Here is a 57,671-nt window from a genome sequence, read left to right as displayed (position 1 = left end):
CAGCGGATTTGTCGGGGGCGAATTTGGGTCACGCGAGGTTAATTCAGGCGAATTTGCGAGATGCTAACTTGACTGAGGCTTATTGCAGCACTGCCAATTTTGAAGGGGCGGATTTCCGAGGCGCTGACTTGACGGGGGCTTATTTGACTAAGGCGAATTTGCGGGGAGCAAATTTGTGCGGGGCGAATCTTACCAACGCTACAGTTTCTGAGGAACAACTGGCCATGGCAAAGACCAATTGGCTTACTGTTAAGCCGGATGGTAAGCGGACTTTTGGATTTTAAGCAGTCATGGGGCATGGGGCATGGGGCATGGGGCATGGGGCATGGGGCATGGGGCATGGGGCATGGGGCATGGGGCATGGGGAGTTGTTAGCTGCTACTAATCACCAATCACAACAGTCAACTGTTAACAGTCAACAGTCAACAGTCAACAGTCAACTCCCCACTCCCCCAGTCAGGTGAGTCGTCAGGAGGAAGTTCGATCGCCCCAAAGCCGCCTAAATTAAAAACTAGGAATGGAGGATTCGATCGCACTAAACATGAAACTGCTCAACCCCCGCACTCGAATGCTTCTGTACACCGGCATCCTGGCCCTGGCCTACTTTGTTACCGGAAAACTCGCAGTGTCGATGCTGGGACTGGTGAAAGCCGAACCCTCCCCCGTGTGGCCGCCCGCCGGTATTGCTCTAGCAGCACTGCTACTGCAAGGACGACGGATGTGGCCGGGAATTGTCCTCGGTTCGGTGCTGTTAAACTCTACCGGGGGTATACCGTCGGCTGTCATTGTCACATCGGCCTTTAGCGTCACCCTGCAAGCGCTGGCTGGAGAGGCTTTGCTGAGGGAGAGCGGATTTTCTACCAAACTCGATCGATTGCGAGATGTTCTGGCTTTAGTAGCGGGCGCTGTCATCGGGTCTACTTTGGTCGGCTCTATCCTCGGCAACTTGGGAACGTGCATTTTTGGTTGGGCTCAGTGGAGCAATTTCTCTCGCAACTGGTGGACTACGTGGCTCGGAGACGGCATGGGAATTTTGCTCGTGACGCCAGTGCTGCTGACTTTCAACCACGCCGTTAATAGTTTTAAATTTTCATTAAAAAAACCCATTATTTCAACTTTTATAGCACTTTTTAAAAGAAAGAATAATCAATTATTAATTACTAATTCCCAACTAACAATTGCTAATCGCAGACACACATTCCCTGCAAGTGAAAACCGTTATAATCTTATATTTTTAATTATTAATTATTCAGAAATAGCGCTCTGGCTGACTCTATTGCTGAGCGTTAGCTGGTTGTTTTTTTGCTCGAAAACACAGGCGGCGATCGCTCAGTATCCGCTGGAGTATCTGCCTTTTCCTCTGATAGTTTGGGCTGCCCTGCGGTTTCAACCGGCGGGAGCGATTTTTGCTTATTCGATCGTCTCTTACATCGCGATTTGGGGAGCAGTACAGGGAGGCGGCCCCTTTTTGGCCAAAAGCGATAATCTCAAACAGGCGGTTTTATTTTTACAAGCTTTTACCGGTACGATCGCCCTTGTGGCTCTGATGTTGGCCGCCGCCGTAGCAGAACGCCAGCAAGCGCTGGTGGAGGTGCGCCGCACGGCCGCCATGCTGCGCGATCGCGAAGCTAGTTTAGCCAACGCTCAGCGCATCGCTCAGTTGGGAAATTGGGATTTAAATTGCGCCGCCCTCACAGCAACTGACAACTGCCAAGAATCCGCAGAACATCGTATATCCAATATCGAATTGCGGTGGTCAAACGAACTTTACCGCCTCTTGGGTTTTGCTCCTGGAACTGTCAAACCGACACCAGAAGTTTTTTTGCAGGCCGTACATCCAGAAGACCGAGAATTGGTGGCGCGATCGCAGCGCCAAGCTATGTTGGAGCGCAAAGCCTATTGCATTAACTACCGAATTGTGCTGGCAGATGGCTCCGAACGCACTGTCTGCGAACAGTCGGCAATTGAGTCAGGGGCGATCGCCGCCACAGTCCAAGACGTTACCGAACGCCACCGCACCGAAACCGCTTTGCGGGCGTCCTCCGATCGCGATCGCTTGCTCTCAGAAATCGCCCTGCGAATTCGCAACTCCCTCGACCTCGAAGAAATTCTCAACACTACTGTTGCCGAAGTCCGGCAATTTTTCAAGGCAGACCGCGCTTTCATCGGTATTGTGGACGCGGACGGGGTAAATCTTCCTAACCCGGTGTACGGTAAGGTTGTGGCCGAGTCTGTGGGTGCCCAATGCCGTTCTCTTTTGGGGTGGGTACTCGCTGACGAGAATCACCTCGAAAGCCAGAAAACTTTTTATGCTAACAACCGCGTCCGAACTATCTCCGATACTGCTAGCGTTCAACTCAGCGTTCCAATTGCCCAATTGTACAGCGACTATCAAATTCGCGCGACGTTAAATGTGCCGATCGTCCTGGGGGATGAATTGTTCGGGATCTTGGCCGTCAACCAGTGCTCCGGGCCCCGCCAGTGGCAGGAATTTGAAATTGATTTGTTGGAAAAACTCGCTACCCAAGTGGCGATCGCTCTACAGCAAGCCCAACTTTTGCAGCAGGTAAAAGCTCTCAATGCCAACTTGGAATCTCAAGTGGAGGAACGCACCCGCCAACTACAGCAAAAAATGCACGAACTGCAAGAAAGCAACCGCCTCAAAGACCTATTTTTGCACGCAGTTTCTCACAATCTCCGCACTCCTGTTATGGGAATGTTAATACTGCTGAAAAATTTGCTCAACAAATCGGCCTCTGATTCTCTACAAGATGTTCCGGTTTCTCGATCGATTTTGCAGCGCATCGTTCAAGCCAGCGAACACCAGTTAACTATGGTTAATTCCCTGCTCGACGCTCACGCTAGCGAGGTCAAAGGTATTGTTCTCAATACTGTACCGCTGCATTTGCCGTCTTTAGCTTCAGCCATTGTTGCCGATTTAGAACCGATGCTGACCAAAAATCAAGCAACTTTGACTCAGGATATTCCGGCGGATTTGCCACAAGTCAATGCCGATCGCCAACACTTGCAGCGGGTGCTAGAAAATCTGTTGACTAATGCTATTAAACACAATCCTCCGGGAGTCAATATAACTTTTAAAGCCGAGGTAATTGAAGTTGAAACAGTGCTAAGTTATGAAGAAAATTTACAGCCTTTAACATCGCCCAATAATCCGCTTGCCCGCTGTATCGCTAACCGGATATCTGCTGCGGGCGATCGTCCTAGGATAGGCGAGACCACCCAGAAAAATCAGGAAACTCTGGCCAAATTTAACCTCGACGGCAGTGGCAAAATGCCTCGCTATCAGGGGCAAATTGCCAATATCGGCAGCAAATTGCCCGGAGTCACCGTAAAAATGGTTCGCTGTACTGTAACAGATAATGGAGTGGGAATCAGCGCCAAACAGCGGGAATCTCTATTTGAACTTTACGTTCACGACCCTAATAGCCGACAATTAACAGGGCTGGGTTTGGGCTTGTACCTCTCCAAGCAAATTATCAAAGCTCACGGCGGCGAAATCGGCGTCGAAAGCACTCCCGGCGGTGGTTCGACTTTCTGGTTTTCGCTACCTGCTGTCAACTCGGACGATCGATCTTTGTCTATCTAAAATCTAAAATCTAAAATCTAAAATGGTATGAACTATTTGGGCAATGCAAAATCAGTTCAGGCATTAACGGTTTACGAGGTGTGGCGCGATCGCTTCCTCCGAGAGCGGCTGCGCCCTGCAGTCGGAATTGCCATCTTTTTTGCCTTCACAATAACGGTCTATTTTCTAGGCGAAAGATTCTTCGCTCGCCAGGAGTTTAAAAGTGTTTATTTGTACACGAGCGCTGCTGTAGAATTGGGTTTGTTGACCTGTTTTGTGTTGCAAAAAACCTCCTTCGGACAGCGTTATCCCGGTTTGCTATTTTTGGCTTTTTCGTGGTCGCTGACGGTGGTTGTACAGCTTGGGCTAGCTGTCGCACAAGCTGGGGAATTACCAATTTTTACCTGGATTTTAGCGTTTCTGATCCAAGCAACGCTGATCCCCGTCCGCTGGCGCCTCCACCTGATTTCTCAACTCGGCGTTTTGTGTTGCCACGTCGGGATAAATTTGGTTTTAAATCTAAGTTTTGCTAAGTATACTCCTTTTAAGTTGACCGGGTTGTACTTATATTTGTTTTGGATTTGTTTGATTTGCGATTTGTCGGTTTATTGGTACGAATGTCTGCAACGGAAAGAGTTTAGTACCAGGCGTGAGTTGGAATCTGCTTACCAGCAGTTGGAGGTGGCGGAGGCGAAGTACCGCAGCATTTTTGAGAATGCCGGCGAGGGGATTTTTCAAAGCACTCCTGACGGCCGCTACATTACTGCAAACCCAGCTTTAGCGCGGATTTACGGCTGCGATTCTCCCGAAGAAGTAACGGCAAAGTTTACTGATATCGAGCGACAGTTGTACGTCGATCCGGCTCGCAGAAATGAGTTTTTGCGAGCGATCGAGGAAAGCGGCACAGTATCGGATTTTGAATCTAAAATTTACCGATCAGACGGCAGTATTGTCTGGATTTCTGAGAAGGCGCGGGCGGTACGGGACAGCAGCGGCGCCGTGCTTTATTATGAGGGTTTAATTGAGGATATCACGCAGCGCAAACAGGCACAAGAATCGCTGCGGCTGTTTATCCACGCTCTTTCTCACGACTTGCGAAACCCAGTGGCGGGAATGTTAATGGTGCTGAAAAATTGGCAGACGAAACCTGGGGATTCGATCGCAATTCCCCGTTCTGTTTTGGAGCGGATGATTCAAGGTAGCGAGCAGCAATTGCGCTTGATAAATTCGCTGTTGGAAGTTCACGCCGGGGAATTGCGCGGCTTGGTTCTGCATTTCGATGCCGTTGATTTGAGGGCGGTAGTTGAAGCTGCTGCGACAGATTTGGAGCCTTTAATGAATGAGGGTAAAGCTACTTTTAAAAATTTGGTGCCGGATAATTTGCCAGCCGTGAAGGCTGACAAGACTCAGTTATGGCGCGTCTTATCTAATTTAATTGCGAATGCTTTGAAACACAATCTGCCGGGACTAAATTTAACAGTTTCGGCTCAAGTAATCAAGGCGGATAAATTAATTATAAATCAAAGCACAGCAAAACAAGACACCGACAAATTACCGCTTACCAATCCACAATCCCCAATCCCCAATTCCCCAAGTAGCATGATTTACTGTACCGTTGAAGATGACGGGGTGGGAATATTGCCGGAACAGTGCGAACATCTTTTTGACCTTTACGTTAGGGGCGATCGATCCCGACACTCGGTCGGTTTGGGTTTGGGTCTATATCTTTGTCGCCAAATCATTGGTGCTCACGGCGGCCAAATTGGGGTAATTAGCACTCCCGGTGCTGGGGCAAGTTTTTGGTTTACTTTGCCGCTGGCTGAGAATTTACGGTAATTTTTTTGTATTTTTAATTACATTTTATCTAGCAATCGTGCCAGATATTTAGAACGTTATTAATTGCTGAAACCCTTGCAAATTATGCTCTTCCTTTTGCCTGCGGCTATACTTTTTTTGTGCCGTCGCAGGTACTTTTTGTGTGGTTCCAGCCAAATCTGTCGATCGGACTATTTCGATCGGGCTATTGATATTAATTTAAAAGCGTGGTATACTTTCCAAAAGTTTTTAAAGGAAAAATAAATTTTCGATCTTCACATTTTCTTTAGAAACATCATTTAATCTAGAAAATCTCTAAAACTAGATAAAAAATATGCAATTTATGTTTATCGAGCAAAGCTCAGGAAATACAGCTAAAGACAATGCAGCTAAGTACGACTCAGCTAAATATAACGAGCGGTCGTTCTCAACTTTAATGCGGGCGCTCCGTCTTTCCCAAGGTTACTTTTCTTTCGTTTTAGTCCACTGCAACTCGCTAACTTTGCGGCAGCAAATAGTCGATCGGCTGCAAGCAAATTGTCCCGTGAAACCGCGGCAACTGTTTTTGCCCAAATCGGCGACAACTCTCTACGCGACAATCGCAGCAGAAATAGACGGCGAAAAGCCTCCAGCTTTAATGCTCCTCGGTTTGGAATCCGTGGAGCCGATCGATAGATTGCTCGTTTCTACCAACCTATTATGCAGTGAATTCAGCAAAAAATTTTCGTTTCCCCTCGTCTTTTGGGTGACGGATGAGCTCCTGAGAAAAATCATTCGCACCGCCCCGGATTTATACAATCGGATGACGACAATTAGATTCATCAGTAATTAGTAATCAGCCCATCAATTTTAGATTTTAGATTTTTAACAGTCAACAGTCAACATTTAACAGTCAACAGTCATTAGTCAAGTGTTAAATTCCGCTTCCCAAATCTGGACTAATTCTCGCGCCGCCGCAGTTCCCTCAGCAGGAAAACCTGCCAAAAAGTCTTTATCCGCCCCCACGTCGTAAGGCCCTTCCTTAAACTCCAAAATCACAGTATCCTGTGTCAAAGCTACTAACGTGTGAATAGTGCCCTCTGGCAGTTCGACAGCGCGAGTCGGGCCGGCCGCGCTGACTCGCAAGGAGCGCAGGATTTGACCGTTTTCGTTCAAAATAACAATACCGACTTCTCCTTGAATCACCACAAAAAACTCAAAACCGTTAACTGCAGGCGGGCGGAGGTGTTGGTGAGGGCGGACGTAAGTGCCTGGTTGCAACACGTTGACAAACCGCTGCACTTTTTCAGACAAATCGTGGAAATTGTAGTTTTGTCGCTGGCGGGGACTGCGCCGGGAGGAAGCGGCAACTTCGTCTAGCAATTCTTGCGTCAGCAATTTGATCGGAGGGGACTGCACAACAGATATCCTGTATTTAATAGTTTATGAACAAATGGGCTAGTCTGGGATCATCGTTATCAGCATCTCTTGACACATGGAAATCGCAACTCAGGTGCGTATCACTAAGGCAATGCGTTTGTCAAGTATCTTTAGAAAAAGTATTAGCCCGATCGCCCTTTCAACTATTCTAGTCTGCGCCAGTAGCGTTTCTGCCTCTGAACCGAGGCCGGCACTGTTAATTCAGCAGGAATTCCCACAGCAGCAACTTAAAGAAGAAATTCGCGATCGAGTTCAAGAAGAAGTTGACATTGCTTTCGGGCGCACGGCGGTACTGCTTAACGGGCTGGTAATTGCCCTAACTTTGTTTCCGACAGCAGCCGGAGTCGGGGTTTGGTTTCTGTTGAGCAAATTGTCTAAGCAGACAACAATTGCTCGCCAAGAAATTGAAAGTCTCCATTACGATACAATCTCTCAATTAAAACTATTAATTTCGGACGCTGAAACTATCTTAGGCGAAATTCAACAGCAAAGTCACCCGGCAGAGGCAGAAACAGACCTTTTATTCCCCGATGCCCAAATTCAAGAATTTGCTCCGGTTAACTATGGCAATTACCAAAAGTTATTGACGGCCGGCGACTATGCTAAACAGGGAGATGCTTGTTTCTTTGAAAACCGTTATCAAGATGCGATCGCAGCTTACGATCAGGCGCTGCAAATTCAGCCGGATTTAGCCGATACTTGGAATAACCGAGGAGTAGTGCTCACGAGAATGCAGCGGTATCCAGAGGCGATCGCGTCTTACGAACAAGCTACTACAATTCGTCCGAATTATCCCGATGCTTGGAACAATCGAGGCGTGGTATTGTTGGAGTTGCAGAAGTACCAGGAGGCGATCGGCTGTTACGAACAGGCAATTCAAGCCAAACCCGATTATGCCGATGCTTGGAACAACCGAGGCGTTGCTTTTTCCAAAATGCAGGAGTACGAACAAGCAGTAATTTCTTACAATCAAGCCCTACAAATTAAAAATGATTATACTGACGCTTGGAACAATCGAGGCGTTGCACTCTCCAAATTGCAAAAATACGAAGCTGCGATCGCTTCCTACGACAATGCTGCTAAAATCCGGCCTGATTTTTACAGAATTTGGTACAATAAAGCCCGATGTTATGCCCTACAAGGTAAAATTGAATTAGCACTTGAAAATTTAAAGCGCGCCCTCAATCTCAATCCGAATGTGTGTAAAGAGTTGGCAAAAAGTGAAGCTGATTTAGAAAAAATTCGCGAACACGACGCATTTAAGCAGTTGATTAATTGAGCGGAACTAAGTAGATGAGTGGGAAAATACATACAGCCTATTCCAGGTTTATGAAGTGTAGGGACAAAGGTTTTCGCCTTTTCCCTACGGGGATAGAACGATAGGCGGGGGTACTTCATAAACATAGAATCTGCTTTCAGTAGTCAAAAGCGAGTGAAACGAAGCTATTGGCTTTCGGTTCTGGCAGTTGTACATTCGGTTATACAGCAAGGTTTATTTGTGCCTACCTACTTACTTCTGTTTGATTACTACCAAAGTAATGTCATCAAATACTTTTTGCTCCCCCATGTATCGCCGCACGTCGTCAATAACAGCTTGCTTGATTTCTGCTGCTGACTGTCCCCTGTTAATGGCAACAACTTCAATCAATGGCTCAATACCGTATTGAGCTTGATTCATATCAAAAGCTTCCGTAATTCCATCTGTGTAGAGTACGACAACATCCCCGGAATTTAACTGTATTTCAGTAGTAGCAATGAAATCGGCAATATCTGGTTCCAAGGCGATGGGAAAGCCTAACTCCATCGTATCAATCCGCTCTACTTCGCCGCTAGAACGCACGAGAATTACCTCTTCGTGCTGTCCGCTCAAACGCAGGATGTTGTTCCCCCGATATTCCAGCAAAGAAAGGCTCATACTTTTACCGCAATTGATGCGCTCTACGTTGTCAAAAAGCGTTTGGTTGACTGTCTGCAATAATTTAACTGGGTCGGTTTCATTGTGAACCAACAAAGTGCGAATTGCTGTTTGCGCCATAATCATTAACACGCCGCTTTCTAAACCGTGTCCAGTCACATCGCCGATGCCAATTGTGGCTTTACCGCCGTAATTTAGTACGTCGTAGTAGTCGCCGCCAACTTCATCAGCCGGCTCCATAAATGCAGCAATTTCTAGCCCTGAAATTGACTCTAATTCCTGCTGTTGAGGCAAAATCATTTGTTGCAGGCGGCGGGTTACGTCTAGTTCGGCACTCATGCGAAGGTTTTCTACTTTTAGCCGATCGTTCAAAACCAATATTTCTCTATTAGCTTGGGCTAATTGTGCGGTGCGTTCTTCTACTTTTTGCTCTAGGGTTTGATAAAGTTGGGCATTTTCTAGGGAAATAGCAGCTTGGGCAGAAATTATGTTCAATACTGCTAATCTGTCTGCTGTAAAAGCGCCAGTTGCGAGATTGTTTTCTAGATACAAAATGCCGATGAGTTTGCCTTGATTGATGATGGGGGCGCACAATACTGATTTGGGTTGATTAATTGCAATATAAGGCTCTGCGGTAAAGGTTCCTTCGCGGACGGCATCGTTTAAAACTACATCTGACTGAGTTCTTGCGACATAGTTGATAATAGATGTCGGGAGCTCCTGACTGTTATTAACAGCAAGAGATTGCAAGACTTGGACGGAACCGTCAACGTCTCCGGCAGCTTCAATTCTGAGTTCGCCCCTGCTGTTTAGCAAGATAAGAAAACCTTTTTGAGCTCCGGCATTTTCAATGGTAAGTTTAATTAAGTTTGACAGCAAGGATGCTAATACTACTTCGCCGGATATTGCTTGCGATGCTTTGATTACTGTGGTAAAGTCAAGCATTGATGAGCTGCTGCTGCCTGTGGATGTTGGCGGAAGGGATGTGGTTATGGCAGAAAGGTTTGTACCTGTTGATGTTTGTCTCAGCCATAGCTGAGGGTAGCGTTTTTCTAAGTCTTTAACTTTGGCTGCTGCACCCCAGCGGAGATAAGAATAGCGGGCATTTTGCAGGTAGGTATTGGCAATCAATGTCTTATTTTTAGATAAGTAAAATTTGGCAGCTAGTTCGTAGGAGAGGGCTTCTTCGTTGATGTATTCGTTTTCTCCAGCGGTGGCGATCGCGCGATCGTACCAGTCCATTGCTTCAAAGTTTTCCCCTTTAATGCGGCACAATTCTGCTTCTATTAGTTCTACTTTCTGCAAGTAATTCATCGGTGCGTGAGTTGCCAATACTTTCAGTTTATCCAGATTGACGGCTACTTCTTCTAAAATTTGTTCGCGATCGCTCTGGCTGACATCAAAGTAAACCGCAAGTCGCACCAGAGAATCGTAGAAATAAAAGAGGGGCGCAACAAGCGAACCAACCACTCCAGCTAAATATGGCGCTGCTAAGTCAGCATATTTTACAGCTTCAGCAAATTCTCCAAAGAGATAACAGAGAAGCGTTTTTTGCAAGTAAATAATAAAAACTGCACTACGATTGTTTTTTTGCAGCATCATAGGCAACTGCGTGTCTTCATTATATGCTTCCCCCATTAGCTTGCAAGGATTCTCCGAGCGATCGATTAAATTGAGAACTACCTGCCGGATTACTTCATTGCTGGTCAAATCAAATTCTTGCTTGAGTTGGCGTATTATGCCATGGTAGGCAGCTATTTCTCTTTCCAATTCTGTGAGTTCTTTGCCAACAAAATAGCTATGCCAGCAGTACACACTGGCATTGTGGCAGGCATTTCCTATGTCTCCGGTTTCCAAACCGATTGCCCAACCATCATGCGACAGCTTTAAAGTTTTCCTAACCGATTCTTTGTAATGTTTGACAAAAGCATTAACGCAGTGAAGCGTGTGTGCTTTAACTGTGCCGGCGTTAATTCGCTCCAGCAAATGTAAAGCCAGTTCGCCAAATCGATAGCCAGATTCTATGTCGTTGAAAATCGCGCTAAAAAGCATTCCACAACGGGCATAAGCGGGCAAAGAATAAGGATTATTGCCATATTCCAGGGATAAATTTACCAGTTTAAAAATCAATAAAGGCTGGAGTTTTGGGAAGGAAAAATAGGCAACATCAAGAGTGCTGGATATCACCTGCATGGCTGCTAATTTGTCCGGGGCTGTCATCAGTGGTAAATCGATTAAATCTTCGATTTCTCTGCCTGTTAGCGCTGCCTGAGTTGCTTGCAGCGCCGCCTCAATATCTGTCGTATTGGGCTGTTTGGGAAAATGTATATCTAACAGTTCTAGCACTGATAAAGCTGTGTCTAATGCTTGCTGGAACTGGCTTTGGGCTAACTGAGAGCGAATTTTTACTTGATAGACTTTTACTTTGTCGAGCACTGTTTTGGCTTGTTGCAGCACGGAAGTTGCTAATTCCTCCATCTGCTCGAAATCGGTACTGATGTAAGCGGCTTCTGCTGCTTCTTCGTAGAGATTCAGCGTTAAGTCGTATTGGGTTTGCCAACTGTCTGCACTTAATAATTGCCTGCCCGCCGCGAAGTAATCTAGTGCTGATTTATAAGCAGCGGAAACTTTGGCTTTTTTGCCTGCTAAAAGGTTGAGCGCTGCCAGTTCATTGCGCTGTGGCTGCGTGGCAATTAATTCGCTGCCAAAGTTGAGGTGATTGACGATATCAAATATTTTATGTTGTCGCTGTTCCGGCGTAGTATTTTCCAACAAAAGTTGTCCGACTCGATAGTGGACAACTTGCTTTTCTGGTTCGGGAATTAGAGAATAGGCGGCTTGCTGGACGCGATCGTGCAAAAATTTGTAATAAACAGTTAAATCTTCTGAACTTTGCTCTAATTCTAGAAATCTGTAATCATTCCCCACGGGAATAATTAAATTTTGCCTAACTGCTTCCAAAAGTTTCTCGTTAGTTGCTTTTACTGAATTTTCACTAACAATCGCCAACATTTTTACGTCAAATTGGTTGCCAATGCAAGCAGCAAATTTTAATATTTGCTGTGTTGCCTGGGACAGTTTTTGAATTTTTCCTGCCATCAGTTCGACTACATTGTCAGTAATTCCCTTGGCTTGAATTTGCTCTAAATCCCACTGCCAGTCTCCCTTTGCCCCCTCAATCTTCGGAGAGGTGGGTCCAAATTTCAACAGTTTCTCAGCATAAAGTGATTTGAGAAACTCGTTAATAAAAAAGGGATTGCCTTGAGTTTTTTGCAGGACTAACTCTGCTAAGGGCAGGGCTTTTTCGAGATGGCATTTAAGAGTATCTGCAATTAAATAATTGACATAATTTAACTTTAAAGGTAAGAGGGAAATTGAATTAATTACGCATCCAGTTTTCTGAATCTCATTAATTGTTAACATCAGCGGATGGGCGGCAGTGACTTCATTATCCCGATAAGCACCAATCAGAAACAGATATTGCATATCTGGGTCGGTGATTATCAATTGAAGCATCTGCAAACTTGCGGAGTCTGCCCACTGCAAATCGTCGAGAAACATGACTAAGGGATGTTCAGGCTTGCAAAATACGCGGATGAAGTTATGCAATACTAAATTAAACCGATTTTGGGATTCAGCGGAAGGAAGTTCGGATAATTCTGGCTGCTTGCCCACTATTAATTCTAATTCGGGAATTACATCAATAACGACTTGAGCGTTAACTCCAACTGCTGTTAATATTTTTTCGCGCCACTGTTGGAGTTTGACTTCTGTTTCTGCGAGCAATTGCTGCACTAATTCTTGAAAAGCTTTAATGACGGCGCTGTAAGGAATATTTCGCTGAAACTGGTCAAATTTCCCGGCGATGAAATAACCTTTTTTTCGGGTAATGGGTTTGTAAATTTCTTGTACTAATGCTGATTTGCCAATGCCGGAATATCCGAATACTAACATCATTTCGGAATGTGGTCGGCTGTTGGGGGATGGCTGAGTGTCTGAGGTTAGACTTTCTGCTTCTTCCTGCAAGCTACCTGCAACTCGCTCAAATGCCGCCAGCAGGCTTTCTATTTCTGTTTCTCTGCCGTAAAGTTTTTGAGAAATTTGAAACTTATCTGAAATATCGTGCTGACCAATAGGAAAGTCTTCTATCTTGCCTTGAGTTTGCAGTTGAGTGAGACATAACTCTAAATCTGCTTGAATTCCCCAAGCGCTTTGATATCGCTCTTCTGCGGTTTTTGCTAACAGTTTCATTACGATATCTGAAACAGGTTTAGGAATCTCTGGATGGACTTCTTGGGGCGGAAGGGGTTGTTTAGCGATGTGACAGTGTACTAATTCGATCGCGTCATTACCTTCAAAAGGCAGTTGATTAGTTAGCAGTTCGTAAAAAGTTGCACCTAGGGAATAAAAATCAGCGCGGTAATCGATGCCGCGATTCATTCTTCCGGTTTGTTCGGGTGCTATATAAGCTAAAGTTCCCTCTAAAACGTTGGGACTTATTAGGGTAGGATTTTCTATAGACAAGACTGTCGAAATGCCGAAGTCAATAATTTTGACTTCCCCGGTTTTGGGGTTGATAATTATATTAGATGGGTTAATGTCTTTGTGGATAATATTAGCGCTGTGAATCTCACCCAACATCTCGACAGTTTTGATAGCGATGGGGAGAAATTCCGCTAAGGTTATCTGACGTTGCTGCCGCCATAAACTTAAAGATTCAGCGCCCTCATCCTCGAAGACGATGGCAAGAGAATTATGATATTTTTCTAAGCTGTAAGCTTTAACAAAGCCTGAGAAATTCAGAGTTTGACTGATTTGGTATTCCTGCTGGTATCTCAGCAGTTGTGCTGGTGTTGGCAATTCTTCTTTCAGCAGCTTGAGGATGATCGGTAGGGGTTCGGCGTAGCCGTCGCGTAGCGAATCGCGATCGCGAATTCCGCGATAAACTAAGGAATTTTCGCTTTCATAGATTTGGGTTAAAATCTGATATCCGGGAATGCCAAGCATAGTTTAAATTGTCCGTTTTGAGCTTTTGCGCTTTCTGTGCTGCAGTTGCAACCCCATCTTGCCATTATTGCTCATATATGAATGCAGTGGGAGATCGATCGCTGCCCCTGCATAAAAAACGACTGTTTGCAAAATCGGGGTGCTTCCTAGTGCGAGAGATTCAAAAGTAGCGAGAGAAGAGCTTTGGATATTTTGGGAGATGTCTATTGTTAAAACATTTGATAGGCAATGGATCTTACTCCTGACTTCTGACTCTTGACTCAGGACGAATGCTAGATATACAAATATTTGTGCCTTCTCCCCATGATGTAGGGTGCGCACGGCGCACCTTACACATCTGGAATCACCTATAACCTAATGATTGCAACTTAATTTCAACTACAAATATTTCTGCAACAACAAACCCATTTTCTCCTTAGTTGCCGCCGGCACTTGGTCCAGCCGAGTCAGAATTGCATATTTTAAAGCTGAATGTGCATCAGATACTGGGGGATTTTCTGTTAGTCTACGGACTGTTTCTTGAATGACTTTTTGAGCATTCTCTGCATTGCGGTGCAAATTTGCTATTACCATTTCTACTGTTACGCTGTCGTGATCCTCGTGCCAGCAGTCATAATCGGTGACTAATGCTAAAGTTGCGTAGGCAATTTCTGCTTCTCTGGCTAATTTTGCTTCCGGCAAATTTGTCATTCCGATGACTGTCGCCCCCCAACTGCGGTAAAGGTGGGATTCTGCTTTTGTGGAAAATGCGGGGCCTTCCATGCAGACATAAGTGCCGCCCCGGTGCAGGGTAACGTCGGTGAGGTTCAAGGATTTGATCGCACTTGCTAACACTTTAGCCAATTCGCCGCAAACCGGATCGCCGAATGTGATGTGACCGACTATTCCTTCTCCAAAAAAAGTAGAAACTCGATTTTTTGTGCGATCGATAAACTGATCGGGCACTACCATATCTAAAGGTTTCGCCTCAGCTTTAAGAGAACCAACCGCCGACGCTGAGATTAAATACTCAACTCCCAAACTCTTCATTGCATAAATATTTGCGCGATACGGCACTTCTGACGGCAAAAAAGTGTGGTTGCGGCCGTGTCTAGCCAGAAATGCTACGGGCGTACCGTCCAATGTTCCCACAATTGCGGCATCCGATGGCGCTCCAAAAGGTGTATCAATTTTCACCTCTTCAATATCTTTGAGGGCCTCCATTTTATACAAACCGCTGCCGCCGATAATTCCGATTTTTGCTTGTGCCATTTTTACCCTCTGCTGGAGTTTTACCACAGTGATTCTATCGGGCCATCGTTAAGTTGGTGTAAAGATAATTGAAGATTTCGTGACAACAGTCACCCCACATACACTATTTTGTCACTAAATATATGTGATCTTAATCACAAAGCAGCTTCACAAAATCTTTAAAAATAAAGGTACATAGTTCTGTTACTTATTTTTAGCGTGTTAAGACCATGACAGTCAGCTCTGCTAACCTCCCCAAAATCTCGATCGAGGCGATCGTCCAGCGCATCTTTGCTTTTCGGCAAATTACTCCCCTTGACAGACGGCTGCTGAAATCAGCCATGCTAGCCCAGAAAGGTCTGAACGAAAAAGACCACTCTCACATCAACCGAGTGTGTCAGGGCATCCGAAACGGATTGATTTTAGTTGTAGAATAAATTTGCAGCACTATCTGTTGCTAGCTCAAGAAGCTGTTTTAAAATTTATGCTTGAGTCTGTATCGGCGGGAACTGAGTTCGGGCGGTGTTTTACTATTTTTAGGCGCGCGAACCCTCGACATCACAAATAATATTATTTACATCTTATTATCGATCAAAATTCAACAGCCAAAAGCCTGTATAAGTCATGCCACTATCATCGGGCTGGACTAACAAAAAATGTAATCCTTTACTTAATTGCTTGCGCTGTTGGTAAATGTGGGCCGCGGCTTTCACCTCGCTATCTTCAAAAGTAGCCACAACCCACCTATCTACTAACCCAGCTTCCAATATCAATCCGTCGGGCTCTCCAGCAATATAATTCAAAGCGAAAGGTTTGGCATCCTGAAGCCATCTAGCCAACCGCATAGACTGGCGTCCGCCGTCAATTACAACTCCCGGTACGGGTACTGTTGAGGCCAAGCCCAAATTCAGCGGTAACAGCAATTCTGGCATTTCCAAAATTGGCAGGGGACGCCCTTGGAAAGCCTCTTCAATGTCGCCAGCGGGTAGGGAAGCAAAACGCCAGCCATCGCCCCAGAGGTTTTCGGGTAAAGGTACGGGCGGCGGCGAGTCGAGGGCGATCGCACTGTAAGTTTCACCTGTATAATTAGGCATACTCGAATATTCTTTGGCGCGTTGTTGCAGCAGCAATTTCAGAGCCGTAGTGCGCCGAGTCGCTTCTACCTTGACACCCAAAACTTTGCCCGCAGCCTCAATTAAGCCCAGAGACTGAGGCCTAAATACTTGAATCAAGTCAGGCAAATTCTGAGTTTGAGCTTGCTGCTGCAACTGCGAAGCTAGCCAATTAGAATTTGCGTCCCCTTGGCGGCAAACAGCGCTAAATTGAAAACTACCTTCCGAGTCGCAAATGAAGAGTTCCCACAGTGGTTTGCCAGTTTCGTCTTGGAGAGGACGGCGGTAAAAATCGGCTTGCCAAATACGCATAAATAATTAAAATATAAAATATACAACTCGATCATTTTAATATAGTTTGGCGCACTGCGATACAATACCGAACTATGAAAAAAGAACTTCGAGCGATATATTCTCAGTTCATAGTTGAGTTTTATTTGCATATCTAACACCAGTAAAAAAAAACTGCAAGTGTAAGCCAGTGATCCAAACCGTCGTAAGCTGCTACGCATCTAAACTAAATTATATTTTTGGGCGGGCGGGACGCCCACCCCACAATAATTTACTCGAATTTAATTGTCAAATTTAGATGCGCCTCAGCTTAGTAATCAGTAATTCCCAATTCTAAAATATAAAATATAAAGTATAAAATAAAATAACGGCTCCCTTAGCCATCCTCCCTTAGCAATGAGCCACTCCCAAATTTATTTAAGATAGCGAACCAAATACATATCCAATTCGCCCTTATTTTTAGCATAAATTTTTCCTCGGTATTCGCATTCAAAAAAATCTCTAACTAATTCAAAGGTTGCATGAGAGATATTGATATTTCCAGGTACGCCGGAAGATTCCATCCGAGATGCAGTATTAACTGTATCTCCCCAGACATCATAGGAAAACTTTTTATGGCCAATTACCCCAGCAAGTATTGGGCCTGAATGAATGCCAATGCGGATATCCCAATAAGGGATATTTTGGTGAGCTTTCTGTATTTTTCGCAAATCCATGAACTGTCGAATTTCTATGGCAGCAAGTACAGCGTCAAATGCGTGTGTTGGGCGAGGCGTAGGAATTCCTGCAGCGCACATATAGCTGTCGCCAATAGTCTTCAATTTTTCCATAGAATATTTATCCATCACCCGATCGAAATAAGAAAAACAATAATCTAGTTCGTCAACCAACTCTCGCGGAGTCATTTTTTCAGATAACTGAGTAAAGCCTTTAAAGTCAGTAAATAAAACCGATACGTTATCATAATAAAGTGGTTCCACTTTGCCGTTATTTTTGAGTTCCTCGGCAATTTCAACCGGCAGCACGTTCAACAGTAGCTGATCGGATTTGTGCTTTTCGGCATCGAGATCGGAATAGAGCCTATTTATCTCTTTAAAACGTTCAGCATTGCGGATGGCTGAGGATAGTTGTAAAGCCAAAAGATAGCCAATCCGCAAGTCTTCTTGAGTGTAAGCTCTCGACTTGGTTGTGGCAAAATTAATTGTCCCTAAAACCTTACCTTCGCTTTCCAAAGGAAGAATAATTTGCGAAGCGTAGGGGGATAAAATAGCAGTAGCACCCGCTTCTTGAATTAATTGAGGTTGACGTGTTGTGAAAGCCTTGTGAATAGGGCCGCCCTCTGGGAGGGCTGCAATATCTACAGGGATATGCCTGCCAAATAAGGTCATGCAAGTGTTAGTGCTGTGCAGGCAAACGCTACAGTGTTCAAAGTCTAGCAACCATTTGGCTTGCTTGCCTAGTACCCGCAAAATCTGGTTGAGATCCAGGGTGCGGTTAATGGCAGTGGCAACTTCGTTGACAGCGGAAATGCGAATGGAAAGCGCTTGAGCTTCTGCTAACAAACGGCGGGCTGTCAGCAGAAGTTCTTCTCGATCTAGATCTTCTAGCCGCTCGCCCATAATAGGGGTATAAAATATAGATTACAAAGCATCTATTTCGAGGGCTATTGCATCAGTGTATCGGTTGACAAAGCTAAACAAGTCGGCTGTCGCAATAATCTCAAAGATTTCTGAATCATCAAGTCCTAAATCCCGCAGGTTTTGGTAATCACTTTCTGTCATTTCCAGCGGTTTTGTAGCAGCCAGCAAGCCAAAGGTAATTACGGCTTTATCACGTTTTGGCAAAGGGCAGTTGGCAAAGTCAGAAACTAGGGTTCGCAGTAGTTCTTCGCTCATCCCCAAGGCTGACAATCCGTGCAGGTGAACTTGGAGAGCGTACTCGCTATTATTTGATTGGGAAATAGCGACGCCGACCATTTCTTTAAGCGTGCGGGGTAAGTCTCCTTGCAGGATTGTTCCCCGGAATTTTTTCCAATTTGCTTCTAATATCTCAGGGTTGATTGCCATTGACTTGAACAGGTTGGGGACGATGCCAAAACCCAAGTCTGTCAAGATTTCTTCGTACACTGCTTTGGCTTTAGGATCTGTAAGTTGCTCGTATTCTATAAGTGGAAAGTGTGTCATTGTTGTGTTGAGGTTTACGGCGGTTAATTTTGGTTGGGATTTATGTATTTGTTATGTAACGCCACTCAAAGGGTGACGTTACGACCTATCTTGGCTTTAGTCGGATTGATGATAAAATGCACCGCTGTCAGCAAACCGCGAATCATGAAAATGAGCTAGCAACAAATCTGATTCTTGAGGCTGGATTAAACCTGTAATTATAGCAGTAACAGGACCCCATAAAATTCTGTTGCGATCGGGTTCTACGGCTAATTTTAGATTCTCCCAATGGTTGTTGTCAAGTGTCGGCAATTCATCGGGCGCGACGGCGTGAAATCTTACCACAACTCTTGAATTAGAGATTGCTGTTCCGTTCGCTAAATTTTAGGCAAAAAACACTGTTCGATTGATCGATAGAACTCCACAACTGGCCACAATCTTATACTCCGGCGCGCGCACAGGGGAAAAACAAAATGCAGTGCGATCGAGTTTATAGAATTAATCAGATGCTCGATCGACAACCCATGCCTCAGACAAGCTAGGCTAACGCCTGCGACTGGAGTTATCATGGGTAAACTGTAAACTTCTATCATTGTCGCTGCATTTGCTATGAACCCTGCCCTGACTCAATTTGGCGCTCAGATGTCCCACCTCACGGGAGTTCGGGCAATTATGAAAGATATTATTGAAACACTCAGAGCCGGCAGCGGGCAGGAGTTTATCAATTTGAGCGCCGGAAATCCGGTGATTTTGCCGGAAGTCGAGCAGTTGTGGCGCGACTGCACTGCTGAACTTTTGGCGAGCCCGGAATACGGCGAGGTGGTTTGTCGCTACGGTTCCAGTCAAGGTTATCAGCCGTTTATCGATGCGGTATTGGCGGATTTTAACCAGCGTTACGGACTGAATTTGACCGATCGCAATATCCTCATTACTCCCGGAAGTCAATCGATCTATTTCTACGCAGCCAACGCTTTCGGTGGCTACACTACCAGCAAACAGCTTAAAAATATCGTCCTACCGCTGAGCCCAGACTACACGGGTTACGGCGGCGTTAGCTTGATTCCCGAAGCGGTAGTCGCTTGCAAACCCACCCTCGATATTGATGCAGCCGCCCACAGGTTCAAATACCGCCCGGATTTCAGCCAACTGTCGATCGACCAAAGCACCGGTTGCGTCATTTTTTCCCGTCCCTGCAACCCCACCGGCAACGTTCTCACCGACGACGAAGTTAAGAAAATTGCCGATTTAGCGGCCGCTTTCGACGTGCCGGTGTTCGTTGATTCCGCCTACGGCCCTCCGTTCCCGTCCTTGAACTTTACCGAAATGACGCCGATTTTTGGCGGCAATATCGTGCACTGTATGAGTTTGTCGAAAGCCGGATTGCCGGGTGAAAGAATCGGAATTGCGATCGGCGATGAAAAACTCATTCAAATATTAGAATGTTTTCAGACCAATATGTGCATTCATTCGCCAAGATACGGACAGGCGATCGCAACTCGTGCCATTACGTCCGGCGCTCTTGCCGACATCTCCATCAACGTAATTCGGCCGTACTATCAAAGCAAATTTGCGATCGTAGAAAGCACTCTAGAACAAGCAATGCCGAAGGATTTGCCGTGGTTTTTGCACCGGGGCGAAGGAGCTATTTTCGCGTGGTTGTGGCTGAAAGATTTGCCAATGACTGATTGGGAACTGTATCAAGAGTTGAAGAAAGTGGGTGTAATTGTCGTGCCAGGAAGTTCTTTCTTCCCCGGTTTGCGGGAAGATTGGCAGCACAAACATGAGTGTTTACGCATTAGTTTGACGGCAACAAATGATGAGATTGAAACTGCCATGAAACGCTTGGCTCAAATGGTAGAAAAGCTTTATCAGTCTGTTGACGGTTGACTGTTGACAGTTGACTGTTTGCTGTACGACGGTTGACTGTTGACATTACCAACTACTCATGACCATAACTTCTTCCTTGGCCGATCGACTACAATTTAAAAAATAATTAGCAGCGCGGTGGGTTATGGCAGTGCAATTACTCAAAAGGTTGTTGACCGTAGAAGAATATCATTTAATGGGCAAAGCTGGTATTCTTTCCGAGGGCGATCGGGTAGAACTGATAGAAGGAGAACTTATCCAAATGGCAGCAATTGGAACTCGTCATGCTTCCTGTGTGAGACGCTTCATCGGACTTTTCAGCGAAATTCCCAGTAACCGGGCTTTTCTGGATGTGCAAAACCCCATCCAGTTGAACGAGCGCACCGAACCTCAACCTGATGTAGTATTGCTGAAACCCCGGGCTGATTACTATTCAACAGCACATCCAGTAGCGTCAGAAGTTTTGCTGTTGGTAGAAGTATCGGATAGCACGGTTGATTACGATCGAGATGTGAAAGTTCTTATTTACGCTCAATCGCTCATTCCTGAAGTCTGGCTAGTAGATATAGAGGCACAATGTTTAGAAGTTTACCGCCAGCCGACTCCTAATGGTTACAGTTTAATCCAAAAATTTTGGCGGGGTCAACAAGTTGCGTCGCTCGCCTTTCCTGATTTGGAAGTGAATATCGATTTCGTACTCGGATAGATTCGGATTAGAGGTTATAGAAAACATTCCCAAGTCCCCATTTTTCAATTAAACTACCCGATAAACAAAACCCAGCGTTGCCCAAACATTCACATCCAAAGCCAAATCATCCGTCGATATCCCCACTTTCTGCACCCCTGGAATGCTAGCGGCGTGCAAATCTTCGAGTACCGCCCGCGCCACATTTAAAGGATTCAACAACACTCGAATTGGCAGGGCATCCCTCGTTTGCTGCGTTTCGGCTTCTATTGCAGCCAGAGTTTGAGCCAAGGGACTCTCACTAAATATAATCATAATTTCTGCAAGTCCGATCGGCCCAGATACCGCCCACCCGATCGCCCCAGCCGCCGGCACGGTCAAATTCTCCCCAGGAGCGATCGCCCGCGACATTCCCCCCACAGATTCTTTGCCCTCAGTGCCGAGCACTGACAGCCGTCCCGCGCTGTCCGAGCCAAACACCGCAAAATAAACCGGGCGATCGCTGTCGTTATACAATCTGTACCGAACTCGGCTGCCCTCTGGCAAACTTAGTATATGAGCGCTTGCGGATTTCTCACTTTCCCCGCTCAGCGGTTCCAGCCGATAATCACCGCCGGCCCGCACCGGCTCTCGCTGCGCCACAGCCCGCGCTTGCGGTGCGAGAGTTGCCAGAACCGCCCGCACCTTCAGGCGCGAAGACCCCTCATTAACTGTCAGCCGCAGCAACTTCGCCGCCTGCAGCGCTTTCAACTGCGGAGTCAAGCGCTGCACCGCCACCTTGACTGCTTCTCCCCCGTCGCCCTGAGTATCGGGAATCAGCGTTTGAGCCAAAGAAAACAAACCGTAACGGCTTTGAGGCAAAGCAGGCTCGTGAGGCGAGACTGTTTCGGCTAAAGTTGTTTCCGGGACTCTGCCGAACCGACAGTCAGCCGATTGCTCGCTCCCCACCGCCGAAACTTGCGGCACAGTCGCAAAGGCGCTGGTAGCGTCTACCCGCTCGATGCGTTCCAAACCCGAGTCCAAAGCTACTGTCAAACCGATGTTTCGCGGCAATACCCGAATTTCTTCCCTCACCACTTCGCCGACTGTTAATTCGCCGAAAGTTCGATCGAACCCGTCTACAACTTGGGCTTTAGCAGAGAGGCCCGTGCGTCCCCGCAGCAAAAGCTTCGCGCCCTCGGAGGAATCCACTGCAAACACAGAACCCCCTGAGCACTCCAAAACCCCCGGCGACAACCCGCCCAGCCACAACTGCACAGTTTTGCCCCCCTCTTCCACCGCCGTCACAGCACCGTCAGATGCAGGGGAATTCAAGATTAAATTTGAAAAATTCACCGCCGGCGCGGTTGTTAAATCGTGATTGAGAATTTGCGGTTGCTGCGATAACCCCGCCATTTGCTCGACATTACCCGCCGCCCGACTGAAACTGACGCTGAAGCTGCTAGCGGGAGTTGCCCACCACAAAGTTTGGGTGAGGGCGTAGGTAAATAAACCTGCGGTAAATCCGTTCCACTCTTGTTCGGCGGCGAGTGCGGAATTCGCGCCCGCGGCAAGTACGGCGGCGTCCGGACGGAGATTTGGGCGGGAGCCGAGGTCTTGGGCAAACGTTAATTCTGCGAGGCTAGGCTCGCCGATGGTGGGGCGGGGGCGGGAGCGAATGCGAAAGTTGCCGTTTTTGGGGAAACCCGGATAGGTGTAGCTGGTGTCGAGGATGGCGATCGCATTTTCTGTGGCGAGCGATCGCATCAACAGCAACAGCGTTTCCTCTAAAATATCGTTCACCGCCCGGTTTGCTAACAACGGCAAAACATCATCCGCCGGCACCAAACTGTTTTGCATTTTTCCGGGAGACTCGCCCAAACTGACTTGACTACCGCAGCCACTAAAGTGAAAAACTACCACGTCACCGGGTTTTGCTTGTTGAGTCAAGTGAGTGACAAAAGCCGTCTCGATATTCTCCCTCGTAGCTTTAGCGTCAGTCAAAGTCAAAATGTCCGACGGCACAAACCCAAACCGATATATCAGCAGTTCGCGCTGCAATTCCACATCCGTGACGCACCCGTGCAGGGGCGAATCTGGATATTTGTCAACCCCAACCAACAAAGCCAATTTCCTGGCTGTCGGCTGCGCTAAGGCTTGGAGGTAGCGATCGCCCAACGGCAGCCACAGGGTCTCGCTGATTCCAATGGCGGCCAGCACCCGGCCAGCTTGCTGCAAAAATTCCCGCCGCTTGAGTCCCATTTTTAAATAGTTTTGAATTTTAAGTTTTGAATTTTAAGTTAAATTCCCCTCAATATTTTTAGGGGAATTAATTAGATTGTGAGTGTTTAGTATTAAGGGAGTTTTTAAGTTTTAACTTTTGAGCTTTAAATTGAAAATTTCACATTTAAAACTCAAAACTCAAAACTCAAAATTTAACACTCTTCAGAATCTAGCCCCGACCAATGTTCCAGATTTAAATCTCGTAATTGAAAATATTCATTGCCTTGGCTAATTCTGCGGCGACTTCCGGCCGGGAAAACTGCGGCGGCGGCAATTTACCAGCGCGCAGCATTTCCCGAACTTTGGTTCCAGACAAATGCACCCGTTGTTCGGGAGTGCTGGGACTTGTTTTAGTTGTAGCCATTTGTTCCGTCAGCGTGCAATAGAAAGCGTGCTCGAATTTCATCGGCACAATTCCCAATTCTCCCGGCTCAAATTCATCAAAAATATGTTGGGCATCGTAAGTGCCGTAATAATCGCCAACTCCCGCGTGATCGCGCCCCACGATAAAGTGAGTGCAGCCGTAGTTTTTGCGGATTAAAGCATGAAAAATTGCTTCTCGCGGCCCGGCGTAGCGCATCGCCGCCGGATTAATTGCCAAAATTACGCGATCTTTTGGATAATATTTTTCTAGCAGAATTTCGTAGCAGCGCATCCGCACGTCAGCGGCGATGTCGTCATCCTTAGTCGTCCCGACTAGCGGGTGCAGAAACAAGCCGTCTACTGTTTCTAAGGCGCATTTTTGAATGTATTCGTGTGCCCGGTGGATGGGGTTTCGGGTTTGGAAACCGACTATGGTTTTCCATCCTTTTTCTGTGAACAGCATTCTCGATTTCGCTGGGTCAATTTGGTATTGGGGAAAACGGACATCTAGTTCGCGTTCCAGCAGCCAAATGTCGCCTGCAAGGTTAACAGGTCCGGATTTGTCTACTACCTGGACACCCGGGTGTTTGAGGTCGTCGGTGCGGTAGACGTTGACGGCTTCTTCTTCTTTACTGTAGTGATATTTTTCTGCAAGTTCCAAGAGCCCGACAAATTTGCCCGCCGGTGAGTCGAGGCGCACTAAAGTTCCTGCTTTCAGGGGGGCGGCGACTTCTTCTGTTACCGAGAGGGTGATGGGAACCGACCAAGGGAGGCCGTTGGAGAGGCGCATTTGTTTAACGACCGATCGATAATCAGCTTCGTTCATGAACCCTTTGAGGGGACTCAGGGCGCCGATGGCGATCATTTGCAGGTCGGAGATCGATCGATCTGAAAGCTGGACTCGCGGCAGGGACTCTGCTTTGTCGAAAAATTCTTGTCTTTGGTCTAGTGTGGCAATGCGGTTGACCAGGATGCCGCCGTGAGGGGCAATGCGGTCTGAATGCTGGCTCATGTCGATTCGGGATTTTAGATTTAAGATGTTGGACTTTAGCTGCCAGACTATATCGTACCAAAGTATTGTTACCATTAATTAACTTTCCTACCAAAAGCCGGCGCACATAGTTGTGATTTTTGCTATTAACCTTAATTTATTTCGCCACTCATGACAGTTTATAATTTATTAGTGAAATGATAAATTCATGATGAAAAAAGCATTCATAATTGATTTTTTTCAAAACTTAAAGTATTCTAAAATTCTAAATTCTGACCTTTTATTCAGCTATTTCGGCGCCGAAATCGCTGAATTTAGCGAACAACCAATAACTCGCAACTTCTCTTGTCGGTATTACGCCCTATAAGCAGTCCATTTTGTGGATTCTCAACTCCCCAAAAATAGCTTATTTGAAAATTTTAATTATGCTCATGACTTACGCATAAACACCATATATAGCGTTTATGAGGCTCCTAAACTACAAGCCGCTAAAGGGTGATTGCCCCGCCTGCTATAATCCAAAACAATCTGGACCCTAACTGACTAAAAATACGATATGCTGTCTTGAAAGCCACTTAAACTAAAGTCATAGCAATCGAAGGATTGCGAAGTTCTTCGGTTAAATAATTACCGACTAAGTTGTACTTAATTTGATAAACAGTCTGGTGAGTTTGCCGCGCTAAATGCTTCAACCTTACCCAGACTAAAATAGCACAGCTAATATGATTTCTTTGAATGCGAGCTTTTCGACATTGACACTTGTCAATTCCCGTTAACTGTTTAATTTCTCGATGAAACTCCTCAACCTTCCATCTCAGGCCACACTCTTTTTGTACAACCTCAGTAGAATCTTGAGCTTTATCGTTTGTGGCAATAAAGTCCGTGCGGTCGGTAGAAACCTCTACCCGGAATAATTTCACTTTTTTATTTTGAGGAGATTTTTTAATTTTGATTAATTTCCCGCTTTTTTATTCTTCTTTACTCCAACTTAGATTTTCTATCCTTTGATAAGGGTTGACTCCATCAGTATCATCTACCAGCCGATTTTTTTTAAGCGGACAATAGTATATTTTTCCTAGTTCGTCTATGAATTTCATTAAATCTGAGGTGGCATACCAAGCATCCATTAAGACCGTGCTAAAGGGAATTTCTTTATGATATTTTAAATTATTCAGCAGATCCTTAACATGATCCAGCTTAGACTTTCCATCCGATTCTGGAGCGTAAATCCGGTAATCAATTATCCAAAACTCCTGAGTTTCTCGATTAACATATACACAGTTAACTAGCCCAATGCCCTCGATAACTCGATGTTCATTACCACTATATTGGCGACGAGAAATTTCGATTTCTTTAGAAGAACTTTTATCTAAAACTGTATCATCAAAAATTACGGCAGCTTTTTCAGATATCAAGACAAAGGTTTTTTACATTTTCCCAGATTAGGTGAGGAGTTAATTTTTCCCTCCTTAAATAACGATTTATCGTATAATGGCTGCACTTTTTTAAGTGGTCAGCTAGATTGGTAATTGTATAATTAACCTGACTGCGAGCGTAAATATTGGCAATAGTCTAGCGTGGTAAATCCCATACAGCTTACCCCTTTTTTATGCCTCCACTATAAAATAATTTCTCTAAAAAATCTATTGACTCTACCTCTCTTAGAATTGAAATTTCTCATGTAAAACTCAAGATAGTTAATTTTATATTATCGCTCTATCCAATGGGTATTTCTCAACCCGGTACGCTATATCTAGTGGTGGTGCGTAAGTCCTGAATAGAAAAAACTAAGTCGTCTCTACTCCGTTCCGCTTTCAAGCGCGAACAAAGTATTGCCAATTAGGGCGGTAAATAAATCGACGGCAAAGTCGATCGGAATCCCCTTCAAATCTATCACTTTTATTTCTCTACAATCAGATCGGGCATGGCAATCAAGCAATTTAGTCCCGGGCCCCCCAGATTCATTCCTTCGCAGACTCAGGACAGGAGTAATTATCCCATCCCAAATCCCAAATCTAAAATCTAAAATCGGCTGACCATTTTTTCATGAATCATCTTCATCTGTGACAGTTCTTGCCGCAGTCCCTGCGGTAGAGGAATTTTCACAGCTTCCAGCATACTTTGAATCCGATGTCTCCAATCGTGACGGGCTAAACTTTCAACATAGTTGCGTTTGTATATAGAATTAAGCCTCCCCTCGTCCTGTAAAAGTTCATTAATGAATTCAACACTTTTGTGCGGGTCATCGGGCAACTCAATAGTAGCATCTTCCCAATTCATCAACTCATCCATTAGATGTGTAGTTGGACGCTTCCCAACTATCGCACCGCCAGTCGCAGCACCATAAAACCAACGCAGTGTAATAAACGAGTAAGGAAACCGACGCATACCAGGATAGAGCGTGTCAAATGCCAAGGTGAGTTTGCTATGTCTGAGAATGTGAAATAGCAGCAGAGTATCTGGCTCGTCTCTACGCATTTCGTAAGGCAATTTCGGAAATTCCTCTGCTGTTCTGGGCGTAGATTTATAGTAAATTTGTTCGGAACCAGGTTGATTGAATTTATTTAGAAACACAGTGTCATAGTGTGAAGGTATCCGCCCGAAGCTTGTTAAATCTATTGAACGCTTGAGTTGACACGAACCCTGAGCGAGAACATCAGCAGCAAAAGGGATCAGCGATACTGGTATACCAAAACGTTTTTTCAGTTCATCTATAATTTCTGGAAGTGCAACGAATAAATGATCTAAATGATAGACATTTTTTGAATAAATTTCCGGTGCCCAAGAATCGAAAATATAAGCGACGACAACATCAAAACGCTCCCTCCACTTAGGTATACTTGAGAGTAGTTCCAGATCGCCTCCTGATAGACCAATCATCAGTAAAACATTTGGTTTGTCCGACAATTGAGGTAAAAGTGGTAAATTATATAAACCTGTAGTAGACTTAACGGCTTTAAGGACTATTCGAGCAGCTAGCGGATAAAGTGTGGATGACCACTGGACTACCTCGCGGGCAGATGGTACCAAAAGTTGTGCGTTACAGGTTCGTACAACAATATTTTCTAATTCAAAAACAGGATCCCAGGATACATTTGAGACTAAAGCCCGTGAAGAAAGTACAAAAATATTCATAGCTCGATTTTAATTTTATTAAATGATCCCGCACATTATACCAAAGACGAGGGGACTAGGGTAAATTCAATAGTTCTGGACGCAACAGTCCTATGGATAGAGGCAACCACGGAGGGATTGCCCCTACAAAAAGCTATATGTAGAGGCTTTGCGTAAGTCCTGTTTAATTAAATTTGAAATGCCAATTCCCCTGAATCTACTTCCCAATTTACCTAGCTACTAGCTAGCAAATCTAGCCGATCGCACTTATGGCAGCACTTGGAGTGGATAAATTTATCCCTAATCAGGAAAAACAATAACACATCTATGGTTTCACTGTCAATATTGATGATGATTTTTTAACAATATCTATTTTGCCGCTGAGTCATGCTCACCTCTAGAAAGAGCGGGTTGATAAATGCTAAAGTCTCTAGGATTTATAAACCTTTTCCTTATTCCTCTTTCCCCTTCCCCTCCCCCTTCTTGAGACTAAACATTTAACCATTCCAGGAGTACCCTGGGGGCCGGCAACAAAATCATTAACAAAAGCCCGATCGCCATTAGCCCCAAAAAATCCCGCCGGTCGTCCAATTCGCTAACATCATTCAGCGCAGGTTCGTCGTTTAGTGGCGTGAAAAACAAAATAATCGCCCACAGCAGCAAACCCTGTTCCAAAAAAGAAAGCAGCAACATACAAAGTCTAGCAAATTGCCCGATCGCCATACTCGCTCGCTGGCCGAACATCGCGTGTACGATGTGCCCGCCGTCGAGTTGTCCCACTGGCATCAAATTAAACGCCGTCACGATCAAACCTAAATAACCCGCCACCGCTACGGGATGCAAATTGATCGCAGTTTCCGCATTCAAAGCACCGCCCAAGGTTAACTTGCTCAAGAGAGTCATCAGCAGCGAAAAATTCGGTTTGAAAGACTCAAAATTTAACATTCCAGACTTGTCTGACAGCGGTACAAGAGTCGAATGATCCAAACCCCAAATTAATAATGGCACTGCCGCAACTAAACCCGCCAGGGGCCCGGCAATACTAACATCAAATAAAGCTCGGCGGTTGGGAATTGGACTCCGTATTTGAATGAAGGCCCCAAAAGTTCCCAAGAAAAAAGGAATCGGAATAAAATAAGGCAAAGTCGTGCGAATTTGGTAAAATCTGGCAGCTAAATAGTGACCTAATTCGTGAATTCCCAAAAATGTAATTAGAGCCAGCGAGTAAGACAAACCCTGCAGCAACATTGATGGGTTGGACTGCAAAGCTTGTTCAGTAACTCCGGCAAGTCGCGCCCCCACAAGCGTAGTCGTAAACACCGTGATCAGCAGCAAAGCTAATGCGAAAAATGGCCGGGTTACAGATTCGGTTTTGACAGGAGTTTCCCCTGATTGGTGGCTGGGATTGGGAACTATAGCAAAAAAAGGTTGACCGCTCAAGCTGTTTTGAAATACTACTAAAAAGCGATCGCCAAAAAGCCTCTCCACATTCTCCCGAATCGCCTGATAAGCAGCCTCGGGGTTCGTCCGCAACTGTCCGCGACAAATTACAGCCTGCGGCCGAAATTCCAAATCTCGCAAAAAGTAAATTGACCAAGGAAAACAATCGCGCAAACTCGCTTCTTCTTCTTGATTGATCGGGCGCACGGGCGGTTTTGGCTTTACAGGTTCAGTCGCAGAGTCTGCTACCTGCTCAACAGTTTCGGCGGTAATTCTCTTGCGCCCCAACTGTACCAAAAACCAATACAAAAAAGGGCAAACCAGAAAAGGTATAATTACCAACTCCGGCGGTACAGTTTTGCTCGTGCCGTAAACTAAAATCCAACCACTCCAAATCAGGGCGGGCGCCATCATTACCAGCCACAGCAGCCATACCGGAGTTCGGGTGATGCGGCTAGTGCCGTTCTGCAACAAGTAGTACGATATCAGCCCCAATACGAACAACCATAGTAAAAAGAACATAATATTTATCCCATTCCCTTCTGAAATACTTCCTTGAAACAACAGAGTTCAGTCTCCAAACAACCCAGGCCCGTGCTCGACAATATCCTTGCTTTCCCGCCTAACCGGGATACCCTGGGTGCAACAGCCTATTTCATTGTAGAAAACCAAACTAACATCCTGGTGGATTGTCCCGCTTGGGATGAGATTAACCAAACATTTTTGCGGGAACACGGCGGCGTGCGACTGCTGTTTTTGACCCACCGTGGCGCTATCGCCAGGGCGCGGGAGATTCAGCAAGCCACGGGGTGCGAGATCCTGATTCAAGAGCAGGAAGCTTATTTACTGCCGGGTTTGAAGGTGACGGTTTTTGAGCGAGAATTTGTTGTGAGCGATGGAATGAAAGCATTTTGGACTCCTGGTCATTCTCCTGGTTCCTCTTGCCTTTATCATAGTGGCAGCGGTGGAGTGCTGTTTTCGGGTAGGCACTTGCTCCCCAACCGAGAAGCCGCCCCAGTACCGCTGTGGACGCCAAAAACTTTTCACTGGCCCAGGCAAATTAACAGCGTGAAGTCAATTATCGATCGATTTTCACCGGAAACTTTACAGTATATTTGTCCCGGTGCAAATACTGGTTTTTTGCGGGGAAAAGGATCGATCGATCGAGCTTTTGAGCAATTAGCCAATCTGGATTTAGCTGTTTGTTTGCAGTCAAAACCTGAACCATAAATGTATGCTGCCACATCAAAAAATGATCTGACGCGCTAATTATAGCGGTAAGGTGCGCCCTTACGCACCCTACATAATTCTTCAGTCTCTTAGAGAGGAAGTTCGTTGGTGAAGTAGCGGTTTCAACCGCCGATTCTTACCTTGGAAAAAACTGTGGAAAAAACCGAAAAAGAAAAAATGCTCGCCGGCGAATTGTATTTAGCTGCTGATGAGCAATTAATTTTAGAGCGCCAGCGAGCCCGCCGCCTCGCCAGAACCTACAATTCTACCCGCGAAGATGAACCAGACAAACGGTTAGAAATTCTCGCAGAATGGTTCGGTGCAGTTGGCCCAAAAGTTGAAATCGAGCCACCTTTCTACTGCGACTACGGCAGTAATATTTATGCGGGAAACGGATTGTATATGAATTTTGGTTGCGTGATTCTCGACTGCAATCGAGTTAACATTGGCGAAAATTTACTGTGTGGGCCCAACGTACAAATTTACACCGCTCTTCACCCCACAGACCCGGAAATAAGGCTTTCTGGCCAAGAACTCGCCGCTGAAATTAATATTGGCAATAATGTTTGGATTGGCGGCGGCAGTATTATTTGTCCAGGAGTCACTATTGGCGACAATAGCACGATCGGCGCAGGCAGTGTTGTGGTCAAAGATATTCCCGCAAACGTCGTGGCGGCGGGGAATTCTTGCCGAATCATCCGGCATCTACCTTGATGTGGTACGATCGACACACTCGTGCGATCGGCTCTTTGGAGCTTAAGCCAAAAATTTTAGCTATTAGAACAGCCGGTTTGAGATTTTTTAGGTAAAATCCCCAAAAAAAACGCTGGAGAAAATCTAAAATCTCAAATCTAAAATCGCTTAATTTCTCGTTCCCGGTTTCCACACTACCAAGCTTTTCTTATGACGACTGCAACAGTTTATCCCAACGCTCCTGATCTCTGTACCGACGACTACATAGCAGTCGGTGTAGCTACCTGCTTCATTAAAGAAGAAGGCGAAGTTTTTGAAGTGCAAGTAATCGAAGCTATTCCCTCAGCAGCTTTGGAAGCAATTTTGAAGGGAATTCCCACATCTTATTTAATGATTTGCGGGACGACTTTGGGAGCAGTGCTCGACGGCGAAACACCCAAAATGTTGCCAGAATTCCCGACATCAGCTCAGTTTAGCGAAGAATTTGGCTTTCGGGCGATCGCTGCTGCCCGCACTTACAAAATCCGCCCCCAAGCTCAACTTCACATTCCCTTGGGAACAGTTCGCAACGACTTTACTTATTCCTTAGAACGCAAAAGAGTGCTCAACTCCGAGCGCGTCATTCGCACGGAAGACAATGTGAAACAGCACGAACACACTCACAAGGTTCTTTAAACAAATCCCGCAACTGGGGCAATTTAACAGTGCCTCAGCCAGCGGCTGCACCGAAAATACTTTTGATTGTTGAGATAGAAATTAAAGATTTAACAAGTTTTTCCTTCATTAATAATGAGCGAAAAACTTTTAATATTTCGTTATTAAGCAATACTGGGGACAGTTTTTGATTACCAACTGTATAATAAGGGTTTCAAGACAATTCGGAAATCTAACTATCAACGGAATATCTAAGGTTTTAGAGTAGGAAATAAAAGCAGTATGGACTATTGATTAAGACACACACCAAACATCTCAACCTAAAAAGTCTACTGCTCACATCACCTAAATAACATCAATTATTAACGACTGTAAAAAAGAATTAAGTAGTTGATGATTTTTTTAAGTAATCAAAAATGTGGTATGATATTATTCCTGTTTAACAAAGTGATATCAAATCGGTAGGCTCGGAATTAATATTACCCACCGCTTTCGACACGGCAATGCCGTGTCCCTACAATTAATCTGGGTATGGAAACGGCACTGCCGTGTCCTTTATATCATAAGGAGTGCAACCGGAAACGATAGGAGCCGCTCGGGGGAAAAAATTAAAAAATCCCCGCGATTATTGAATGCTAGTAGTTTAATACTACTGGCCGGCGGGCGAGTAGATCGTAGGTGAGCTAAGGATTTCAATCTCACAAATTGGTCAAACCATGCGAAGCTTTGCGAGAGTAAAGTGGTGGAAATTAACTCGACTATTGCCAGCGGGATTAAAGGGCGAATACCATCTTGGGTACCAAACTGCGCTCTTAATTTTGGGGGTCACAATTCTGGCAGCTAGCATTACTGGTTGTATCAGCTATCAAAGTGTTCGTCGCTTGATTATCACCAAAAGCGAGCGAAATGCTTTGTTAGAAGTTAGGGAGCGCGCCAACAATATCGATCGCTGGCTCGGCACTAGAAAGGCTGAGATCGAAATCCTCGCCAATACTACTCCCGTTCGTTCGATGAATTGGTCAGTGGCAGCGCCTTATTTAAAATCGCAAGTAAATCGACTGCAAGAATTCCAGCACTTCGCATTAATTGCTCCCGACGGTTCTTATTTCACCACAAAAGTGGGCCGAGCGTTGATTAATGTGAGCGATCGCCAACACTTTAAAAAGGCAATGGCTGGGGAAGTCTATGTTTCCGATCCTACCATTTCTCGCACGCTCAAAGGACAAAGTATTGTTCCCATTTCGGCTCCGGTGTGGTCAAGTTCGGCAAATTCTCTTGATAAAAAAGCACAAAAGCCGATCGGAGTAATGAACGGCGTCATTAGCATTGACCGCATTGCCCAAGTAGTAAGAAAGCTGGAATATGCCCCCGGAACTTACGCTTTTGTTCTCAATTCTCAAGGAGTGCCGATTGTGCATCCCGACGCTCGGTTAATGGGAAATATCGACAAGCCGGCTCCGACTCTTTTAGAGTCCGCAGATGCTAATTTGGCGAATGTAGCCCGGGAGATGGTTTATCAAAAAACGGGCATTTCGCTGACTAAAATCAACGACACCAAAGTTTATGTTGCCTATCTTCCATTAGAACAAGCTGAATGGTCGATCGCCCTCGTAATTCCCCGCGACAATCTCGAAAAAGAACTTTTTCCTTTCAAGATACTAGCAGTAACCGCCGGCGTACTTGTCGCCGCAGCTATTTTCGCAGCAATTGTGGCGCTCAAGCTGTTTGCCCTAAATTGCATTCGCAGTCGCACAGAAGGCCTTCTCCACCGCTTGACAGGCCGCATTCGCGCTTGCTTGCACCTCGATCGCATCCTCCAAACTACAGTAGACGAACTCGGTACTTTACTGAAGCTCGATCGAGCAATTTTCGCATGGTACGACCCCCGACAAGATACTTTAGAATTTGGCTGGGAATATTGCCGGGAAGGTTTGCCGGGGCGCTTGGGAATCTTTGGTGTTGCAGGAGGGCCCTCTGGAGATTTAGCTGCACGGCTTCACCGCTGCGAAACGATACTGCTGCATAAAACCGCCGCCCCGGATGCCACAGCGTCTGAGGAACACGCCTATATCGAACTCACAAATAGTCACTACGCAGCAGTACCTGTACTAACTCAGAATCATCGGCTGGGATATCTGTTCGCCTGTGCAAACCGGCGGTTTGCGACTCCCGACGAGGTGGAAGTTTTGGAAGCAATTGCCGACTCGCTGGCGATCGCAATTTCCCAATCCCAACTCCACGGGCAAATTCAAGAAGAACTCAAACTTTTGGAAGAAGTATTAGCCAAACTCAGAATCACCGAAGAGCATTTAGTACAAAGCGAAAAAATTACAATGGTGGGTCAACTAGCCGCCGAAGTTGCCCAGGAAATTAATAACCCGATTAACTTTATTTACGGCCGCCTGATTCATCTAAACGATTATATCAAAGATTTGCTCCATATAATTCGCCTCTATCGAGAACAATATCCCCAACCTGTGCCACGAATTGCCAAAAAAATAGAGACTTGCGACCTAGATTTTATCAGCCAAGAGTTGCCGCAAATCCTCAATTTTTTGAAAATAGGAGCCGATGGCATTCGCCAGATAGTCCTGGCTTTGAGGAAATTTTCACTTCCTGACGAAGCCAACAAAGAACACGCCAACGTTAATGAGAGCATCGACAATATTTTGCTGTTGCTGGCTCACAGACTGGAGCAAAAAATATTAGTAGTCAAGGAATACCACAACCTGCCGCCAATTTTGTGTTATCCCGCTCAACTGAGTCAGGTATTCGCGAGTCTGATCTGCCATGCTATAGATGCAGTTAAAAGTATTGAAAACTCTGCTCAAATTATTACAATCAAAACCGATATTTTTGAGGATGATACAGGCAGGTTTATTGTTGTATCTATCGCCCACAATGGCTGTATAATTCCGCCGGAAATTCAACCCAGAATATTTGACCAGTTTGGCCATACTAAATCCTTTAAAAATTTTACAGGGTTGGAGCTGTCGGTGTGCTATAAAATTATTGTAGAATTGCACGGCGGCCGGCTGACAGTTGAATCTCCGGTTCAACCTCAAATTAAATCTCAAACTGGGGGCGGCGCTGAGTTTAGGGTAAAATTGCCGATCGTTTGATATCGCATTTTGCCACCAGGGAAACCCGTCGCAAATCTTGCTAACAAGCGGCGCGAAAAGCTTAATGTGGCTTCACAGTCAAGACTTTAGTCCTCATCAAACGGAGGGCTGAAGTCCTCACTACAAACCTAACGATCATTTGTTAACCTAAATTGCTATGATAAGATTAGGGAAATAATAAAGGTGCAACCACAGCAAACAACCAACCTGCCATTACCAAGACTTCGGCAACAATTAATAAAATATTTCTGTTCATTTTCAAATTAAGCATTTTCACATTAAGAGCGATCGACCAAAGAGCGAATTTTCTTCCACCAAGCCGCCGGCGAATCTTCCTGGCGATAGGCGGCATCAAACATCGACAAAATTAGTGGCAAACCCCCCACCTTCGCACTCATCAACAAGTGCATTGCCAGACAAAATATCAATACCACCCAACCAGAAGCGTGTAAATAATACCAAACCTGCGTCAATTCCCCAGCCGGCAGCCATTCTTCCTTAACCATACTGCCAGAAGCGATCGCCCAAGTCAGTGCCAGCAACATCAACGTATTCACAATCCGGTGCAAACTGTACCACCAAATCGGTTTTCCCAACTGCGTTAGTTTCCCAAATGAATCCGGCTGCACCAAGCGTTTTTGACCTGGGTGGAAACTGTACAATGCAAAAGCCGGCATTATTCCTAACAGCAACATCTTGCCAAAAGTGCCGTGAATCCCGATAATATCTGCAATCTGAGGCACGGGGACTTTGCCAAACCGCCCATCGTAGGTGTTGTAAACCAGAAATGCGCTCAAAATTGCTAAAAGGGCGATCGCAGCGTTAACCCCATGCAGTAATCTCAGCAGCAATGGCTGGTAGGGTCTAGATGGCGGCATAGTCAATTCTGCTACTTGATAAATAAATCTTTTACACAATACAGCTAAGCGCTGATTTTTTCAACTTTCGCCAATTGTGAAATAAATGTGAGTCAAAAATGAATATATTATGATAAGAACGCAATTATATCAAAATTTAGTGTAAACTAAAACAGTCAAGAGAAACACTTTATTTATAAAACCTAACACTTTACAAAAATGGATGCAGCCACTACCATATTACTTTCCTTGGGACTAGCAGCAGATGCTTTTGCTGTTGCTGTTTCGAGCGGTTTAGCAATCAAACACATGAAGGTCAATAAAGCTTTAAAAATCGCCTTATTTTTCGGAGGGTTTCAAGCTTTAATGCCCGTCATAGGATGGCTCATCGGTCTTAGTTTTAGTTTTTTGATAACACCGATCGATCATTGGATCGCTTTTGGGCTTTTGAGTTTCATTGGCGGGAGAATGATTTACGAATCGCTGCAAAGCGAAGAATGCGAGAAAAAGTTCAATCCCTTAGATACGGGGACTTTAATAACGCTGTCGGTGGCGACGAGTATCGATGCCCTCGCAGTTGGCCTCGGATTTGCTGTCCTGAAAGATTCTATTGCTCCTGCGGTGACTGCGATCGGATTTATTACTTTCTTTTTAGCCTTTGCAGGGGTGTTTATCGGGCACAAGTGCGGCAACTTGTTTGCTAATAAAATTGAGATATTGGGAGGAGCAATTTTGATTTTCATTGGCAGCAGAATCTTGTTTCTGCACTTGACAGAAATGCCATTAGTTATAGGTAATTAGTAATTAGTCAGTAGTCAGTAGTCATCAGTCGAACATTGACATCAGAGTCTCTGGTGACTCCAATTCCCAATTCCCAAAAAATGCTATAACAGCAATATTGCGTTAAAGGATAAAAATTCCGTGCTGAAACTTTACGGCGGAGCCCGCAGCCGGGCCTCAATTGTCAAGTGGTATCTAGAAGAAATAGCGGTTCCCTACGAATTCGTCATGCTGGATATGCAAGCAGGGGAACACTTGCAGCCAGAGTATCTCGAAATTAACCCGATCGGCAAAGTACCGGCAATTGTTGACGGAGATTTTAAACTTTGGGAATCCGGCGCAATTCTGCTGTATTTAGCTCAAAAATATGGTAAAATGCCAGACACTTTGGAGCAGCAAGCTCAAATCGTGCAGTGGATCACGTTTGCTAACGCCACCCTGGGGCCGGGAATATTTACAGAAGCAAGTCGCGATCGCGAAACTCCCAAGTTGTTAAAACCGTTAAATGAAATCTTCGAGAAACAGCCATTTTTAATGGGTGATGAATTTGGCGTCGCCGACGCAGCAGTCGGGTCAATGTTGGCCTACATTCCCATGATGCTAAAACTAGACCTCAGTGCTTATCCGGCCGTTGTAGATTACATCAAGCGGATCACAGAAAGACCGGCTTTCAAAAGTGCGATCGGCGGTAGCTGAAGGCAGAAAGAAGAACGAAACAAAACTTAATAGCTAAAAGCAGGGGCAATTTGTGAATTGCCCCTGCTTTTGATGAAATCAAACTTATCTAAATCCGACAGCCGCCTGCCAAACAAAAGCCAGCAGCAAGAAAAATACGGGAATGACCGGCAAAACATTAACCAAAGGCTCAAAAATCGAATAAGCTTCGGGCAGTTTTGCTAAGAGTAATGCAGCTTCCATGAATCAACCTACCTATCCAACAGAATTTTCATAATTGTCGCATATCTTTACCCAAGGCAATCATGATTGATCGACTCTCGGTGCAAGCCAGTAGGCAAACTCTTCAGTAAATCTATCGGCTAAAATCGCCTCCCGCATCCTCCCCGTAAAGCGAATCAACTCCGTCACATTGTGAAGCGCCAGCAAAGTATACCCCAGCACTTCGTTAGCCCGCGCCAAATGAGCCAAATAAGCCCGACTGAATTTTTGGCAGGTATAACAAGGGCAAGACTCATCCAGCGGAGCAAAATCCTCCCGGAACCGAGCATTTTTCAAACTCCAGCGTTCCCCACCCACAAAAGCCGTCCCGTGGCGGGCCAGCCGAGTCGGAATCACGCAGTCAAACATATCTACGCCACTAGCCACCGCCAGCGCCATTTCCCGATAAGTCCCAATCCCCATCAAATAACGCGGTTTATTTGCCGGCAACAGAGGCGCAGTCACCTTCACAATCTCTGCGATCAAATCCCCCGATTCCCCGACACTAACGCCGCCGATGGCGTAGCCTGGTAAATCCAAATCTACCAACTGGTTCGCCGCGCGCGATCGCAAATCGGGGAAAACGCCCCCCTGGACAATTCCGAACAAAGCTTGATCCGGGCGCGAGTGAGCTTGAATGCAGCGTTGCAGCCAGCGGTAAGTGCGATTTGTTGCAGCCTCCACCTCCTCCCGCGTAGCGGGGTAAGGGGGACACTCGTCAAACGCCATAATCACATCGGCGCCCAACTCATTCTGAATTTCGATCGATCGTTCCGGCGTCAAATTAATCATGCGGCCATCGCGGGGAGAGCGAAAAGTCACCCCATTCTCAGAAATAGTCCGCATTTGGCTCAAGCTAAACACCTGAAAGCCACCCGAATCCGTCAGCATCGGGCCTGGCCAAGCCATAAATTTATGCAATCCGCCGGCGCCAGCGACAATTGCTTCCCCCGGCTGCAGGTGCAAGTGATAAGTATTTGCCAAAACCATTTGAGAACCCGCCGCCTCAAGATGTGCGGGTGTCAAAGTTTTGACATTAGCTAGCGTCCCCACTGGCATAAATTTAGGCGTTTCCACAACACCGTGGGGAGTGGCAAAAACCCCTGCACGCGCTTGGGTATGGCTGCAATTAGCCTGACATTTAAAAGAAAATTTCGCCTTGTCCTCAGTCATTAGTCCCCGATGCTCGTTAACCGCTACTCGGCCGTCCGTGTTATTTAATCTATTGTTGATGACATCGCGACAAAAAACTCACCACCGATGGCTAATGACTGACGATTAAAAGGGGGAATCATCTTCGTCCAATTGCAGATCCCAGTTGCCTGAGAGTACCTGATCGACAACCGCATCCAAAGCTGCAGCATTTAAATTCCGGGCGAATTGCTCTTGCAAAGGATTGGAGAGGGGAATTAACCGCAACTGCCGTCCATCTTGAATCAGGTCAAAATAAGCACCATCTTCAGGGGACTGTTTCAGTTCCAGGTAATCAAAACTATACACGTTCAAATAAAGCGCATGGTTGGCAATCAGGGTAGAACGGTGGGGGTTGGCGAAGACTTCGAGCACATAACCTTCCCCTTCGCTATAAATCTGGCCATCTTGTATGTGAAGGTAGCGGACACGTCCTAAATCAAACAGCAATCTTTTGATATCGCGTTTGTTGACGACAATCCCTGTATCGATGATGCAAGGAGCAACTACCCTGTTATTCAATTGATCGTGACTCATGTAGTAAAAGCCTCTGTTGTAGTATTTTCCCGTCTTGAACATCAGGGAGTTAGCTAGAATTCTTGGGAAGGGAAACGCGGATCTTGAGTTTAGTCATTTTAGATAGGGAGCTTTGGGATCGCTGCCGACAGAGGTTTTCCGGGGAAAAGAGCGGGCGACAGGAGGAATGCTCGATCCAAAAAACTAGGGTGTTACAGTCCAATTCTGGCACACACTAATCGATTGACAACTGCATACCAGATGAAAAATTTTCTATCTTATGGTGCATGATAAATGGGTTCGCTCTACGATCGACTTTTTCCGGAATCAAGGCGCTGCCATCGCAGCCGCAGTCGCTTTTTATACTTGTTTGCCGGTACCGGTGTCTTGGACTTTGGAGTTTCGGGGCATTGCCCGCTTGGCACCGGCGATCGGGCTTTTGATTGGGGGGATGGTGGGCCTGGCGGATGTTGGGTTGCAGTTGTTGGGAATGCCTGCTCTGACTCGATCGGCCTTGGTGGTAGTCTTGGGCATCGCCGTGACTGGCGGGCTGCACCTAGACGGGGCAATGGACGCGGCGGACGGGCTGGCTGTACCCGACCCTGTGCGTCGGCTGGAAGTCATGCGGGACAGCGTTACAGGAGCCTTTGGGGCGATGGCTGCGATCGCGATCGTGCTGCTGAAAACTGCCGCTCTCTCGGACTTAAATAACTATCGGTGGCTGGCTTTGATGGGTGTCGCCGGTTGGGGAAGGTGGGCCCAACTGGTGGCGATCGCCCGCTATCCCTATCTCCGGGCAGAGGGTAAGGGAGCTTTTCACAAAGAATCTATTTATTCTCCTTTTGATTTTATCCCAGGAGTGCTGTTGCTGCTGAGTTTGAGCGTGGTGCAAGTTGTCTTGGAGGGCGATCGGTGGCTGTTGGGGGTGGGGATGGCTTTGGGGGGAAGTGCGATCGGAATTTTTGCCGGAGCCTGGTTTAACCACCGTTTGGGCGGCCACACGGGCGATACTTACGGTGCCGTAGTCGAGTGGACGGAGGCTTTATTGCTGTGTCTTTTGGCGGCTTTGGAAGGGTAAGTTATGCCATGTTGCCATTGTTTGAGTGAAGACTTTAGTCCAATGGCACTGAAAAAGTGAGCAAAAAAAAATCTGTAAGGCAAGCTCTGCATAGATAATTGCCTTACAAACCAAAATATCTCTCTCTAGTATGCCCAATCGTGCGTCTATTCTCAAGCAACAATTTTTACAGAGTGTTGCCTTACCCTGGAAAGAATTGCTACCAGACTCTACAGTCAAAGAGCTTCTGGCGAAGGAGAATCTCAGATACTACAACAGCGTCTATACGCCGATAGTTACCTTATGGGCGATGATATCTCAGGTACTAGATCCAGACAAAAGTTTGAGTCAAGCAGTAAAACGGATGAGTACCTGGCCCAGTGGTGCTGGAGTGGTGCCTCCTTCTTCAGACACTGGGGCATACAGTAAAGCTCGTCAACGACTACCTGAAAGACTTGTCCAACAGTTAGTACCTGTAGTGGCAGAGGCACTAGAAAAGCAAGTTCCTCGCCTACAGCAATGGTGTGGACGACAGGTGCGGGTACTAGACGGCACAACCGTGTTGATGAGTGATACTGCTGCCAATCAAGCTGAGTATCCGCAACACAGCAATCAAAAAACTGGGTGTGGATTTCCCATCGCCAAAGTGGTAGTGCTCTTTTCATTGCTCACAGGTGCAGTCGTATCGGCTGGTATTGCTTCATTGACGATGAGTGAGATTGTAATGAGTCGCCTGTTATATGCGAATTTAGTTCCCGACGATGTGATATTAGCCGATCGAGCTTACGGCAATTATGTCGATTTAGTTTTGGTAAAACAGCAGGGAGCCGACGCTGTTTTTCGGAAAAATCATCTCCGTAAAACTGACTTAAGGGCGGGGCAAGAAGTTGGGAATTGGCGACCATCAAGTAGTCTGGAATAAGCCTCAACAGTGTCCCAAACACATGAGTAATGAGGAATTCGAGGAATTACCATCTAATTTCATTGTTCGGGAAGTCTGCTTGCGAATTCAACACCGTGGCTTCCGAGACGAGCGTATTATTGTAGTCACAACGTTACTGGACGCCCAACGCTACACTGTTCACAAATTAACTCAGTTATACGGGCTGCGGTGGTCTGCTGCTGAAGTCAGTCTCCGTCATCTTAAAACTACTTTGAAAATGGAGATGTTAACAGCTAAAACTCCGGCAATGGTCAGAAAGGAAATCTGGATACACTTATTGGCTTACACTTTATTACGTACCATTATGTGGCAGTCAGTATCTTCATCAGAACATACAGCTTTTCAAATCTCCTTCCAATCAACAAGGCAGCAGTTTAATCAGTTATTGACGCTGTTGGCAACTACAGGAAAGCGCCAACAGCGACAATGGCATCAATTTCTGTTGTCGCAGGTGGCAACTAATTTACTCACGATACGACCTGAGCGTTCCGAACCTCCGGTGTTGAAACACAGGCCAAAGCCGTATCCTCGAATGCAGGAACCTCGCTCTATCTTAAAAGGTAAACAGGCCTTGCGATCGAGACTTTTTCAGTGACATTGGACTTTAGTCCTCAATTTAGCAAATAACGACGGTTCTAGCAGGTGGAAATCCGCACTCATCGGGCAATCGTTTTCATCCTGTCTGCCTTCAAATGCCACCCTAGATTAGATACAGCAAACCTCAAACTTTAAAGAAAGCTATGGGATACTTTATTGCTGCGATCGTCCTCGGAATGTTAATTTGGGCTGGGTTCGAGATTGTCCAAACAATCCGCAATTGGGAAACGAATCCCGAAGAAACTACCAGCAAAATTCAAGCTGAAATGGTCAAAGAAACATATCGCGGTCAATTTGGTGGCGATGCGCTGGAGGGAGGGAGTCAGGCTGTCGGAAACGCACTCCACGCCGGCCACTGCGCCGCCGAATCTGCTCCAAGTGCGATCGGTCATGTGGTAGAAGGCTTGTTGCACGTGCTACACCATTAATATCGTGTCTGCTAGCGTAAGTTGTGCAAGTGTTTTTGATGCTGTAGGGGCTGGTTTTACGAATAATTTTTGACGCACACAAACAATCTCATAAACCCGCCCCCACACAACTAATAACCTATATCAACCTTGACTTTGAGCGAAGGGAAAAAATGTACATTGACGTTTACCGTTTAGAGAGAGGGGGCGGGTTTACGGGATTATTAGTTTTTGGCGTAGATGGTTGATAAAACCCGCCCCTAGGAGAGCGCACATTATACAAAAACCAACCAAGCGGACATGATATAACAACACAAAATGAATGGAAAATGCCACTGCAAATTTTCCATTCATTCTCACTTTTTAGGCTTTTGGCTCAACCCAAACCGTCATCCCCTCAACCCTCAAACCTTTGCCGCGAGTGCCGCAATATTGACCGTTAGCAGTAACAGGAGTATCGCCCACATTCTGGATATGAGCCGTATAAAATACGTCGTATTTATCAGCTTGCGGCCCTGTCAGCCGCGCGGCAAATCCCTCAATGCGCTTGGCTTTGCCCCGGAAACCGGCTAGATCCCCCTCATCGATCCAAGCAGTATCGCCAACTCCTTCAACGTGAGCCATGTACTGCAAATTTAAACCGGCAACGGGAGGCTCTATTTTAATTTGAAATCCTTCCACGCGGCGGCCTTGCGCTTTAGTACCCGCGTATTCTCGATCGCTAAAAGTTCGATCGCCAATTCCTTGAATATGCGCCAACACTTTTAAACCCACAGGCGCCACTGTTTGGGAACTCGCAGACTGCGCGATCCAAACTTTGATGCCCTCTATTCTCAAAGCTTTGCCGCGAGTGCCACAATATTCGCCGTTGGAGGACACGTCGGTGTCGCCAATATTCTGAATGTGAGCGCTATAAAATACGTCGTACTTATCAGCTTGCGGCCCGCTCAACCGCACCGCAAATCCCTCAATTCGTTTCGCTTGACCCCGAAAACCTGCCAATTCTCCTTGGCCGATCCAAGGAGTATCGCCAACACCTTCGACGTGAGCCATGTACTCGACATTTAAGCCGGGAATTGGCGGGTCGATATTAATCGCAAATCCTTCGACACGGCGCCCTTGAGCTTTAGTACCCGCGTATTCTTGAGCACCGAAAGTTCGATCGCCAATTCCCTGAATGTGCACCAAAACTTTGATTCCCAAACCGCCCTCTACGGCCACCGCTGGTTGAATTTTCTGGGGTGCCCCAAAAACAATGTTCCCGGAACCGGTTGTCTGAAGAGACTTAGGTACTTCCACGCTGGGAACAATAATTACCTCGTGCATGGGGGCAGAAGGTGCGGGGGATTCCAAAATCTGGATCTGTGGCGCAACTGTAACTTGTTTCGGTACAACATTTCCTGACGGGATGACAATCACTTCTGGCAAAGGTTCGGCGCTGATTTTTTGTTCTGGCGCTGGTTTAAATGCTGGTTCGACTTTTGCAGGTGCTGCTTTTACCATCTCAGCAATGGTTAATTTGCCTCTGGAAATGGCTACGGCTATTTGTTTGCCAAAAGCGGCGCTGACTGTTTCTTCGAGAATTACCCACTGTTCGTCGTCTAATTTGTCTTGCTGTTCCACTAGGGCGAGCACTGCTGAAACAGGGTGTTTGCCACTGACTAAGGATTCTGCGTCGGAATGCAGTTGGGTTGGGGTTGATTCGGAAATTGCGCGCTGCAGTTCGCGGGCTTTGGCATGAACTGATTGTAAGGGCGCGAAGTCGCTTTGTTCGCGGTGGGCGATCGCCAATACTCGATCGATCACTTTCAATGCTGCATCGCGAATTTCTGCTTTACCTTCAGAAGCTGCTGCAGTCTCGACTAAGTTTTGAATGTCTTTGAGGGAAGCAATTTCCCCCGGCGCGATCGCGGATTTGTTTGCTTCGAGAGCTTGTTTTTGGATAGCGGCAAAGTTGCGGCTGTAGGCTGCTACTTCTTGCAGCAAGCTGTCAGAGGGAGGAAGGCCCGAGTCTTGCAGTTGTTTTGCTGCCATTGACAGGCGATCGGCCAAATTAGCATAAGTTTCCGATAGTCGGGCTATTTGTTGTAGCAAATCTTTATGAGCTAGTTCCATATGTCTTGCCGTAAATATTTAACTTGCTGATTATAGACGTTGAGCGTCTTCTGAAGGTAGAAGGCAGTAGTCATCAGTCATTAGTCCGATGGAAGAAGAAAAATGCTCCCACTCTCCGACTCCCCCACTCGGACACTCTCCGACTCGCTCACCCAGACACCCGGACACTCTCCGACTCCCCACTATCCGACTCCTCCTCTGGCATCCCCCGCGTGATCGCCGTCACAACCGTGCAAATACTTAGTCACACTCTGCGACTCCGGCTGTCACGAGTGGCCCGTAACAATGTCACACCTATCGAGCAATAGCCGTCACTGCTGATTCTGTGAAAACAGTTGATACTGAGGCTTGAACCAATAAAATTCCCAAGTGTTATGGTACTAATTCGCGATCTCGCCCAGCAAGCTCTGGCTCTAGGCTATCTAACCCTTGAAGCCGAAAATCAACTGCGGCGGATGTTAACTACCACCAAGTATGACTTGGAAGACTTAAATGCTTTTATGGCTTTGCAACTAGCAGCTATGTCCGGAGGAGTGAAACAAGAGTCTCGCGAGCTTAAAAATTTTGAAATCTTTGGCGAGACAGCTTCCGAAACTTCCTGTTAGTAATTAGTTGGCTTTTGATTAGTTAAAATTTAGTAAGGGACATTTCTACCGTGCAGATTCGTGAAGTTGTAAAACAAGCTATTGCCGCTGGATATCTGAGTTTGGAAGCGGAAAATGAAATGCAGAATATTTTTTCCTCAGCCAAGTGTGATTTAGAAGATTTGAATGCTTTTATGAGCTTGCAGTTAGCTGCGATGGCGGGCCGCGTGAGGCAAGAGTCTTTGGAATTGATGAAAATGCCAACTTTTTCTGATAAAAATTAATTTTTTATTCAGCCATGGGGCGAGGTAAATATTAACTTTTTTCTTTTAAAAAAACGGGTAAAATTTAATTATTTTGCTAATTTATATACTAATTAATTTAAAAAATATTGGTATTTTGGTTCACTGGGTGTTGAGCAAATTAACTAAAATTGAAAAAAATATTAAAATGAATATGTAAGTATATCGTGATGACTCCACTCGTCCAAGGTCAGGGTTGGATGACCCGACCCGTCAAGGCGTAGTTAAAGTGTTTGCTTGGTAACAGTTGAGCATTATTCTTGAAATGTTATGTATTGTTAACACACTATCAAATGGAGAAGATTTATCGATCGCCCCAAGCAGAGATTTCAAGCGTTTTAGCCACTTTGTAGGCGTTGCATAATTGCGGGATAATTTTGATTGTTTTTTTGTGGGATAGGCTCTCGTAGCCCGAAGGCGGGTATTTTCACAGCAGGGGGAACACCCCTAAATAATCATCCTCAAATTGTGTAACGCCCCTTGTTCACCTTCTTGACAGGTATGGCTGGGATGAGGGCAAACAATTTATGATCAGTGATTAACTGAACTGGGTATGAAGCAACTAATATTATCTACCATCCATCGACCGCAATAAAATTAGTTGGTAGTGAGGAATTTAACCCTCATAAAACTCGCTCGTACTTCCGTCGTCAATACAAACGTTATAACGGTTATTATACCCACTTTTATATAATCACTGAGACTATTTCCTACGACTCCGACGCTCTAACTCTTTAATTACCCTCAGAACAAACAGCGACATTAAAGCGCCAATTAATGCCAGTTGCCACAACCCGCATCCTGCGGCAGTTCCTAAAGCTGCTGACACCCAAATAGCGGCTGCAGAGGTGAGCCCGTGAACTTCAACTTTGCCTATTTCCTGTCGATTTTGCCGCAGAATTTCTCCACCTCCCAAAAACCCAATCCCGGCAGCAATGCCTTGAATTACGCGCGCTACAGCATCTCCTCCGTTTTCATTTTTACCCATTGCCAGCGGCATTAAAACAAACAGTGCACAACCCATACTAACTAGCATATGAGTTCTCAAGCCCGCTGGTTTGTTTCTGAGTTGGCGCTCCCATCCAATAATTCCGCCAACAAACATGGCTAGGCACAACCTTAACAGTATGCCTAGCCAATTATCGGGAGACCACAAGTTAGCGATCGACAATGTTTTTCTGCAAATAATTAATCCGAAGATTCCAATATTAGCGGAGTACGATGTCCGATCGCAATCTCACTGCCAAATCTTGTTCCGGGCGAATCACGAGCACGTCAACGCTGCGCCGCCCCAACAATACTCCAGCTAAAGCGCCGATCCCAGCGCCTCCCAATACTTCTTCAGTCGCGATCGCTTTGTCGCCGGTAATGCCTGCGAGTGCTGCTGCTGCTGCTGCACCCAAGGCTGCACCTTGCGCTACTGAACCTGTGCCAGCACCTTTTTGGACTCTTTCGGTTCTGGTAATAATTCCTGAATTTCCGTCAATCCGATAGCGTTGGCGGCGGCTGATAATTAACTCTCTGGCAACAAATTGAGTACCACTTTGATTGCCTCTTCTGACAGGTTGCAGTGCCCCGACTATCTGGCTGCCTGCGGGGATTAATACTCTGCCTTGAGGTGTGCGGATGTCTTGCGCTACTGTTAAAGTTAAAGGTGCAGTTTCTTCGCGGGTGACAACTATTTTGTCTTTTTCATAGCTAACTGGAATTACACTGCCCGAGGGAATTCGGATGCTATCAAATTGGGAAATTCGTTGTTGAGCTTCTGCGGGAGTAGCTACCACCAGCGGCGCGCTGGTTCCAACTGTAATGCCCAGTGCGAGGATTGCTGCTGTTGCTGAACGCCATTTTTGAGAAGTAATCATATAAATTGTCTCCTTGCTTCAGTTTTTGTTTACTTAGGAACGCACTACTGCTAAATTTGTTTCTGGTTTCGCCTTCATCTGATGTTTTGATTATGGCAGGCGGGAATTCTAGAAGTTGGGAAGATAAGGTAGATAATCCAGAATTTTAAAATTTTGAAAAATAGATAAAATCGGCAAGAGTGGGAAGATAAGGAGGATAAAGGAGAGATTTCGGTTCATCGTCCCCCTTAGCCTCTAATTAGTTAAGGTGAAATCCCAGCACGAAGCCTGGGGAAACGAGATTAATTGTTGAGAGCGTTTAAAGCCAACAATCCAGCACCGAAAGCTGGTTCGTATCGGGGCGAAATTACCTTAGCTTTTGGGGCGATCGCACTTATGGCTGCTTCAAACCGACCTCGGCAATTTGCCTCTCCACCCCACACACCTCCTACGATCACAATTTCAAATTCTTCTGTTTGGTTAAATAGCGCTGAAATGGCTATTTTTGTTGAATAGGTTAATTCTGCCACAGCATTATTGATAATGCTGTCAGCGACGCGATCGCCCTCTGCTGCTGCTCCCTCGACAATCGGCGCTAAAGCTGCAATTTCTTTGACTCCCCAACCGCGCCCGTAAACGACTTCTACCAATTCTTCTAGGTTATGGAGCCCTAAATGCTTTTGAAATTTTTCCGCAAGCACGGTAAAATCTTCGCGTCCGTCATAGAACTTCAAAGCAGCTTGCAAACCCTGAAGGGCGATGTTATATCCGCTGCCTTCATCGCCTAAAATATATCCCCAACCGCCGACTCGTTTAGTTTTCCCGTGACGGTTTTGCCCGAAAACAATCGAACCGGTTCCTGAAATAACGGCGATACCCACTGGATGGCCTGTACCGCCAGCAAGTGCGATCGCGCAGTCACTGGAAATTACTATATTCCTGGGCAGGAACGATCGGGTTACTGGTAAAGTATTCGTCAACTGCAAGTTCTGCACTACAAATTGCACTATTTCACGATCTTTTGGACGCCCGACGCCTGCTAGTCCCAGACCAATTGCTTCTATGTTGAGATTGCCTATAGCCTCGACCTGAGCGGACAGAACTGCTCGTTCGATCGCCAATTGGATGGATTGTTTGGCTGTCTCAATTCCCAGGGTTTGATAATTTGACGGCCCTGCTTCACCCCGTCCTAAAACAAGGTGGTTGTCATCCATTAAAAGGCAGATAGTTTTAGTGCCGCCGCCGTCGATGCCGAATACGTAGCTCATGAATAATTTAGAGAAGAATAGAGCAACCCAGATTAACAGATATATCTCTATTCTACGCTTTGTACAATCCGATTAAATCGACAGAGCAATGCTAATAATAATTAAACCTAATAATGCTAACCAAACCAGATGGCGCTGACACCAATTTTTGATCGATTGCAGCCCGTCGCCGCTGCTGTAAGGGATCGTCTGTGGCACAAGTGGCTCAGCTCGATCGTGATAAAGCGTGCATTCTTTGGCAAAGGGACGCTGCGGGTAGTTGCAAGTGTCGTCTTCGTGATAAATACAGGTAGTGCACAGAAATTCTTCGGGTTGTGATCGATAAAGAGGGATACCCGGATGACCGAAAGCTTTGAGGGGGATTTTGCAATGTGCACAGGCAAGTGCTTGGGCGTCTACAGGTTGGTGACAGCGGGGGCAATCAGGCATAGACAGCAGGGTGATGGGGTAATGTGGTGGGTAGGCTCATTAGGGGGTTTTCCGAACGCCGATTAGCGCGATCGCCTCGCCATCAGGCGGCTGGATGCTCCAAAATAGAAAGGTAGGTGTGCGCTGATGTAACTTTAAGTTTACAGATAGTTTCGCAGCGACAGCAGGCGACCTGAGCCGATCGGGTATGAAAGGGCAAACATTAGGAAAAATCTATGGATAACAATAGCAACTTACTCAAACAACTGGTAATGCTGGGCATTGGTACTACCTCCCTGGTGGCAGAGAAATTGCAGGAAGTGAGCGAGCAATGGGTCAAAGATGGCAAAATCAATTCCGAGCAAGCCAAAACCTTTGTAGATGACATGACGGAGCACCTCAAGTCGGAACAGGGCAATTGGGATACGCAGTTGCAGCGGCAACTACGGAATATGCTGCAAGATATGGGAGTTCCCCGACAGTCCGAAATGGATGAGTTGCGCGGAAGGCTCGATCGTTTAGAACGTCAGATGCGGGATTTAGAAAACCGTAACTGGCGCTGAGTTCGATCCTCTTCGAGGGCTTCGCTAACGCCCGCGAGGAGTTCGCTGCTATCTTGTGATAAGATTGTCATCCGAAGGCGGAAGGCTAAAAAAGGCACTTATGTAGAAGCCATTTATGTAGAATTACAAACATTATGACTTCATACTTTGGCCTTTAAAATTATCTGGTACCTGCCCTTTTTTGGTGGAAAAGTTCAGATAAAATTTGGTAGTTCTTGTTGTACTAGATGTCTTAGATATCTGAGATATCGCGGTTAAAAGTATCAGGAGGATTAATTTTGCGAGGAGTTCTAGTCAGCTTGGGAGTAATGCTGGTTTGCTTTGTGTTTTTGATAGTCGCTCAAATGGGCGGTTCTGGGTCCCAAGCAGTTGCAGCCGAATTGAACAATCTTTTACCCGAGACTGCTATTGAGAAGTTGTCAGCGCAGTCTTTAAATGAAAATAACTTGCTAGTAGCTGATGCTACTTTACCCGAGGTACCAGCTACTATCGCTGGCAATAACATGACTGATAATACTGTGACAACCGATTCAGGTCTGAAATATGTTGAATTGAAGCAGGGTGATGGGGCGACTCCAAAAACCGGGCAGACGGTTGTGGTACACTACACTGGGACTTTGGAGGATGGCACGAAGTTTGACAGTTCGCGCGATCGCAATTCTCCTTTTCAGTTCAAAATTGGCGTAGGTCAAGTAATTAAGGGTTGGGATGAAGGTGTCGGTACGATGAAAGTTGGAGACCGCCGCAAGTTGATTATTCCCCCTGAACTCGGTTACGGTGCTCGCGGTGCGGGCGGGGTGATTCCTCCTAATGCTACGTTGATTTTTGATGTGGAATTGTTGAAAATCGCTGGCTAGGTAGCTAAGTCTAATTCAACGTAAAACTTTTACGGTGTTTAGAAACCCGGTTTTTTTATTAAGAAACCGGGTTTCTGTGTATGTCCTGGTTGATTTACGATCGCTTCGGAGATGCCAGATTGCGAAAGCAGGTATATTGGGCGTCAAATAATAGTTTGATGATTCCTGTGGGGCCGTTTCTGTGTTTGGTAATAATTACTTCTGCAATTCCGCGATCGGGCGAATCAGGGTTATAGTATTCATCGCGGTAGAGCATAATTACTAAATCCGCGTCTTGCTCGATCGAGTTGTGAACTATGATGTCATTAGCGACAAAATTATGCAGTGCAGGCACTGTTAAATCGTAAACCTCAGCTTCGCCATCAACTTCTATTGAGGCGATTTCATCCCAGTAAATATCGCTCTTAGATAAGAGGGCAAGTTCATCAGATTTAACAATTGTAGCTAATTTGAATGCTCGTTCCCGACCGAGGTTGTGTTTGTAAAGAGTTGTACCACAATATAAGTTGCCAAGCTGTGCTTGCATCTGGCGTGTAGTTAAACCAAATTGCTGCATAGCAGGAACAGCATACATTTTCCACACATCACGCGGTATGACATCTCTATTAGTATTGCTAGAACGAATTTCTATGTATTCTGCAATTTCTGTCAGAGCTTGCTGTTTGTAGTTACCTACTGCACCAATCAAATGAATAAACTTATCTAAATCAGGTCTTCCAGTAACCCAAACTTGATGTTGATCTCGCCCTTTCCCTGGCTGGGGGCTTAAAAATAAGCGGGCATTGATACCAAGTCTGAGTAAGAGTGACTGAACATCTCTTGCCAATTTTTCACTACTGGAAGCATAGTAAACACTAGGGTAATGACATTTACCCCTACCTATTTTTATGCAACCATCAGTACACCAAAGATGGCGTAAAAATAAAGCTATTGCTTCTTGAGGCTGCTCAAATATTTGATTGGGGACAAACTTCTGGTGAGAACGCAGACCAAAAACAGCTAAAGCATCTAGCCATTCAGTTACAGGATTCCTCACATTATGTGTGAGATGATAGGTAGCAGGAAGATAAACTTGATACCAATCACGTTCTTTACAAATACGAGGTATGATTCGCTCTCCAAAGACTTCTATTGCAAGATTTGCAACTGTATTGGCTAAATCTTTCTCTCTAGTCGTGTATTGAATAGCGTGTCGAGGTAGAGTACATCCGTCTCCAATCATGTGTCCTAGCAAGGCTATTTCGGCATTGTCCATCGATTGGATGAAGGAACTTGATACATATCTAGGTAGGGCAATGCGATCGCCTGTTTTTAACTCGTCCAATCGCCGCCAGCCGTGAATGGTTAAGAACTTATGATTTCCAGTGGCTCTAATTGCCCGTCCCAAACGAGTTTGCAGTCGTAGTACAGGCTTAACACCTGTAGCAAAGGCATTGCTAACAACGGCTTTTTCTAATTGCATGGTGGCTTCATTGAGCGCCCAAACTGTGAAGCCAGATTTTCCTACTAATTCACGAATTGGTACGCGCACACCAGTATCTGCTAGCATTACCAAACTATCACCTGTTAAGCAGCCACTTTCTCTCAAATCAGACATCATCGGTCGCTTGTTTGTCCTCGCTTCCACACCCCGACTCAACTGAGATAAGGCAATAATCGGCACGTTGAGTTCGCGGGCTAAACCTTTAAGACTTCTGGTAATTCGAGATAGTTCTTGCACGCGGTTGTCGCTGGTACCTTCCATTAATTGCAGGTAATCTAGCAAGACTAATCCTAGGGTTCCGCCTTGTTCTGCTTGGAGGCGGCGGACTTTCGATCGTATTTCTGTGACGGTAATATTGGGAGTATCGTCAATAAACAGCGGTAGTTCTGATAAATTGCCAATGGCTGTACTGATTGGTTCCCATTCGTTTTGACTGATTCTACCCGATCGCAATCGGTTACTTTCTATTTTGGCTTCGCTGGACAGGATACGCTGCACTAGCTGTTCTTTCGACATTTCTAAGCTGAAAACGGCAACCGGCAATTTTTGCTGTCCAGCGGCGATGTGGTGGGCGATATTGGTACAAAAGGCTGTTTTTCCCATCGCCGGCCTGGCTGCAACGATGATTAAATCCGATCGCTGAAAGCCTCCTGTCATAGCATCTAAGTCATAAAAACCGCACGGAATACCGGGAAGTGTCAGGCCTTCATTGCGATTTTCTAGGTCTTGAAATGTTTGGTTTAGTGTTTCGCCGATCGATACTAAATCCTGTTGCGGGCGTTCTTGAGTTATGCTGAAAATTTCTTGTTCGGCGCGGTCTAAGACTGTTTCTAGTGGTGTTGCCGTCTCGTAACCTAATTGTACTATGTTGTTGCCAGCTTCGATTAATTTGCGGCGCTGATATTTGTCTTCAACTAAAACTGCATATTGGTCGATGTTGACTGCGGAAACTGTGCGATCAACTAATTGTGCTAATTTAGTTAGTCCTCCTACTTGCTCTAACTGGTTGCGGTCGGTTAGCGCAGTTGTTACCGTCATTAAATCGGTAGGTTGACCCTGTAAAAATAGGCCTAATGCCGAGCGATAAATGACTTGATGAGCGGTGATGGCAAAAAACTCCGGTCGCAGCAGTTCGGCAATTCGGGAAATAGCTTCGGGGTCAATTAAAATCCCGCCCAAAATTGCTTCTTCTGCCTCTATATTTGTAGGCATCAAATCGCTCATTAGTCAATAGTCCTCAGTCCTTAGTCCGCAGTCATTAGTTATTAGTTGCCAGTGATTAGTCGTCAGTTTTGAATCCTTAGTTAGCAGTCCTCAGTCCTTAGTTAGCGGTACTCAGTTCTTAGCTAATGACTAATGACTAACAACTAATGACTGATGACTAATGACTAACAACTAATTACTCATGACTGATGACTCTTAATTACATCGGAACAACTTGAATATCAACTTCGGCGGTAACTTCTGCGTGTAGTTTGATTTCAGCTTTGTAGGTACCAGTTTGGCGAATTTCGGGCAGAGTGATGCCGCGCCGATCGACTTCTTGACTGGTAGAGTTGAAAATCAGTTCTGCTACTTCTTGGTTGGTAACAGTACCAAAAATCGCGTCTGCTTCCCCAACTTGCTTGGAGATGATGAAAGGCCCAGCCGATTGGAGGGCGGTTTTGCGGACTTCAGCTTGCTGCTTGAGCTCTAGCTGGCGCAGTCTTTCTTCTTCACGGCGGCGCTCTGCTTGCTTGAGAATGCCCGGAGTGGCTCTAAATCCCATTCCTTGGGGTACTAGGTAGTTGCGGGCGTAGCCCGGGGCTACTTCTACTACGTCGCCAGCTTTGCCGAGTTTGCTGACATCTTTATTTAAAACTAATTGAACGCGCTTGGCCATGATCGTGGGTTGTGGGGTTTTAACTGCAACTTTTTATAATAGCGAAGTTTGAGGGGCGATCGCAAGGGAGAAGGAAGTTCGCCAACGGATTATGTAGCGGATGTAGTGGATTTAACGGATTTAATAACGGATGGATGTTGAGATTCGAGGTTCGAGGGAAGAAACAGGGATAATATTTTTTACGGGCAAATTCAGTTTGAAATTACGCAAAACGGGGGCTCTGTAATGAGGCAAATCAACTACAGCGCAATGTCTTACCGAGCACTCAGGCTTTATTTTCAAGGCGCTGGGCGACGATCGCTCGCGCTACAGTAGCAACTAACTGGGTCGGATTGATCGGCTTGGCTAAGTGTTGGTCAAATCCGGCTTGCAAAACTTGACGCTCGTTCGCTTCTCCAGCATAGGCCGTTAAGGCGATCGCCAACAACTGGCGATACTCAGGCGCAAGCTGAGTGCGGATGCGCTTGATCAACATATATCCGTCCATCTGGGGCATTCCGATGTCGCTGACGAGCAAATCTGGTGCAGTTTGTTTGATCGACTCTAGCGCCTCAGTAGCAGATGACAGGGAAATCACCTCTGCACCCGCTTCCTCAAGCACGAAAGCGACAAAATCTCGCGAGTCGAGTTCATCATCTACCACCAAAATTCTCAATCCAGCTAGCGGCAAGGATGAGAGATCGGGACAAGCAGCCCCATGACGTTCTTCCTCCTCCTGCCTTCTAAAATCATCATTTAATAGCGGTAATCTCACCGTAAACGTCGCTCCTTGACCTTCTCCGGCGCTTTCTGCAAACACGGTTCCGCCGTGAAGTTCGATCAGTTGGCGGACGATCGCCAATCCCAGTCCCAAGCCTCCAAATCTGCGCGTTGTAGCGCCATCTTCTTGTCGGAAATGGTCAAAAACATAAGGCAAGAAATCGGGAAGAATACCTTTACCCGTGTCCGTGACTTGAATTTGAGCTTGGCGTGCGATTTGCCCTAATCGAACTTCTACTCGACCGCCTTCGGGGGTGAATTTCACCGCATTTGATAACAAATTCCACACAATTTGTTGCAAGCGACTTGTATCGCCGAGAACTTGCCCGACATCAGGATTTAAGATTGTTTGGATTTTAATTTTTTTAGCTTCTGCTGCTAATTGCACGGTTTCCACAGCAGATGGAATAATAGTTGCCAGATTCATCGGAGCAACATTTAATCTGAGTTTTCCTTGCAGAATCCGAGACACGTCAAGCAAGTCCTCGATTAATTGAGATTGCAGTCTGGCGTTGCGCTCAATCGTCTCAAAGGCCTTGGCAGTTTGAGCCGGCTTCAGCTTGCCGCCGATGAGCAGTTGCGACCAGCCTAAAATCGGATTTAAGGGCGATCGCAACTCGTGAGAAAGCACCGCCAGAAACTCGTCTTTAATGCGGTTAGCTCGCTCGGCTTCCGTGCGGGCAGTTTGTTCTAATTGGAGAACCATATCGCGCTCAGTTTCCACTTGTTTGCGCTCTGTAATGTCGATAACAGAGCCGATATAACCCTCAAATTGTCCCCTTTCGGAAAATCTGGGAGCAGCCGCATCGATCACCCAAGAATATCCGCCATCCTGGCGCCGGAGGCGAAATTCTACGCGGTACGGTTCCTGGCGTTCGTTGGCGGTCAAGAACGCATTTTTTGCCTGTTCTCGGTCTTCTGGATGTGCCGCGTTTACCCAACCCAGTCCCAAACCTGTTTCCTCAGTTTGACCTGTGAAGTCATACCAGCTTTCGCTCAAGAAAGTGCAATAGCCTGTGGGGTCTGTTACCCATACCATAAAGGGAGCGTTGTTAGCCATATTGCGGAATCGTTCTTCGCTTTCTTGCATCGCTGCTTCTGCTTGTTTGCGTTCTGTGATATCCCGACAGACAATCACTCCGCCTTTGATTTCACTGCTAGCATCAACTACCGGATAACCGCTGATACTGATCCAGCGATCTTCGGAATCTTCGCGGCGGACAAATACCTCTACATCATTGACATATTCACCTTTGATTGCTCTGGCTAGAGGTAGTTCAGCGTCGGGGAAGAAGGTTTTTTTGTCTGCGGTAAATAGTCCGTAGGTGCTCGACCATTCCTCACAAGATTTTTCATTCGATAGCTGACCGAATATGCCTACGGCGGCTCGGTTAAACAACACAAACTCCCCTTGTTGGTTGGCCAAAATTAAACCATCGCCAATGCTGTCAATGATGACTTGAAGTAACTTAGTTTGTTCTTCCCGGGCGACTTCTGCTCGTTTGCGATTTGTGATGTCGCTGGAGATGCCAATTAAGCCGATGACTTCTCCCGCCTGATTGCGATATGGAGCTTTCATTACCAGAAATGTCCGAATGCCATCGTGAGATTCTTCGAGGACTTCTGTTTTGCCGGATTCCATAATGCGCCGATCGTTTTCCGTGACTGTGACTGCAAGTTCTGTTACTGGGTATAAATCCAGGTCGCGACCACCAATTACTTCAGAAGCAGGTTTGCCCATTATTTCCAGCGTGGCTGGATTTGCATAAATAATCCGTCCTTCTCGATCTTTGACAAAAATTGGCGTGGGTGCTGACTCGTTAATTACGTTCAAAATCGCATTTTTTTGTCGCAATTCTTCTTCAGTGCGTTTGCGATCGCTAATATCGCTCCAATAAGCCGTCAGTCCTTCTGCCGCTGGATAGGCGCTCACTTCTATATACATCTGGAGCGACGGGGAAAACTCTTCAAATTTGACAGAAACTTGCTCGTTAACGACTCGATGAAATTCTTGATATACCCTCGAATTCGCTTCTCCCTCGGCGGGGAATAGCTCCCAGATCGATCGACCTAACAACTCGTTTCTCGATCGAGAAAGCAGTTTTTCTGCTGTGGCATTAACGTAGGTATAGCGCCATTGTGAATCGATCGCCATAAAGGCATCGGTAATACTTTCTATAATATTGCTGACTTGTTGGTTGGCCGCTTGCAGCGCAAGTTCAGCGTTTTTGCGCTCGGTGATGATTTCGCAAAAAATCATGATACCGCCAATCTCATGGGTGTTGGTTCGCCAAGGGTACATTTCCCAGCGCACCCAGTCGATCAAGCCATCAGGGCGGGGAAACAGATCTTCTTGGCAGGTTTCGACTGCACCGGCCAGACAGCGCTGGTGGATTTGTTTGAAATGATCGGGCAAATTGGGAAAGATGTCGTAATGCGATCGACCGACAATGTTTTGAGTGCCGAGCCCGTAACTTGCCAGCCAGCGGTCGCTCACCAGCATATACCGCATCTGGCGGTCAAACATCGCCACCCCCGCAGGCGAATGTTTGACGAACAGCCGCAGTTGCTCTTCCTGTTGGCGCAAAAGATTCTCCGATTGTTTGCGAGCGCTGATGTCTTTGAAAAGTACGGCGACTTTGCGGCTGTGCGGCTCAGGAGTGCGGAACGCCGAAACCTCAAACCAGCGGTTCATGGCTTCCGAGCCATGCTCAAAGCGCAAGGGTTCGCCCGTGAGTGCGACTTTGCCGTACACCTCAAACCAATAATTTTCGTGTTCTGGAACGAGCTGTCGCATCGTTTTCCCCGTAGCTTGTACGAGTCCGGTTTGTTTCTCGAAGGCGGGATTGATTTCTAAAAAGCGGTAATCGATCGGCTTTTCGTTTTCGTCAAACAGCATTTCTATGACGCAAAAGCCTTCGTCTAGGGACTCAAACAAAGTGCGATAGCGTTCCTCGGAACGGCGCAAAGCAGCAATAGCTTGTTTGCGATCGCTAATATCCATAAAGGCCGCCACACACCCCCGAACTGCGCCCTGTTCGTTAAATAACGGCACCGCATTCACCAACCAATCAAAAGCCACCCCGTCCGATCGCACCATTTGAATTTCCACATCTCGCACTTGGACGCCGGAAGCCACGGCCAGTTGCATGGGGAGTTGTTCTCCCGGAATTTCTTCTCCGTTGCGGAGTCGTCTAAAGGGAAGGGCTGCGGCTTGCTCTCCGGTTCCAGAAACATTGGTAAGCTGATACGCAGCTAGATTGTATAATATAAATATAAAATAAGCGCTCATTAGTTAGAATGTATGCCAGCCAAAAACCATCTATCTCAAAATCAAAAACAGAGACTCGTTAAACTACTAAAAG

The 57,671-nt window shown here is 46.1% G+C and carries 42 protein-coding genes and 3 pseudogenes (1 of these 45 running past the window's edge); 21 read left to right on the top strand and 24 right to left on the bottom strand.

Features of this window, described 5'->3' with window-relative positions:
• The 4 genes from QUA25_RS05755 to QUA25_RS05740 all read left to right on the top strand — a co-directional run.
• Positions 1–284 carry the 3' portion of a serine/threonine-protein kinase gene (locus QUA25_RS05755; protein ID WP_333036276.1) on the top strand. Its footprint begins 1,348 nt before the window's first position, so 284 of the gene's 1,632 nt are visible here — the last part of the coding sequence; its start codon lies beyond the left edge, outside the window; its stop codon occupies positions 282–284.
• Positions 285–541: 257 nt separating this feature from the next.
• Positions 542–3,607: an MASE1 domain-containing protein gene (locus QUA25_RS05750; protein ID WP_333206280.1), complete on the top strand. Its 3,066-nt coding sequence runs from the start codon at positions 542–544 to the stop codon at positions 3,605–3,607.
• Between the two features lie 27 nt (positions 3,608–3,634).
• Complete coding sequence (locus QUA25_RS05745) at positions 3,635–5,422, top strand: PAS domain-containing sensor histidine kinase (protein WP_333036272.1); 1,788 nt, start codon at positions 3,635–3,637, stop codon at positions 5,420–5,422.
• 313 nt (positions 5,423–5,735) lie between these two features.
• Positions 5,736–6,233, top strand: coding sequence for a hypothetical protein (locus tag QUA25_RS05740; protein WP_333036270.1), 498 nt, complete (start codon positions 5,736–5,738; stop codon positions 6,231–6,233).
• A 74-nt stretch (positions 6,234–6,307) separates the two neighbouring features.
• Here QUA25_RS05740 and QUA25_RS05735 read toward each other — a convergent pair whose 3' ends face one another.
• The gene (locus QUA25_RS05735; RefSeq protein ID WP_333036269.1) at positions 6,308–6,799 is read right to left on the bottom strand and encodes a WbuC family cupin fold metalloprotein; all 492 of its coding nucleotides are present in this window, start codon (positions 6,797–6,799) and stop codon (positions 6,308–6,310) included.
• A 76-nt stretch (positions 6,800–6,875) separates the two neighbouring features.
• Here QUA25_RS05735 and QUA25_RS05730 point away from each other — a divergent pair, with 76 nt between their 5' ends.
• On the top strand, positions 6,876–8,099 hold the full coding sequence (locus QUA25_RS05730) for a tetratricopeptide repeat protein (RefSeq protein ID WP_333036267.1): 1,224 nt from the start codon (positions 6,876–6,878) through the stop codon (positions 8,097–8,099).
• Positions 8,100–8,330: 231 nt separating this feature from the next.
• Here the strand turns inward: QUA25_RS05730 and QUA25_RS05725 are convergent, their stop codons facing one another.
• A complete protein-coding gene (locus tag QUA25_RS05725; protein ID WP_333036265.1) occupies positions 8,331–13,742 on the bottom strand; it encodes an AAA family ATPase in 5,412 nt (1,803 codons plus the stop codon).
• Between the two features lie 378 nt (positions 13,743–14,120).
• Entirely contained in the window at positions 14,121–14,993 is an 873-nt protein-coding gene (locus tag QUA25_RS05720) for an S-methyl-5'-thioadenosine phosphorylase (RefSeq protein WP_333036262.1), read from the bottom strand.
• A gap of 209 nt (positions 14,994–15,202) precedes the next feature.
• Between QUA25_RS05720 and QUA25_RS05715 the strand changes: the two genes are divergently transcribed.
• Complete coding sequence (locus QUA25_RS05715; RefSeq protein WP_333036261.1) at positions 15,203–15,409, top strand: hypothetical protein; 207 nt, start codon at positions 15,203–15,205, stop codon at positions 15,407–15,409.
• Between the two features lie 147 nt (positions 15,410–15,556).
• Here QUA25_RS05715 and QUA25_RS05710 read toward each other — a convergent pair whose 3' ends face one another.
• The 4 genes from QUA25_RS05710 to QUA25_RS05695 all read right to left on the bottom strand — a co-directional run bounded on the left by QUA25_RS05710 (position 15,557) and on the right by QUA25_RS05695 (position 18,882).
• Complete coding sequence (locus tag QUA25_RS05710) at positions 15,557–16,396, bottom strand: Tab2/Atab2 family RNA-binding protein (RefSeq protein WP_333036260.1); 840 nt, start codon at positions 16,394–16,396, stop codon at positions 15,557–15,559.
• A gap of 392 nt (positions 16,397–16,788) precedes the next feature.
• On the bottom strand, positions 16,789–17,994 hold the full coding sequence (locus tag QUA25_RS05705; protein WP_333036259.1) for an adenylate/guanylate cyclase domain-containing protein: 1,206 nt from the start codon (positions 17,992–17,994) through the stop codon (positions 16,789–16,791).
• Between the two features lie 21 nt (positions 17,995–18,015).
• Positions 18,016–18,558 carry a peroxidase-related enzyme gene (locus tag QUA25_RS05700; protein WP_333036257.1) on the bottom strand — a complete coding sequence of 181 codons (543 nt, stop codon included), beginning with the start codon at positions 18,556–18,558 and terminating at the stop codon, positions 18,016–18,018.
• A 96-nt stretch (positions 18,559–18,654) separates the two neighbouring features.
• Complete coding sequence (locus QUA25_RS05695; protein ID WP_333036255.1) at positions 18,655–18,882, bottom strand: hypothetical protein; 228 nt, start codon at positions 18,880–18,882, stop codon at positions 18,655–18,657.
• A gap of 264 nt (positions 18,883–19,146) precedes the next feature.
• Here QUA25_RS05695 and QUA25_RS05690 point away from each other — a divergent pair, with 264 nt between their 5' ends.
• Together QUA25_RS05690 and QUA25_RS05685 are read left to right on the top strand one after the other, a co-directional pair.
• A complete protein-coding gene (locus QUA25_RS05690) occupies positions 19,147–20,424 on the top strand; it encodes a valine--pyruvate transaminase (RefSeq protein WP_333036253.1) in 1,278 nt (425 codons plus the stop codon).
• Between the two features lie 124 nt (positions 20,425–20,548).
• On the top strand, positions 20,549–21,109 hold the full coding sequence (locus tag QUA25_RS05685; protein WP_333036252.1) for a Uma2 family endonuclease: 561 nt from the start codon (positions 20,549–20,551) through the stop codon (positions 21,107–21,109).
• A 48-nt stretch (positions 21,110–21,157) separates the two neighbouring features.
• Here the strand turns inward: QUA25_RS05685 and QUA25_RS05680 are convergent, their stop codons facing one another.
• From QUA25_RS05680 to QUA25_RS05660, 5 genes and pseudogenes are all read right to left on the bottom strand, one after another.
• Positions 21,158–23,329, bottom strand: a complete 2,172-nt coding sequence (locus QUA25_RS05680) for a caspase family protein (RefSeq protein WP_333036250.1) — start codon at positions 23,327–23,329, stop codon at positions 21,158–21,160.
• Between the two features lie 214 nt (positions 23,330–23,543).
• Complete coding sequence (sat, locus tag QUA25_RS05675) at positions 23,544–24,725, bottom strand: sulfate adenylyltransferase (RefSeq protein WP_333036400.1); 1,182 nt, start codon at positions 24,723–24,725, stop codon at positions 23,544–23,546.
• A 554-nt stretch (positions 24,726–25,279) separates the two neighbouring features.
• Positions 25,280–26,295, bottom strand: a pseudogene (locus QUA25_RS05670) (IS701 family transposase).
• Between the two features lie 431 nt (positions 26,296–26,726).
• Positions 26,727–27,839, bottom strand: coding sequence for a glycosyltransferase (locus QUA25_RS05665; RefSeq protein ID WP_333036248.1), 1,113 nt, complete (start codon positions 27,837–27,839; stop codon positions 26,727–26,729).
• A gap of 468 nt (positions 27,840–28,307) precedes the next feature.
• Positions 28,308–29,780: a site-2 protease family protein gene (locus QUA25_RS05660; protein WP_333036247.1), complete on the bottom strand. Its 1,473-nt coding sequence runs from the start codon at positions 29,778–29,780 to the stop codon at positions 28,308–28,310.
• Between the two features lie 33 nt (positions 29,781–29,813).
• Between QUA25_RS05660 and QUA25_RS05655 the strand changes: the two genes are divergently transcribed.
• From QUA25_RS05655 to QUA25_RS05640, 4 genes are all read left to right on the top strand, one after another.
• On the top strand, positions 29,814–30,488 hold the full coding sequence (locus QUA25_RS05655; RefSeq protein ID WP_333036245.1) for an MBL fold metallo-hydrolase: 675 nt from the start codon (positions 29,814–29,816) through the stop codon (positions 30,486–30,488).
• 153 nt (positions 30,489–30,641) lie between these two features.
• Entirely contained in the window at positions 30,642–31,202 is a 561-nt protein-coding gene (locus tag QUA25_RS05650; protein ID WP_333036243.1) for a sugar O-acetyltransferase, read from the top strand.
• Positions 31,203–31,391: 189 nt separating this feature from the next.
• Positions 31,392–31,856: a hypothetical protein gene (locus QUA25_RS05645; protein WP_333036242.1), complete on the top strand. Its 465-nt coding sequence runs from the start codon at positions 31,392–31,394 to the stop codon at positions 31,854–31,856.
• A gap of 797 nt (positions 31,857–32,653) precedes the next feature.
• Positions 32,654–34,957 carry a cache domain-containing protein gene (locus QUA25_RS05640; RefSeq protein WP_333036241.1) on the top strand — a complete coding sequence of 768 codons (2,304 nt, stop codon included), beginning with the start codon at positions 32,654–32,656 and terminating at the stop codon, positions 34,955–34,957.
• A 278-nt stretch (positions 34,958–35,235) separates the two neighbouring features.
• Here QUA25_RS05640 and QUA25_RS05635 read toward each other — a convergent pair whose 3' ends face one another.
• Entirely contained in the window at positions 35,236–35,835 is a 600-nt protein-coding gene (locus QUA25_RS05635) for a cytochrome b/b6 domain-containing protein (protein WP_333036240.1), read from the bottom strand.
• A 198-nt stretch (positions 35,836–36,033) separates the two neighbouring features.
• Here QUA25_RS05635 and QUA25_RS05630 point away from each other — a divergent pair, with 198 nt between their 5' ends.
• A complete protein-coding gene (locus QUA25_RS05630) occupies positions 36,034–36,615 on the top strand; it encodes a manganese efflux pump MntP family protein (RefSeq protein WP_333036238.1) in 582 nt (193 codons plus the stop codon).
• Positions 36,616–36,735: 120 nt separating this feature from the next.
• Complete coding sequence (locus QUA25_RS05625; protein ID WP_333036236.1) at positions 36,736–37,290, top strand: glutathione S-transferase family protein; 555 nt, start codon at positions 36,736–36,738, stop codon at positions 37,288–37,290.
• An 84-nt stretch (positions 37,291–37,374) separates the two neighbouring features.
• On the opposite strand, the gene QUA25_RS05620 is transcribed toward QUA25_RS05625, so the two are convergent.
• The 3 genes from QUA25_RS05620 to QUA25_RS05610 form a co-directional block, all read right to left on the bottom strand.
• Positions 37,375–37,512 (bottom strand): photosystem II reaction center protein K, encoded by a 138-nt coding sequence (locus QUA25_RS05620; protein WP_006634808.1) that lies wholly within the window; start codon positions 37,510–37,512, stop codon positions 37,375–37,377.
• A 60-nt stretch (positions 37,513–37,572) separates the two neighbouring features.
• On the bottom strand, positions 37,573–38,703 hold the full coding sequence (gene tgt / locus QUA25_RS05615) for a tRNA guanosine(34) transglycosylase Tgt (protein ID WP_333036234.1): 1,131 nt from the start codon (positions 38,701–38,703) through the stop codon (positions 37,573–37,575).
• A 105-nt stretch (positions 38,704–38,808) separates the two neighbouring features.
• Positions 38,809–39,258: a hypothetical protein gene (locus QUA25_RS05610; protein ID WP_333036232.1), complete on the bottom strand. Its 450-nt coding sequence runs from the start codon at positions 39,256–39,258 to the stop codon at positions 38,809–38,811.
• 259 nt (positions 39,259–39,517) lie between these two features.
• On the opposite strand from QUA25_RS05610, the gene cobS reads away from it, so the two are divergent.
• The 3 genes and pseudogenes from cobS (at position 39,518) to QUA25_RS05590 (ending at position 42,262) form a co-directional block, all read left to right on the top strand.
• Positions 39,518–40,315, top strand: coding sequence for an adenosylcobinamide-GDP ribazoletransferase (gene cobS / locus QUA25_RS05605; RefSeq protein ID WP_333036231.1), 798 nt, complete (start codon positions 39,518–39,520; stop codon positions 40,313–40,315).
• Positions 40,316–40,445: 130 nt separating this feature from the next.
• Positions 40,446–41,832: pseudogene (locus tag QUA25_RS29420) on the top strand (IS4 family transposase).
• Between the two features lie 145 nt (positions 41,833–41,977).
• Positions 41,978–42,262 carry a hypothetical protein gene (locus tag QUA25_RS05590; protein WP_333036226.1) on the top strand — a complete coding sequence of 95 codons (285 nt, stop codon included), beginning with the start codon at positions 41,978–41,980 and terminating at the stop codon, positions 42,260–42,262.
• Positions 42,263–42,604: 342 nt separating this feature from the next.
• Here the strand turns inward: QUA25_RS05590 and QUA25_RS05585 are convergent, their stop codons facing one another.
• A complete protein-coding gene (locus tag QUA25_RS05585; RefSeq protein ID WP_333036225.1) occupies positions 42,605–44,356 on the bottom strand; it encodes a hypothetical protein in 1,752 nt (583 codons plus the stop codon).
• A 374-nt stretch (positions 44,357–44,730) separates the two neighbouring features.
• Here QUA25_RS05585 and QUA25_RS05580 point away from each other — a divergent pair, with 374 nt between their 5' ends.
• Entirely contained in the window at positions 44,731–44,961 is a 231-nt protein-coding gene (locus QUA25_RS05580) for a hypothetical protein (protein WP_333036223.1), read from the top strand.
• Between the two features lie 50 nt (positions 44,962–45,011).
• Positions 45,012–45,224, top strand: a complete 213-nt coding sequence (locus QUA25_RS05575; RefSeq protein ID WP_333036221.1) for a hypothetical protein — start codon at positions 45,012–45,014, stop codon at positions 45,222–45,224.
• A 721-nt stretch (positions 45,225–45,945) separates the two neighbouring features.
• Here the strand turns inward: QUA25_RS05575 and QUA25_RS05570 are convergent.
• The 4 genes from QUA25_RS05570 to QUA25_RS05555 form a co-directional block, all read right to left on the bottom strand.
• Entirely contained in the window at positions 45,946–46,347 is a 402-nt protein-coding gene (locus QUA25_RS05570) for an MgtC/SapB family protein (RefSeq protein WP_333036220.1), read from the bottom strand.
• A 103-nt stretch (positions 46,348–46,450) separates the two neighbouring features.
• A complete protein-coding gene (locus QUA25_RS05565; RefSeq protein ID WP_333036218.1) occupies positions 46,451–47,107 on the bottom strand; it encodes a hypothetical protein in 657 nt (218 codons plus the stop codon).
• Between the two features lie 281 nt (positions 47,108–47,388).
• Positions 47,389–48,354, bottom strand: a complete 966-nt coding sequence (locus QUA25_RS05560) for a BadF/BadG/BcrA/BcrD ATPase family protein (RefSeq protein WP_333036217.1) — start codon at positions 48,352–48,354, stop codon at positions 47,389–47,391.
• Positions 48,355–48,426: 72 nt separating this feature from the next.
• Positions 48,427–48,783, bottom strand: coding sequence for a zinc ribbon domain-containing protein (locus QUA25_RS05555; protein WP_333036215.1), 357 nt, complete (start codon positions 48,781–48,783; stop codon positions 48,427–48,429).
• A gap of 215 nt (positions 48,784–48,998) precedes the next feature.
• On the opposite strand from QUA25_RS05555, the gene QUA25_RS05550 reads away from it, so the two are divergent.
• Both QUA25_RS05550 and QUA25_RS05545 read left to right on the top strand, forming a co-directional pair.
• On the top strand, positions 48,999–49,325 hold the full coding sequence (locus QUA25_RS05550) for a phasin family protein (RefSeq protein ID WP_333036214.1): 327 nt from the start codon (positions 48,999–49,001) through the stop codon (positions 49,323–49,325).
• Between the two features lie 278 nt (positions 49,326–49,603).
• Positions 49,604–50,182 carry an FKBP-type peptidyl-prolyl cis-trans isomerase gene (locus tag QUA25_RS05545; RefSeq protein ID WP_333036212.1) on the top strand — a complete coding sequence of 193 codons (579 nt, stop codon included), beginning with the start codon at positions 49,604–49,606 and terminating at the stop codon, positions 50,180–50,182.
• Between the two features lie 94 nt (positions 50,183–50,276).
• On the opposite strand, the gene QUA25_RS05540 is transcribed toward QUA25_RS05545, so the two are convergent.
• The 3 genes and pseudogenes from QUA25_RS05540 to QUA25_RS05530 form a co-directional block, all read right to left on the bottom strand.
• Positions 50,277–52,889 (bottom strand): replicative DNA helicase, encoded by a 2,613-nt coding sequence (locus tag QUA25_RS05540; RefSeq protein WP_333036211.1) that lies wholly within the window; start codon positions 52,887–52,889, stop codon positions 50,277–50,279.
• 199 nt (positions 52,890–53,088) lie between these two features.
• Entirely contained in the window at positions 53,089–53,547 is a 459-nt protein-coding gene (gene rplI, locus QUA25_RS05535) for a 50S ribosomal protein L9 (protein WP_006634794.1), read from the bottom strand.
• Between the two features lie 265 nt (positions 53,548–53,812).
• Positions 53,813–57,598: pseudogene (locus QUA25_RS05530) on the bottom strand (PAS domain S-box protein); the annotation flags it as partial.
• Positions 57,599–57,671: the final 73 nt, after the last annotated feature.

The sequence above is a fragment of the Microcoleus sp. Pol17C6 genome, from assembly GCF_036701145.1.
Classification (GTDB): domain Bacteria; phylum Cyanobacteriota; class Cyanobacteriia; order Cyanobacteriales; family Microcoleaceae; genus Microcoleus.
The sequence above is the reverse complement of the archived record's forward strand: the minus strand, read 5'-3'. Positions and strand labels throughout refer to the sequence as shown.

Coding starts and splice junctions, on each gene's coding strand:
- QUA25_RS05750 (WP_333206280.1), top strand. CDS start 542: ATGAAACTGCTCAACCCCCGCACTCGAATGCTTCTGTACACCGGCATC.
- QUA25_RS05745 (WP_333036272.1), top strand. CDS start 3,635: ATGAACTATTTGGGCAATGCAAAATCAGTTCAGGCATTAACGGTTTAC.
- QUA25_RS05740 (WP_333036270.1), top strand. CDS start 5,736: ATGCAATTTATGTTTATCGAGCAAAGCTCAGGAAATACAGCTAAAGAC.
- QUA25_RS05730 (WP_333036267.1), top strand. CDS start 6,876: ATGGAAATCGCAACTCAGGTGCGTATCACTAAGGCAATGCGTTTGTCA.
- QUA25_RS05725 (WP_333036265.1), bottom strand. CDS start 13,742: ATGCTTGGCATTCCCGGATATCAGATTTTAACCCAAATCTATGAAAGC.
- QUA25_RS05720 (WP_333036262.1), bottom strand. CDS start 14,993: ATGGCACAAGCAAAAATCGGAATTATCGGCGGCAGCGGTTTGTATAAA.
- QUA25_RS05715 (WP_333036261.1), top strand. CDS start 15,203: ATGACAGTCAGCTCTGCTAACCTCCCCAAAATCTCGATCGAGGCGATC.
- QUA25_RS05710 (WP_333036260.1), bottom strand. CDS start 16,396: ATGCGTATTTGGCAAGCCGATTTTTACCGCCGTCCTCTCCAAGACGAA.
- QUA25_RS05705 (WP_333036259.1), bottom strand. CDS start 17,994: ATGGGCGAGCGGCTAGAAGATCTAGATCGAGAAGAACTTCTGCTGACA.
- QUA25_RS05700 (WP_333036257.1), bottom strand. CDS start 18,558: ATGACACACTTTCCACTTATAGAATACGAGCAACTTACAGATCCTAAA.
- QUA25_RS05690 (WP_333036253.1), top strand. CDS start 19,147: ATGAACCCTGCCCTGACTCAATTTGGCGCTCAGATGTCCCACCTCACG.
- QUA25_RS05685 (WP_333036252.1), top strand. CDS start 20,549: ATGGCAGTGCAATTACTCAAAAGGTTGTTGACCGTAGAAGAATATCAT.
- QUA25_RS05680 (WP_333036250.1), bottom strand. CDS start 23,329: ATGGGACTCAAGCGGCGGGAATTTTTGCAGCAAGCTGGCCGGGTGCTG.
- sat (WP_333036400.1), bottom strand. CDS start 24,725: ATGAGCCAGCATTCAGACCGCATTGCCCCTCACGGCGGCATCCTGGTC.
- QUA25_RS05665 (WP_333036248.1), bottom strand. CDS start 27,839: ATGAATATTTTTGTACTTTCTTCACGGGCTTTAGTCTCAAATGTATCC.
- QUA25_RS05660 (WP_333036247.1), bottom strand. CDS start 29,780: ATGTTCTTTTTACTATGGTTGTTCGTATTGGGGCTGATATCGTACTAC.
- QUA25_RS05645 (WP_333036242.1), top strand. CDS start 31,392: ATGACGACTGCAACAGTTTATCCCAACGCTCCTGATCTCTGTACCGAC.
- QUA25_RS05635 (WP_333036240.1), bottom strand. CDS start 35,835: ATGCCGCCATCTAGACCCTACCAGCCATTGCTGCTGAGATTACTGCAT.
- QUA25_RS05630 (WP_333036238.1), top strand. CDS start 36,034: ATGGATGCAGCCACTACCATATTACTTTCCTTGGGACTAGCAGCAGAT.
- QUA25_RS05620 (WP_006634808.1), bottom strand. CDS start 37,512: ATGGAAGCTGCATTACTCTTAGCAAAACTGCCCGAAGCTTATTCGATT.
- tgt (WP_333036234.1), bottom strand. CDS start 38,703: ATGACTGAGGACAAGGCGAAATTTTCTTTTAAATGTCAGGCTAATTGC.
- QUA25_RS05610 (WP_333036232.1), bottom strand. CDS start 39,258: ATGAGTCACGATCAATTGAATAACAGGGTAGTTGCTCCTTGCATCATC.
- cobS (WP_333036231.1), top strand. CDS start 39,518: ATGGTGCATGATAAATGGGTTCGCTCTACGATCGACTTTTTCCGGAAT.
- QUA25_RS05590 (WP_333036226.1), top strand. CDS start 41,978: ATGGGATACTTTATTGCTGCGATCGTCCTCGGAATGTTAATTTGGGCT.
- QUA25_RS05585 (WP_333036225.1), bottom strand. CDS start 44,356: ATGGAACTAGCTCATAAAGATTTGCTACAACAAATAGCCCGACTATCG.
- QUA25_RS05580 (WP_333036223.1), top strand. CDS start 44,731: ATGGTACTAATTCGCGATCTCGCCCAGCAAGCTCTGGCTCTAGGCTAT.
- QUA25_RS05570 (WP_333036220.1), bottom strand. CDS start 46,347: ATGTTTGTTGGCGGAATTATTGGATGGGAGCGCCAACTCAGAAACAAA.
- QUA25_RS05565 (WP_333036218.1), bottom strand. CDS start 47,107: ATGATTACTTCTCAAAAATGGCGTTCAGCAACAGCAGCAATCCTCGCA.
- QUA25_RS05560 (WP_333036217.1), bottom strand. CDS start 48,354: ATGAGCTACGTATTCGGCATCGACGGCGGCGGCACTAAAACTATCTGC.
- QUA25_RS05555 (WP_333036215.1), bottom strand. CDS start 48,783: ATGCCTGATTGCCCCCGCTGTCACCAACCTGTAGACGCCCAAGCACTT.
- QUA25_RS05550 (WP_333036214.1), top strand. CDS start 48,999: ATGGATAACAATAGCAACTTACTCAAACAACTGGTAATGCTGGGCATT.
- QUA25_RS05540 (WP_333036211.1), bottom strand. CDS start 52,889: ATGAGCGATTTGATGCCTACAAATATAGAGGCAGAAGAAGCAATTTTG.
- rplI (WP_006634794.1), bottom strand. CDS start 53,547: ATGGCCAAGCGCGTTCAATTAGTTTTAAATAAAGATGTCAGCAAACTC.